Genomic DNA, 53,258 nt, shown 5'->3' with positions numbered 1-53,258 from the left:
AACCGGCGTGCCCGGGTCGACGAACAGCTTGGCGGCCAGGTCGAGCGTCTGCTGCGAGCCGGTCAGCACCAGCACCTGCTCGGCCGCGCACGGCAAGCCGAGCGCGGACACCTGCGCGGCCAGTTTGGCGCGCAGCCCCGGCTCGCCCTCGCTCGTGCCATACTGGGCCAGCGCGCGCGGCGCGGCGTGCCAGTCCAGCTCGGGCAGCCTGTCGGCCGCCGGCAGACCGCCGGCGAAGGAGATCACCCCGGGCCGCTGCGCGGCGGCGAGGATCTCGCGGATCAAGGAGCCGGACAGACGCTGGATGCGCTCGGAAAACATGCTACCCTCCATATAGGTCATGATTATTGACCTAAAAGATCGCCCAAACACGGAACAGAGTCAACATGATTGACGTAAATAGCCCGCCGCCGTGCGACGACAGCGACCTGCGCGCGGCGATGGAACACTTCTTCTTCGCCTACCAGGCCTTCACCGCCCGGCCCGACGCCATCCTCGAGCGGCGCGGCCTGGCGCGCGTACACCACCGCGTGTTGTTCTTCATCGCGCGCGAGCCCGGCCTGTCGGTCAAGGGCCTGCTCGCCAAGCTCGGCGTCTCCAAGCAGGCGCTGAACACGCCGCTGCGGCAGCTGATCGAGATGGGGCTGGTCGACGCCGTCGCCGACGCCGTCGACAAGCGCATGAAGCGGCTCTACCTGAGCGCCGAGGGCGCGCGGCTGGAGGCGACGCTGTACCGCGAGCAGGCGCGGCTGCTGGAAGGCGCGCTCGCGCGCGCCGGCCTCGACGCGGCCGGCGGCTGGCTCGCGTTCAACCACGCGCTGTCGCCGCGCGACGACGGGGACGGCGCATGAACGTCCCCGCCCCCCTGCCCGACCTCGACGCGCTGCGCGCCGAATGCCGCGCGATGGTGCGCCGCCGCGCGGCGCTGTCGGCGTCGGTCGCCGTCGTGCCGCTGCCCGGCGTCGACGTCGCGACCGACCTGACGCTGCTGATGGAACTGATCCCGGCGATCACCCTGCGCTTCGGGCTGACGCCGCAGCAGATCGACGGCCTGCCGCTGGAAAAGCAGGCGCTGGTCTACGGCGTGGTCAAAAAGGCCGGCAGCCTGCTGATCGGCCGCGTGGTGACGCAGGAATTGCTGCTGACGGTGCTGAAGAAGGTCGGCGTGCGGCTGACGGTGAAACAGGTCGCGCGCTTCGTGCCGGTGCTCGGCCAGGCGGCGGCGGCCGGCCTCAGCTACGGCGCGATGGTCTACCTCGGCCACACCCACATCGAGCACTGCTACCGCGTCGCGCGCGCGCTGCGCGAAGGGCACGATTGAGGCGGCCGCACCCCCCCTCGCGACGGAATGCAAAAAGCTTGGCCGAGCAAACCGCTCGGCCAAGCTTTTGGTGACTTGTCGTCGCCCGACGCAGGGGGGAGCTTACTCGATGCGTTCGTAGCGCACTTCGAGGATCTCGATCTCCTCGACGCCGTCGGGACCGCGGAACAGCACGGTGTCGCCCTCGCGGGCCTTGATCAGCGCACGCGCGATCGGCGAGATCCAGCTGATGCGGCCGCGCGGCAGGTCGATCTCGTCGACGCCGACGATGGCCAGCGCCTGCTCGGCGCCGTCGCCGCGCAGCACCGTCACCGTCGCGCCGAAGAACACCTGCTCGGTCGCCTCGCGCGTCTCGGGGTCGACGACCTCGGCGATCTCGAGCCGCTTGGTCAGGAAGCGGATACGGCGGTCGATCTCGCGCAGCCGGCGCTTGCCGTACAGGTAGTCGCCGTTCTCCGAACGGTCGCCGTTGGACGCCGCCCAGTTGACTACCTGCACCACCTCGGGCCGCTCGCGGTTGACGAGGTGGTAGAGCTCGTCCTTCATCCGCTGCCAGCCGGCCGGGGTCAGATAGTTGCGCGTCGCCGCCGGCAGGCGCTGCTCGGCCGGCAGCTCGTCGTCGAGATCGTCGCTTTCCCTGGTGAACGCCTTGCTCATCGTTCCCCCTCGCGCGGACTCAGCGCGCCGGCTTGGCCGGCTTGAGCTGGCCGGTCACCGTCAGGCCGGCCCACTTCATCACGTTGGCAACCTCGAGCTCGTTGAGCTCGTAGAACTGGCCGCGCTTGAGGCGTGCAGGCAGGCCGATCGGGCCGAAGCGCAGGCGCATCAGGCGGCTGACGGTCAGGCCGTAGCCCTCGAACATGCGGCGTACCTCGCGGTTGCGGCCTTCCTTGATCACCACGCGGTACCAATGGTTCTTGCCCTCGCCGCCCTGGTCGATCAGGCGGTCGAAGCGCGCCGGGCCGTCGTCGAGCAACACCTCGGTGGTCAGCGCCTTCTTCTGCTCGTCGGACAGCTCGCCGAGCACGCGCACCGCGTACTCGCGCTCGGCCTCGAAGCTCGGGTGCGCGAGACGGTTCACCAGCTCGCCGCTGGTGGTGATGATCAGCAGACCCGAGGTATTGACGTCGAGGCGGCCGACGGTCACCCAGCGGCTGCTCTTGGCCTGCGGCAGACGGTCGAAGACGCTGACGCGGCCTTCCGGGTCGTCGCGCGACACGATCTCGCCTTCCTGCTTGTGGTAGATGATGATGCGCGGCAGACGGTCGGGCCACTTGAGCTTGATCGGGTTGCCCTGCACCAGCACCTTGTCGTGCGGGCCGACATGGTCGCCCAGCGTCGCCACCTTGCCGTTGACGCGCACCTGGCCGGCCTCGATCAGTTCCTCCATCGCGCGACGCGAACCGACGCCCGAGTTGGCGAGCGCCTTCTGCAGCCGCACCGGCGCGATCTCGTCGATCTTCACGCGCGTTTCGCGCAACTGCTTGGCGCGCAGCTGCACATCGTGCGACATGCCGCGCAGCGCGAGCTTCTTGGCGCGCTGCACCGGCGCGGCCTTCTTGCCCTTGCCGAAGTCGCGCGCCTCGCCGAAGCCGGAGGGCTTGTCGTCGCGCGCGAACGGCGCATCGTCGCGGCGCTCGTCGAAGCGGCCGCGCGGCGCGTTGCCGGACTTGCCGAAGCGCGGCTTGTCGTCGCGCGCGAACGGCGCGTCGTCGCGGCGCTCGTCGAAGCGGCCGCGCGGCGCGTTGCCGGGCTTGCCGAAGCGCTTGTTGTCGTCGCGCGCGAACGGCGCGGCGCCCTGGCCGACCGGCTTGATCGGGCTCTTGGCCTGCGAACGCGGGGCGGACGGTTGATTGCGGGTCACCCGCGACACCGGCTGGCGCGCGTGCTGACTTTTGTTCTTAGACATAACTTTCCTGTTCTGTATCGGTATCGGCCGCGTAGGCGCGGGCCGCTTCGTCGTCGGCCCGCTCAGCCTGTTCGACCAGGTCGAGCGGCGGCTCGTCCGCTTGGGGCACGACCAGCGTGCCCAGTTCCGCCAGCGGCGGCAGGTCCCTGAGCGAGTTGAGGCCCAGGTCGTCGAGAAACTTGCGCGTGGTCGCGTACAGACCGGGGCGGCCCGGCACGTCCTTGTGGCCGATCACCTCGATCCAGCCGCGGTCGTTCAGGCTTTGCATCACGCTCGAGGACACCGACACGCCGCGGATCGCCTCGATGTCGCCGCGCGTCACCGGCTGCTTGTAGGCGATGATCGCCAGCGTCTCCATCACCGCGCGCGAATAGCGCGGCGGCTTTTCCGGGTTCAGCCGCGCCAGGTAGGGATTGAACTCGGCCCGGGCGCGAAAGCGCCAGCCCGAGGCCAGCCTGACCAACTCCACGCCGCCGCGGCCGCGCCAGTCGCGCTGGATCTCGTCGAGCATCTCGTTGATCAGCGCGGCCTTGACGTCCTCGGTGAACAGTCTTTTGAGCATCGGCACCGACAAGGGTTCGCCGGCGGTGAGCAGCGCGGTTTCCAGGACCGTTTTCAGGTACTTGAGGTCGGTGATGGTGGACATAGGGCAGTGTAGCCAAAGGATCGCACGGACGCGCCGCCAAGGTCGCGGGAAGGCGCGGATTTTACACGGTTTTTTGCCCGAACAGCACATTATCGCCGTCCGGCGGACGCGACCGGCCGGCGCCGGACGCGCCGACGCCGCCTCAGCCGGTCGCCAGCCGCACGTAGATCGGCTGGTAGGCGGCGTCCTGGCTGACGCGGATCAGCCCTTCCTTGACCAGTTCGAGCACCGCGATGAAGTTGACCACCAGGTGCGGCACGCCCTTGTCGACCTCGAACAGCTCCTCGAAGGCGACGTAGTCGCGGCCGGCCAGCACGCGCAGGATCCAGCTCATCTGCTCCCTGACGGACAGCTCGTCCTTCTCGACCTTGTGGTGGCGCGTGTGCCGGGCGCGCGACAGGATCGCCATCCAAGACTGCCGCAAGTCGGCCGCGCTGACCTCGGGCAGGCGCTCCTCGGCGCCCTGCTCGATCAGCACCGCCAGCCACGCGAAGTCGCGGTCGGCCTGCGGCATCTTGTCCAGTTCCAGCGCCGCCAGCTTGATCTGCTCGTATTCGAGCAGCCGGCGCACCAGCTCGGCGCGCGGGTCGTCCGGCTCGCCGTCGTCGTCCTTCGGCGGGCGCGGCAGCAAGAGCCGCGACTTGATCTCGATCAGCAAGGCCGCCATCAGCAGGTACTCGGCGGCGAGCTCGAGCCGCTCGGCCTGCATCGCGTCGATATAGCCGAGGTACTGGCGCGTGATGGTCGCCATCGGGATGTCGAGCACGTTGAGGTTCTGCTTGCGGATCAGGTAGAGCAGGAGGTCGAGCGGCCCCTCGAAGCTGTCGAGGAAGACCTTGAGCGCGTCGGGCGGGATGAACAGGTCGTGCGGCAGGTCGAGTACCGGCTGGCCGAACAGCAGCGCGATCGGCTCGGCGCCCCCGGACGCGGCGGCAGGCTCGACCGGACCCGCGGCGACGCCGTGGGCGGATTCGAGGGCGGGATCGGCGGGGACGGCGGACATGGGGCGCTAGGATAGCGGTTTCGCCGCGGGCGGGCCAGTTCGGCGCAAGCGCGCCTACTCGACGATGAAATCGTCCTCCCGCCCGCGCCGCTTGCGCCTCGCCTCGGCGTACGCCGCCAGCGCGAAGTAGACGACGAGGCCGATCAGCCCCAGCTCGAACGCGATCTCGAGCCCGTCGCCGCCGCCGGCCGACAGCGCCAGAAGTCGCAGGCCCGCCACGGCGGCGACCGCCAGCACACCGAGCAGCGTCAGGCCCCAGCCCATGCGTTCTCCCTTCCCCGCGCGGCGCGGGCGTGACAAAGGTTGGCCGAGCGATGCCTTCGCGACGCGCCGCCGCCCGGGCTCGGCCAACCCCGGCCGGGCCCGCTGCCGGGGGATCAGAAACCGAGGCCCATCGCCTCGCGCACCTCGTTCATCGTCGCGCGCGCGACCTTCTCGGCGCGCGCACAGCCCTCGGCGACGATTTCCTTCACCAGGTGATGGTTGTCGAGGTAGGTCTGCGCGCGTTCGAACATCGGCTGCTGCTCGCGCAGCACGCCGTCGATCACCGGCTGCTTGCAGTCGAGGCAACCGATGCCGGCGCTGGTACAGCCGGCCTTCACCCACTCGCGCGTCTCGGCGCTGCTGTAGACCTGGTGCAGCTGGAACACCGGGCACTTGGCCGGGTCGCCCGGGTCGGTGCGGCGCACGCGCGCCGGGTCGGTCGGCATCGCGCGCACCTTCTTGGCGACGTCGGCCGGCTCCTCGCGCAGCGCGATGGTGTTGCCGTAGGACTTGGACATCTTGTTGCCGTCGAGGCCGGGCATCTTGGACGCCTCGGTCAGCAGCGCCTCGGGTTCGGGCAGGATGGTCTTGCCCTTGTTCTCGAGGTAGCCGGTCAGCCGTTCGCGGTCGGCGTGGCCGATGTTCTGGCTGGCGACGAGGATCTCGCGCGCGGCGACGAGCGCCTCGGCGTCGCCGTCCTGCAGATAGCGGGTGCGCAGGCGGTCGTAATCCTTGCCGGCCTTGCCCATCTTCTTGACCGCGGCCTTCGCCAGCTCCTCGAAGTTCGGCTCGCGCCCGTACAGGTGGTTGAAGCGGCGCGCGACCTCGCGCGTCAGCTCGATGTGCGGGATCTGGTCCTCGCCGACCGGCACGCGGCCGGCGCGGTAGATCAGGATGTCGGCCGCCTGCAACAGCGGGTAGCCGAGGAAGCCGTAGGTACCCAGGTCCTTGGTCGACAGCTTCTCGATCTGGTCCTTGTAGGTCGGCACGCGCTCCAGCCACGACAAGGGCGTCATCATCGACAGCGCCAGGTGCAGCTCGGCGTGCTGCGGCACCTTGGACTGGATGAACACGGTCGCCTTCTCGGGGTCGACGCCGGCGGCCAGCCAGTCGATCACCATGTCCCAGATGCTCTTGCCGACGATGGCGACGTCGTCGTAGCTGGTGGTCAGCGCGTGCCAGTCGGCCACCATGAAGTAGCAGTCGTGGCTGTGCTGCATCGCCACCCAGTTCTTGATCACGCCGTGGTAGTGCCCGAGGTGAAGCTTGCCGGTCGGGCGCATGCCGGAGAGTACGCGGTCTGCGGACATGTGTCGTTTTCTGATGAATTAGAGGAAAAAACGCAGCAGATCATACATCAGGTTGATGAACGGCCGCAGGATGGGCGACAGCAGGCCGGTGACGATCAGGCCGATCAGGATCCACATGCCGTAGGGCTCGAGCCGCGAGTAGCGGTAGGCGACGCCCGGCGGCAGCAAGGTCTCGACGATGCGCCCGCCGTCCAGCGGCAGGATGGGCAACAGGTTGAGCACCATCAGCGTGATGTTGATCGACACGCCGATCTGGCTCATCAGCCGCAGCGGTTCGCTGAAGTAGCTGTCGGTGCTGATCGCCAGTTTGAACAGCAGCGCCCAGCCTATCATCATGCCGAAGTTGGCCAAGGGCCCGGCGCCGGCGACCCAGCGCGCGCTGACGCGCGGGTTCCTGAGCGCGCCGAAGTTGACCGGCACCGGCTTGGCCCAGCCGAACAGGAAGCCGCCGAGCATCAGCGTCAGAAGCGGCAGCAGCACGGTGCCGATCGGGTCGATGTGCTTGAGCGGGTTCAGCGTCATGCGGCCGAGCATGTAGGCGGTCGCGTCGCCGAAGCGCTTGGCGGCGTAGGCGTGCGCCGCCTCGTGCAGGGTGATCGCCAGCAACACCGGCAAGGCGGCGACGGCGATCTGCTGGATCAGGTTGTTGATGTCCATGCGTTCATCTTCGAAACGGAAAAAATAATAAGACCAAGGAATAACGCCGGAGTGCCGCCGGCGCAGCCTCAGAAGCCGAAGCGCGCCACGTCACCCTTGCCGCGACGCACCAGCTCGACGCCGTCGGTCATGTCGATCACCGTGGTCGGCTCGGTACCGCACCAGCCGCCGTCGATCACGAGGTCGACGCTGTGCTCGAGCCGCTCGCGGATCTCGTACGGGTCGGTCAGCGGCTCGTCGTCGCCCGGCAGCATCAGCGTGCACGACAGGATGGGTTCGCCGAGCTCGGCCAACATCGCCAGCGCGACCGCGTTTTGCGGCACGCGCAGGCCGATGGTCGAGCGCTTGGCGTTCAGCGTGCGGCGCGGCACCTCGCGGGTCGCCTCGAGGATGAAGGTATAGCTGCCCGGCGTCGCCGCCTTCAGCAGCCGGAACTGGCGGTTGTCGACCTTCGCGTAGGTCGCCAGCTCCGACAGGTCGGCGCACACCAGCGTCAGGTGGTGCTTGGGGTCGAGCCGGCGCAGCGCCAGCAGCCGCTCCATCGCCGCCTTGTCGCCCATCGCACAGCCGAGCGCGTAGCACGAGTCGGTCGGGTAGGCGATCAGACCGCCTTCCCTGACGATTTTCACCGCTTCCCGGATCAGCCGCTGTTGCGGGTTGTCCGGGTGAATCACGAAGAATTGGGCCATGTTGTCTAGAAAAGTCCGTCAGGGCCGCCCAGCCCGGCCGCGGCGGCAAAGCGCGCCCACACCGGCTTGCAGATCGGCGGCAGGGGCTGGGTGAGGCCGACGTCGCGCGCGCCCTCGCCCGGCGCGTGAAAGTCGCTGCCGGCGCTGGCGAGCAGGCCGAAGCGCTCGGCCAACAGCGCGTACTTGTGCGTTTCGTCGAGGCTGTGGCTGCCGCTGACCACCTCGATCGCCTCGCCGCCGGCGGCGGTGAAGTCGGCGATCAGCCGCTCGGTCAGCGTGCGGCCGAGCTCGTAGCGGCCCGGGTGGGCGATCACCGCGACGCCGCCGGAGGCGCGGATCCAGCCGACCGCGTCCTCGAGGCTCGCCCATTGATGCGGCACGTAGCCGGGCTTGCCGGGCGTCAGGTACTTGCGGAACACCGTGCGCACGTCCTTGACGTGGCCGGCCTCGACCAGCCAGCGCGCGAAGTGGGTGCGGCCGATCATCTCCGGGTTGTCGCAGTGCTGCATCGCGCCGTCGAAGGCGCCGTCGATGCCGACGCGCGCCAGCCCCTCGCCCATCGCGCGCGCGCGGTTGACGCGGCCGTCGCGGATGGTCTGCAGGCCGTGGACGATCGCCTCGTGCGCCGGATCGATATCGAGGCCGACGATGTGCAGCGTGTGCTTGCCCCAGCTCACCGAGACCTCGACGCCGTCGACGAAGCCTATTCCGGCCGCCTCGGCCGCCTGCCGCGCGGCGGCGAGACCGGCGGTGCAGTCGTGGTCAGTCAGCGCGACAAGTTTCGCGCCGCGCTCGGCGGCGCGCGCGACAACCTCGGCCGGCGCCAGCCCGCCGTCCGACGCGGTCGAGTGAAAGTGCAGGTCGACCGGGTTCATGCCGCGCCCGCCTTGCCGTCCTGGCGCGCCTGCCACGCGGCGAGGCGGGCGCGGTAGTCGGTCAACTGCTCCTGGTACAGGTCCCACACGCACGGCTCGCAGCCCGAGCCGCAGCACAGCTCGTCGGCGGGCGCCTCGGGCGCTTCCGGCATCGGGTCGAAGTCGTCGTCGAGCTCGGTCATCGGCAGATCAGGCATCGGCGGCCACGACCTTGATCGAGAAACCGGCGCCGCTGACCGTCTGGCCCGGGCGGATCTTGCAGGTCTTGCGCAGCTCCTGCTGGCCGTCGACCGACACCTCGCCGGCGGCGACCAGCTGCTTGCCGGCGCCGCCGGAGTCGACCACGCCGACCACCTTCAGCAGGTCGCACAGCGCGATGTATTCGTTTTTGAGCGCGAAGGTTTCGTTCATTTTTTCACAACCGGACTGAACAGCCTTGTGGGGCGCCTGTGGACAAGCGCGACAAGGCATTGATGATGAATCTCTTTTTTCGACCGCCCGTTTTTTGGGCAGTTCGACGGGCTTGTCCACACCGGCGCGGGACAGCGGTGTGCACCGGCTGTGGACAAGCGTCGCAAGACATTGATTCGGCTAAAAAAAGCCGTATCAGCGTAAAAATTGGGCAAGCCCGTGGTTTTGCAAGGCACGCCGCGCAGCCGCGACGCGCGCCTCGCCCTGCCCCGCGATCTCGGCGACCGGCACGCCGGCCTCGGCCAACCTGGCGCGGTAACGCGCCAGCAGCATGTCGCGCGCGTCCGGGTGGCTGCGCAGCGGGTCGTAGGTCCACGGCAGGTCGGGCAGCGGCAGCAGCGTCAGCGCGTAGTCGCGCGGCCGGTTCAGCGCGGCGAGCACGCGGCTGGCGCGCCCGAAGGCGACCTCGGCCCAGATCACGCAGGTCAGCACCGTGCTGTCGCAAATCAGCAGCCGCGCGCCCTGCGCGATGGCGGCCGCCTCGGCGGCGAGCTGGCCGGCGGCGATCGCCTCGACGTCGGCGAGCGTCGGCCGGTACGGCCGGCTCGCGTAGTAGCGACGCGCGTATTCGTCGACGCGCGCGACCGGCAGGCCGGCGCCGGCGAGCTGGTCGCCCAGCGCCCCGGCCAGGGTGCTCTTGCCGCAGGACTCCGGCCCGACGAGGGCGATGCGGGTGACGGCGGGGCTGGACATGGGGCGGGACGAGCGTGGGACGGAAAACGGAACGATTATAAGGCGGGCGGGACGAGCGCCCGGATTTTTTCACACGCGGCGAGGACAAGGATGTGGGCCGGCTGTGGAAAGCCCCGGCAAACCCTTGATGCCGCAACGGTTTTTTCGACCGCTCAAAAAACGGGCAGTTGCCCGCGCTTATCCCGCGCCGGCGTAGACAAGGCTGTGGGCCGGCTGTGGACAAGCGCGCCAAGCCATTGAAAAAAGGCGGACTTTCCGTTTTCGCCTATTTTTTGCGCAACAAAAAGCCCGCCGCGAAGGCGGCGGGCAGGTTCGGGACACCGACTAGCGCGTGCACTCGCCGGCCCAGTCGGCGACGAGCGCCGCGCGTTTTTGCTCGGGCGTGCCCGGCTGCGAGGCGAGCACCGCGAGCTTGGCGAGCGCCGCCTCGGGGGTCAGGTCGCCGCCCGGGATCGCGCCGGCGCGCGCCAGCGGCTGGCTGGCCGCGTAGGCGCCGACCTCGACCGCGCCGCGGAACACCTGGGTCAGGTTCAGCACCAGCGTGCCGGCCTCGCTCGCCCGCTTCACGCCGTCCAGCAGCGCCGGCTCGTCGGGCGCGTTGCCGTTGCCGTAGCTCATCAGGATCGCGCCGGCCAGATCGCCCTCGGCCAACCTGTCGCCGGCGATCGCCGCGCCGGCGCCCGGCGTCAGGAAGAAGGCGGCGACGCGCGCGGCCTCGCTAAGCCGCGTCGCGGCGAAGGCGCCGGCGGTGCGCGCGCGCCAGCGTTCGCGATACCAGTGCGCGGCGATGCCGAATTCGGCCAGCGGCGGCGCGTTGGGGCTGTCGAAGCCGGCAAAGCGCGCCGCGTCGACCTTGCGCGCGCGGCAGCCGCGCAACAGCTGGCGGTCGAAGGCGATCGTCACCTCGCACAGGTCGGCCTGGCTGGCCGCCTCGAAGGCGTCGGCAAGATTGCTCCAGCCGTCGCTGCGCGGGTGCACCAGCGGCAGTTGCGAGCCGGTCAGCACTACCGGTTTGGCAAGATGCTGCAGCGCGAAGGCGAGCACGCTGGCGGTGTAGGCCATGGTATCGGTGCCGTGGATGACGATGAAGCCGTCGTAGGCGTCGTAGCGCGCGACAAGATCGTCGACGATGCGGTTCCAGTGCGCCGGCGCGATCGCCGACGAGTCGATCAGTTCGGCGTATTCGACCAGGTCGAAGTCGTGGCCGGCGTCGGCGAAGCGCTGCATCAGCCGTGGCAGCAGGCCCGGCACCGGCGCGAGGCCGTCGGGCGTGTGGTCCATGCCGATGGTGCCGCCGGTGTAAAGAACGCAGAGTCGGGTCATGGGACAGTCCTTTGACATACAAGGTCGGCCGAGCTTAACGCAAAAACGGCGCGGAAAACCGCGCCGTTCGTGATGGATAACCCGGAATCGAGCGGGTTTACAGATTGTGCAGCAGGATCCAGACGATCAGCACCGGCGCCGCGTAGCGCACGAAGCCCTGCACCGCCGGCAGCCAGGCCGGCGCGCGGTCGCCGTGCGACAGCTGCGCGGCGACCGTCGGCCACACCTTCCAGCCGACGAACAACGCGAGCAGCACCTCGCCCAGCGGCATCATCAGGTTGGAGGTCGCGTAGTCCATCAGGTCGAAGACGCCCTTGCCGAACAGCGTGTGCTCCTTCCAGACGCCCAGCGACAGCGAGGCCGGGATGCCGACCAGGAAGATCAGCACCGACATCAGGATCGCCGAGAACTGGCGCCCGGTCTTGAATTCGTCGATCAGGAAGCTGACGACGACCTCGAGCAGCGACACCGACGAGGTCAGCGCGGCGACCAGCAAGAGGAAGAAGAACAGCACCGCGAACAACTGGCCCATCGGCATCTGCGCGAACACCGCCGGCATGGTGATGAAGGTCAGCCCCGGGCCGGCCGACGGGTCGAAGCCGAAGGCGAACACCGCCGGCAGCACCATCAGCCCGGCGAGAAAGCAGGTCGCGGTGGTCAGCGCGATCACCCACAAGGCCGAGCCCATCAGGCTGGTGCCTTTTTCGACGTAGGAGCCGTAGGTGATCATGATGCCCATGCCCAGCGACAGCGAGAAGAAGGCCAGGCCCATCGCGTCGACCACCATCGCGCCGGTCAGCTTCGAGAAATCGGGCGTGACGAAGTACAGCATGCCGTCGACGGCGCCGGGCAAGGTCAGCGCGCGGCCGATCAGGATCAGCATCAGCACGAACAGCGCCGGCATCAGGAACTTCGACAGGTTCTCGATGCCCTTCTGCACGCCGCCGATCACCACCGCCAGCGTGATGGCGGCAAAGCCGGCGTGGAACCACAGGGGCTGCAGCGGATCGGCGACGAAGGACTCGAAAATGCCGCCGAGTACCTTGGGGTCGGAGGTCAGGATCGAGCCTTCGACAGACTTCGCGATGTAGGCGAGGGTCCAGCCGCCAACGACGCTGTAGAAGGAGTAGATCAGGAAGCACACCAGCACGCCGATGTAGCCGACCGCCGGCCAGACACCGCCCTTGAGCGTGCGAAAAGCACCGGCCGCACTCTGGCCGCTGGCGCGGCCGAGCGCCATTTCCGACACCATCAGCGTCAGGCCCAGCGTCAGGCAGATCGCCAGATACACCAGCAGGAAGGCACCGCCGCCGTTGGTGGCGGCGACGTAGGGAAATTTCCAGATGGCACCCAGACCGATCGCCGATCCGGCTGCCGCGAGAATGAAACCGAGGCGGGAGCCCCATTGTGAACGCGCCATTGCACAACTTTCCTGTCAAACGAAAACGTAAGGCGCCGCTCCGGGTAGGGGCAGCGCCTTTCACGGCGGACGATGGTCCGCCGTGGACTCGGTGGACGACGGCGGCGGGTCGCCGCGGTCGTCGGCAAAGCGTTGGCGACGGTAAACCGTCGCTGCGCGGGGTGGGCGCAGGCGACGCGGCCGCGCCGGCCGGATTCGGGGTGGGAAGCCGGGGCGCGCCCGCATCGGGCCTGAAACGCAGATGCCCGCCTCGCGGCGGGCATGGGTGGAAGGGGCGCGGGGTGGCCGCGACCGACCTTCTGCGCATCGGGCATCACGCCGATGCGACCGGTCCGGCCCACGCGACTAAAGGGTGAACGTTGGCCGAGCCTGTGGCGCCGCACCATAGCAGTCACACGAAAGCGCCAGTAATCAGGGAAAACCCTCGCCACATCCGCCGCAGCCGGCGCCGGCGCAGCGGGCCAGCACCGGCCCGAGCGGCCCTGTCCCCGCAGAAACTACAGCGGCCGCCCGGCGAGCAGGCGCCGGTAGACGGCGAGGTCGCGCTCGGCGTGGCAGACGAACAGCACCCGTTCGATCTCGGGCAGCAGCGCGAGCGTTTCGGCGACGGTGTCGACCGCGAGGCGCGCGGCCGCGTCGAAGGGGTAGCCGTAGGCGCCGGTGGAGATGCACGGGAAGGCGACGGACGCAAGCCGCCGGTCGGCGGCGACAAACAGCGCGCGCCGGTAGCACGACGCCAGCAGCGCGGCCTCGCCGTGGCCGCCGCCGCGCCAGACGGGACCGACGGTATGGATCACGTAGCGCGCCGGCAGGGCGAAGCCCGGCGTGAGCTTGGCGTCGCCGGGCTCGCAACCGCCGAGCCGCCGGCAGGCGGCCAGCAGCTCGGGCCCGGCCGCGCGGTGGATCGCGCCGTCGACGCCGCCGCCACCGAGCAGGCTCGGTCTGGCGGCGTTGACGATGGCGTCGATGGCGAGCGTGGTGATGTCGGCGTTGAGCGCGAGCAGGCGCGAATCCATGCGGCGGGTCCTCACGGCGGTGCGGCTCAGCCCCAAGCTTAGGCGGCCGGCTACGACGGCATCAAGGCCGCGAAGCGCGGTCTACCATCACAGGAAGGAGAACGGATCATGAAATGCTGGAGCTACGACACCCCCTTCGGCCCCTTCGACATCGTGCCGCTCGACGGTGCCTACCACATCATGCACGAGGGCGAGGCGCTCGGCGCCTACCCCAGCCCCGAGCAGGCGGCGCGCGCGCTGGCCGAGGGCCGCTCGTCGTGGCCGCCGTTCGGCGACCCGCGCGACCTCGGCATCCCGGTCGAACTCGCGCGCTGGCGCTGCCGGCCGCTGGTCTGAGCCGGCTCAGAGCGCCAGCAGCGACACCACCCGGTAGCGGCTGACGCCGATCAGCGCCGGCATCACCTCGTACAGCGCGCCGTAGCCACCCGGCTGGTTCAGCCGGGCGTTGAAGTCGGCGACGAAGCCTTCGGCCCAGACGCGCTCGTCGCCGTGCGACAGCTTGGCGATCGACGCGCGCGTTTCCTCCATCGCACGGCTGATCGCCTGCTGCGTCTGCTGCAATTGCGCGAGCGCCTGCACCACGCGCTGCAGTGTCTGCCTGACGTCGGAATGGTCGGCGACGCGCCATTCGCCGGGGCGCAGCGCCTCCGCTTCCGGCTCGGCGCGCAGTCGCTGCGGCTGGCCGGACGGAAAGCGGATGCCGCCGCCGCGAATCGCCAGCCGCTCGGCGAGCGCCGGCCAGGCCGCCTCGTCGACCGAGAAGCGCAGGCGGCCGGCGTCGTCGGCGTCGACGCGCACGCCGGCCGGCGCCAGCGCGCGGTTGAAGCGACGCAGCACCTCTGCCTCGCCGAGGCCGCCGCCGACCTGCACGGTCAGCGCCGCCGTGCCGCGCTCGCCGGCGAACAGCGCCAGCGTCTCGACGTCGCCGCCGGTCAGCGACGCCAGCTCCATGCCGCGCACGGTGAACGCCTGGCGGGCGTCGCCGGCGAGCCGGAAGCGCCACGCGCCGTCCAGGCTGCCGCCGGTACTGGCGTGACGTTGGCCGAGGCGCTCGGCGAAGGCGTCGACGCCGGCCTTGAGGCCGTCGGCGTCGACGCGGCGTTGCGTCAGCCCGCGGCTGAGCTCGCCCTTCAGCGTCTCGAGCTGCTTGACGAGGCCGTCGACGTAGTCGTGGGCGCGCTGCGCGGCGGTCAGCTGTTCGCCGAGCTGGCTGCTGTAGCGCCAGCCGCCGATGGCGCGGAACTCGGGCGCGCGGCGCGCGGCCGGCTCGCCGGACTCGGCCAGACGGGCCGGCGCGGCGACGCCGGCCTTGCGCTGCGTGCCGGCCGGCGTCGTATCCAGGGGCTTGATCAGGGCGTCCATCGTGCCTCGCCCCCTCAGATCACGTCGAACAGCGTCAGCGCGCTCACCCGGCCGTAAGCCTTCTGGCTGGCTTGCAGCGCCTGCAGGTAGCCGTTCAGCTCGATCGACGCCTCGGCGTAGTCGAGCTTGCCGAAGTCGATCAGGCTCTGCTGGTTGGCGAGGCTGACGTGCTCGTGGTTGTTGGCCAGCATCGACAGCGTGTTCTGCGCGCCGCCCAGTTCGGCGATCCGGCCGCTAAGCCGCGCCAGCGCGACGTCGGCGGCGGTCAGCGCGTCGCGCACGGTCTGGCCGACCGCCGGGTCGGACGGATCGAGCGCCGCGTCGCCGAGCGTGGCGACGACCGCGTCGAGCTGGTTCAGGAACGCCGGCAGGTCCTCGAGGGTGACGTTGGACGGCTGGGTGACGCCGTGGCCGACCACCACCGGCTGGCGTTCGGTGTTGCCGCCGAAGTCGTAGCGCGCGCCGGCCGGCGCGCCGGCGTCGTAAAGCAGCGCCGCCGCGTTGCTGGCGGTGCCGGAGAACAGGTAGCGGCCCTCCTGGTCGCGGCTGTTGGCCGAGTAGAACAGGCTGTCGCGCAGGTGGGCGAGCGAGCTCGACATCGCCCTGAGGTCGTCGGCGGTGTTGCCGCCGTCGGCCGCCCAGACGAGCAGGTCGCGCGCGGCCAGCACGTCGCGACTCATCCCGTCCAGATAGGACTCGTTCATCGACAGTCGCGAACGCAGCGCGCCGATGTTGTCGCGGTACTGCGCGAGCGCCGCCTCCTCGCGTTCGAGCCGCAGCAGCCGGATGCTGGCGATCGGGTCGTCGGAGGCGACCAGCAGCCGCTCCCCCGACGACATCTGCTGCATCAGTTCGGACAGGCGGGTGTTGCCTTTCTGCAGGGCGGCGCTCATGGCCGCCTGGTACTGGTTGCTGGCGATGCGCATCGCACCCTCCTCAGAACGCCGCCAGCGTGCTGTCGAACAGCGCGTTGGCGATGGCGATCACCTTCATGTTCGCCTGGTACATTTTCTGGAACTCGACGAGCTTGATCGCCTCCTCGTCGCGGTTGACGCCGCTGGTCGACTGCCAGTTCTGCTCGGCCTCGACGCGCACCGTCTCGGCGGTGTCGAGGCCGGCCTGGTTCTGCGCGCTCAGGATGGCCAGCCGGCCGGCTAGCTGCGCGTAGGCGTCGCCGAGCGTCACGGTGCCGAGCGGGCCGAGCGCGACGGTCTGGTTCTTGAGGTCGATCAGTTCGAGCAGCCTGTCGTTGTTGCCCGGCTTGTCCGGGTCGCCGGACAGGCCGAGCGCTTCGGCCTTGACGCCGGACACCCTGAGCATGCCGTCGGCCGCGGCGGCGTCGAACACGAACAATGCGCCGCCCGCCGTCCCGTCGAGCGCGAAGCCCGTGCCCAGCACCGCGTTGACGCGGCCGGCCAGCTCCTCGGCCAAGGTCGCGACCGAGGCCTTCATCGGCCGCAGCACCTGCTGCTCGTAGGCGTTCAGCCCGCCGAGCTGGCCGCCGACCCTGTCGTTCGGCAGCGTGAAGCTTTCCTTGGCGAAGGCCAGCGTCAGCGCCTGCGAGCCGTCCGGCAGCGTCTTGGCCGCCAGCGTCGCGGCGGCGTCGCCGACGACCAAAGGCTGGCCGCCGGGCAGCGCGACGGTCTTGCCGCCGTCCGGCTGGCCGGTGACGCGCACGTCGACCAGCTCGGCCAACGCGTCGATCTGCCGGTCGCGCTCGTCCAGCAGGCCGGAGACGTTGAGGCCGCCGGCCTCGGCGGCGGCGACCTTGCCGTTCAACTCGGCGATCGTGCGCGTCAGCGTGTTGATCTGCTGCAGCGTCGCGCCGCGCTGCTCGTTGATCGCCGCCTGCTGCGAGGCGTAGACGCGATCCAGGCTGTTGAAGCGGCGCGCGAGCGCGTCGGCCTCGCTGATGATCTGCTGGCGCAGCGGCACCGAGGTCGGCTCGACGCTGGCCGCGTTCAGCGCCGCGTAGAAGGCGTCGAGGCCGGCGGACAGGCTGGTGCCGCCGCTGCCCATCACCCGCTCGAGCTGCGCGTAATAGGGCTGCGCCGCCGCCATCTCGCCCCGGCTCGACGCCGCCTGCCACAGCTGCAGGTTCTTGTAGTCGTCGCTGAAGCGGCGGATCGCGCTCACGTCGACGCCGCTGCCGACGGCGAGGCGGCCGCCGCCCGGCGAGGGGCCGCGCGTCGACAGCACGACGCCCTGGCGCGAGTAGCCGGGCGTCATCGCGTTGGACAAGTTCTGGCTGGCCGTGCCGAGCGCGGCCTGGGCGGCCAGCGCGCCGGACAGCGCGTTGTGGATCATGCTCATGGACAGTCGGAGCCGGTTGGGAGCCGCCGCGCCGTGATCGGGCTTACGGGCGGCTCGGGTTGCGGTTCAGCGGAAGCGGCGCGGCGAACGCGCTCAGCCCCTCCCCTTGCGACAGCGAGGCGACCGGCGGCGCGTTTTCCTTAAACGCGGCCGGCGGTGCGGGCTCGGCCGGCAAAAGCTGCGCGAGGATGGCGTTGGCGATGCCGAACACGCGCGAGCGGGCGACCTGCTCGGCGACCGCCTTGTCGGCGAAATCCATCATGTCGCCGTGGATCGTGCTGGCGAACACGCTGTCGTCGCCGGCGATTTCGCGCGTGACCTTCCTCATCTGCGACAGCATCTCGCGGATGAACAGCGCCTCGAAAGCCTCGGCCGCCTCGCCGGCCTTCTTGCGGTAGGCGTCCGACGGCGGCGCGACGGCCTTATCGGGGTTGGCCGAGCCGGCGCCGGCGCCGGCCTGGGCGATTGCGGGATCGATCATGGGAAGGTCCTTGCGGGTACGCGGCGCGACTCAGATGACGACGAGCTCGCCGTCCAACGCGCCGGCCGCCTCGAGCGCCTGCAGGATGGCCATGATGTCGTCGGGCGTCGCGCCGGTGCTGTTGATGGTGTCGACGATGGTCTGCAAGCGCGCGCCCGGCGGCCAGCGGAACATCCGCCCCTGGTCCTGCCCGACGCTGATGTCCGACTCGGGCGTGACGACGGTGTTGCCGCGCCCGAAAGGCTGCGGCTGGCTGACCCGGGAGCGCTCGGAGATCACCACGCGCAGGCTGCCGTGCGAGACCGCGGTCGGGCGCACGGTCACGCCCTCGCTGATGACGACGGTGCCGGTGCGCGAGTTGAACACCACGCGCGGCACCTCGTCGCCGGTGTCGACGTTGAGCCGTTCGAGCCGCGCGACGAAGGCGACGCGCGCGGTCGCGTCCTGCGGCGCGAGCACCTCGACCGAGGTCGCGTTGCGCGTGCTGGCGATGCGGCCGAAGCGCTGGTTGATCGTATTGACGATATTGGTCGCGGTCTGGAAATTCGGCCGCTTCAGGCTGAGGCGCACCGTCGGCCCCTCCTCGAAGTCGGACGGGATCTCGCGCTCGATCGACGCGCCGTTCGGAATGCGCCCCGAAGTCGGCGTGTTGACGGTCACGCTCGAGCCGCTCTTGCCCTGCGCCGACAGGCCGCCGATCACCAGATTGCCCTGCGCGAGCGCGTAGACCTCGCCGTCGGCGGCCTTCAGCGGCGTCAACAGCAGCGTGCCGCCGCGCAAGGACTTGGCGTCGCCGAGCGAGGACACCGTCACGTCGATGGTCTGGCCGCGCCGGTAACCCGGCGGCAGGCTGGCGCTGACCATCACCGCCGCGACGTTCTTGACCTTGGTGTCGCCGCGCTCGGGCAGCTTGAGGCCGAACTGCTTCAACAGGTTGGCGACCGACTGGCCGGCGAACTTGACCTGCGAGTTGTCGCCGCTGCCGTCGAGGCCGACGACGATGCCGTAGCCGATCAACTGGTTCTCGCGGATGCCCTCGACGCTGACGAGGTTGCGCAGCAGCTGGGCGCCGGCCTCGAAGGGCAGCAGCCCGGCCGCCAGCAGCAAGAGGACGCGGGACAGATAACGGGAAGGCTGGGACATCAGAACGGCATCCACGGGCTGGTGAACAGGCGCGTCAGCCAGCCCGGCGCGTTGGCGTCGCTGAGCGCACCGCGGCCCGAGTAGGCGATGCGCGCGTTGGCGATGCGCTGCGAGGAGACGCGGTTGTCGGCGTCGATGTCGTCGACGCGCACGTAGCCGGCCAGTTGCAGGTATTCCTCGCCCTGGTTCAGCGTCAGCTGCTTCTCGCCCTTGACGAGCAAGAGACCGTTGGGCAGCACCTGGTGGACGACGACGCTGAGCGAGCCCGACAGCGCGTTCTGCTGCGTCGACGACGCCGAGCCGTCGAAGCTGCGGTCGGCGTCGATGCCGACGGTGGTATTGATCGAGTGGGTGCCCAGCAAGGTTGGCCGAATACTGGCGCCGGCCTGCTTGTCGAGGCTGGTGCCGGCACGCTTGCTCGCCTGCGTGACTTCCTCGAGCACCACGGTCAACACGTCGCCGGCACGGTAGGCGCGGCTGTCGGCGACCAGCGACCAGCTACCGCCGGGAGCGAACACGCCGCCGCCGACGCCGCGCGCCGCCACGACGGGCAGCGCCGGCGGGTCGAACTCCGACGGCCCGCTGCGCGGCAGCTGCGCGCAGGCGGCCAGCGCGACGGAAGCGGACAGCAGGACGAGGCGGCTCATCGCACCGACTGCGCGAGGTACTGCATCATGTTGTCGGCGGCCGACAGCACCTTGGTATTCATCTCGTAGGTGCGCTGCGCGGCGATCATGTCGACCATCTCCTCGACCACCTGTACGTTCGAACCCTCGAGCGCACCCTGCTTGAGCTTGCCGAGCGCGTCGGTGCCAGGGTTGCCGACGACCGGCGCGCCGCTGGCGGCGGTTTCCTGGAACAGGTTGTCGCCCAGCGCCAAAAGGCCGGTCGGGTTGACGAAGTTGGCCAGCGTCAGTTGGCCGACCTCGGTCTGCGTGGCGTCGCCGGACACCGTCACCGACACGAGGCCGCTCTCGCTGATGCTGACCGAGGTCGCATTGGCCGGCAGCGTGATCTCGGGCTGGATCGGCAGGCCCTGCGCGTTCACCAGGCGGCCCTCGGCGTTGACCTGCAACTGGCCGGCACGGGTGTAGCCGATCTCGCCGTTGGACATCCGCACCTGCAAGAAGCCCTGGCCGACGATGGCCACGTCGAGCGACTGGCCGGTGGTGGTGATGTTGCCGGTGGTGAACACCTTCTGCGTGCCGACCAGCCGCGTGCCGTTGCCCAGCTGCACGCCGGACGGCGCGGCATTGTTGTCGTCGACGCGCGCGCCCGGCTGGCGCTCGACCTGGTAGAACAGGTCCTCGAACACCGTGCGGTCGCGCTTGAAGCCGACGGTGTTGACGTTGGCGAGGTTGTTGGCGATGGCCCCAAGGCGCGCGTCCTGCGCCTGGATGCCGGTCTTGCTGATCCACAGCGCCGGATTCATGCCCTACTCCTTAATATTCGGTTCGCTCAGCCGCGCACCAGGCGGTTGCCGGCCTCGACCATGTCGTTGGCGGCGTTGAACATCTTCATCTGCATCTCGAAGCTGCGGTTCAGCGTCATCGTCGCGACCATTTCCTCGACCGCCGACACATTGCTGCGCTCGAGGTGCTCGGCCAACACCCGCACCGTCTCGTCGGCCGGCAGCGCACCGCCGAAGCGGCTGACGATCAGGCCGTTCTCGTCCTTGGTCAGCTCCTCGGGCGCGGGCCTGACGAGCTTGAGCCGGTCGACCACCTGCATCGCCGTCTCGCCGGGCGGCAGGATGGAGATGTCGCCGTTGGCCGAGACCGCAACGCTGCTATGCGGCGGCAGCACGATCTGGCCGCCGTCGCCGAGCAGCGGCCGGCCGTTGACGGTCAGCGCGCCGTCGGCGCCCACCGTCAGGTTGCCGGCGCGCGTATAAGCCTCGCCGTTGCCGACCGCCACGGTCAGGAAGCCCTCGCCCTGCACCGCGACGTCGAGCGCGCGACCGGTCTGGGTCAGCGTGCCCTGGCGGCTGTCGACCGCGCTCGGCTCGGCGCGCGTCATGTGGCGCGCGTCGTAGCCGTAGCCCCTGACCGCCTGGCTGCTGGCGACCTCGATATCGGCGCGAAAGCCGACGGTTTCGGCGTTCGCCAGGTTGTTGGCGCGCACCTGCTGCGCGGCGAGCGTGCGGTTCGCGCCGCTCATGATGGTGTAGATCAGCGCGTCCATGCCCTTACACCGCCTGCATCAGCGCCTGGATCACCTGGTTCTCGGTCGCGATCACCTTGGTGTTGGCCTGATAGTTGCGCTGCGCGGTCATCAGGTTGACGAGCTCGGCGGTCATGTCGACGTTGGACTGCTCGAGCGAGCCGGCGACGAGCCTGCCGGCGGTGCCCTCGCCCGGCGCCGCCAGCAGCGGGCCGCCCGAAGCGGGCGACTCGATCCAGCTGGTTTCCGACACCGCGATCAGCCCGTCCTCGTTCGGGAAGGTCGCCAGCGCGACGGTGCCGACCACCTGCTGCTGGCCGTTGCTGTACAGCGCGGTGACGTCGCCGTTCTCCTCGAGGCGCACGCCGGTCATCGCGCCGGCGGCGTAGCCGTTGCTGGCGTTGGCCGTGGTGGTGGTCTCGCCGGCGAACTGCGTGGTGCCGGCGTAGTCGATCGCGACGTTCAGGGCGGCGGCACCGGCCGGCGTACCGAGCGCCAGCGTGGTCGCGGCGGCCGGTGCGGTCAGCCGGCCATCGACGTCGAAAGACAGCGTCGTCTCGGTTCCGGCCGGCAGCAGTACGCCGTCCATCGCGTAGTGCGCGGTCACTTCGTTCTGGTTTGTCTTGACGAAATACTGCGTCAGCGTGTGCTTCTGGCCGAGCGAGTCGTAGACGGTCGACACGCTCGAGCCGTTGAAGCTGGTCGGGTCGTCCTTGTCGAAGGGCGTGGTCGCAGGCGTCTGCCAGCCGGCCGACAGGTTGCCGACGTACTTGAGCGAATCGCTCGCCTTGGCCGGAATCTGGCCGTTCGGGATGCTGATGTCGCCGAAGGCGCCGCGCGCGCCGCCGGTAGCCGCGTTGGCGGCCGCGTAGCCCTGCACGCGGCGGCCGAAGGTGTCGACCAGGAAACCGTCCTTGTCGGCGTTGAACACGCCGACGCGGGTATAGGCCATGGTACCCGTCGCGTCGCGGGTGACGAAGAAGCCGCCGCCCTGGATCGCGGCGTCGAGCGCGCGGCCGGTGGCGACCACGTTGCCGCCGCGGCCGACGCTCTGCGTCGTCGAGCCGACCGAAACGCCCATGGGCTGGCTGCCGGCGTACACCGACGCGAAGTTCGCGCGGCTGGACTTGAAGCCGTAGGTGCCAGAGTTGGCGATGTTGTTGCTGATGTGGCCGAGCTGGCTGTTGACGGCGTTGATGCCGGACAGGGCGATTTCGAAACTCATGCGCGATCCTTCCTACGCTCTACTGGACGGGGTGTGCCCGAGCAGGCGGGACACCGACGAGGCCGGGAAATCCCCGAGGCCGGAAAGGGTCAGGACCGGTTCGCCGCCCTGCACCGGCAGGCGCACCCCCTGGATGGTCGCCGCCAGTTCGAGCGGCGGCACGGACTTGGACGCGGTCTCGACCGCGATCTGGTAGACGCCCGGCGCGAGCCCGTGCTCGGACGGCTTGAAGCGGAACGCCAGCTCGCCGGCCGGCTGCGCGCCCAGCTCGACGAGCGTCACCTGGCCGTCGGCGCCGGTCAGCCTGAGCGCGACGCGCCCCTCCTCGCCCGACAGCGTGACACGGCCCTCGACGGTCGAGCCGTCGAGGCGGGCGACGTCGGTCGCGACCAGCGCGGTGCCTCCGACCTGGCCGCCGAGCGCCAGACCCTGCAGCTCGCGCAGCATCAGCGCGTTGCCCTTGAGCTCGGCCAACATCTCGAGCGAGCTTTGCATCTGGTTCATCTGCACCAGTTGGTTGACGAACTGCGACGGGTCGGCCGGGTCGAGCGGGCTCTGGTTCTTGATCTGCGCCATCAATAGCGTCATGAACATGTCCGGCACGCCCGCCTGCGACTGGCCGTTGGCCGAGACCTGCGTCGTCGCGTTCGCGCCGCTGCGGCCGTTGAGAAGGGTATTGGCGACGGTCACGAGGCGTCTCCCAGCTTGAGCAGGTCCTGCTGCATCGTCCGGACGCGCACCAGCACCTCGACATTGGTCTGGAAGGCGCGCGAGGCGGACATCATGTCGGTCATTTCCTCGACCGGATTCACGTTCGGGTAGAACACGTTGCCGTCGGCGTCGGCGAGCGGATTGTCCGGCTCGTGCACCTTGCGCAGCGGCGCGTCGCTCTTGACCACGTCGAGCACGCGCACGCCGGCGCCCTGCCAGCCGCCCTCGCCGGCCGCGTGGTAGGCGGTCGCGAACACCGGCTTGCGCGCGCGAAAGGCCGCGCCTTCCGAGCCGGCCGACGATTCGGCGTTCGCCAGATTGCTCGCGACGGTGTTCAGGCGCACCGTCTGCGCCGCCATCGCCGAACCGGCGATCCGCGAAATATCTCTGAACGACATCCTTATTGCCCCGCGATGACCTTGGCCAGGCCTTGGTATTTCATGTTCAGGAAGGTCAGGCTGGTCTGGAACTCGGACGCGTTCTGCGCGAATTCCGCCTGTTCGACACCCAGCTCGACGGTGTTGCCGTCGCGTGACGGATGGTAGGGGACGCGGTAGAGCGCCTCGCCGGCGGACAGGCCGGCCGGGAAGCCGTCACCGTCGGACGCAAAACCGGCCAGCGTCGCCTTGAAGTCCAGATCGCGCGCCTGATAGCCCGGGGTGCTCTCGTTGGCGATGTTGGACGCCAGCACCTTGGTGCGCTCGGCCCTCAACTTCAGCGCCTCCGGGTGGATGCCCAGCGCCTTGTCGAAATGGATGCCCATTGCCTTGCCTCGTTGCGTTCAATACCATAGAACAGCGTTCGATTTTCAATCGAACCGAAAATTGAAAGGCGATACTAATAATCGTCGCGCATGCCGTACATGTAATAATTACCAAACCGGTGCAAATGGCATTATTCACTCCTCCCCGCCCCATCGCGCTCCTGCCGCTGGCCGCGCTGCTGCTGTCGCCTCCGGCCTTCACCGCCCCTGCGACCGTCCGGCCCAGCGACGACGCCGTGCGCGCCGAGGCGTCACGCTGGCTGCAAAACGCGCTCGGCAGCGCCGGCCTGCGCGACGCACAACTGCGCCTGCGGCTGATCCCGCCGCGCGAGGCCGCCGCGCTGCCGCCCTGCCGCGAGGCGGTCCGCGTCGAAGCGCTCGACACCACCTCGCTGTCGCGGCTGCGCTTCGCCGCCCGCTGCCCGGCGCCGGACGGCTGGCACCTCGCCTACACGGTACGCGCCGAGGTCGACGCGCGCGTGGTGGTCGCGTCCCGCCCGCTGGCGGCGGGCGCCATCCTGACCGAAGACGACGCGAGCTGGACGCGACGTACGCTTTACGAGCTCGAGAGCGGGCTGCGCGAACCGGCCGAAGCGGTCGGCCTCGGCGCCACCCGGCCGATCAAGGCCGGCCAGATCCTGACCCACAAACTGCTGGAGTCTCCCGTGCTGGTGAAGCGCGGCGAACGGATCGAGATCGTCGCCCGCAAGGACGGCGTGGAAGTCTCGGTCCCCGGCGAGTCGCTCGAGAATGGCCGGCGCGGCGACATCGTCCGCGTCAAGAACAGCGCGAGCGGCAAGAGCCTGCGCGCGCGCGTGACGGGCCACGGCGAAGTCGGCCCGGAATGAGATAAGGAAGGAAAAGGCTTCAGTCGGCGGCGCGCATCGTGCGCGCGACGCGCGCGAGCTTGAGCGCGTACTGCGGGTCGGTCGCGTAGCCGCCGTCCGCCAGCGCGCGCGCGAAGGCCGTCGCGTCGCCGCCGACGCCGAGCGCCTCGCGGTAGCGCGGATTGCCGGCCAAAAGCTGCGCGTAGTCGGCGAAGGCGGCGGCGGGATCCGGGTAGGCGCGGAAGCGCTCGCGGCGCTTCACGTCGACGCCGGCCTCGTGCTCGGTGGTCAGCACCTCGACCACCTCACCCTTCCAGCCCGCGCCGGCCTTGATGCCGAACAGGTTGTGGCTGTCGCGACCGTCGGCGTGAGTCAGCGGCCGACGCCCCCAGCCCGACTCCAGCGCCGCGTGCGCGACCACCAGCTCCGGCGCGACGCCGAGCCGCGACGCCGCTTCGCGCGCGTGCGGCAGCAGGCGCTCGACGAAATCCGCCCTCGCCCCGTCCGGTTCGGCCAACCCCGACACCAGGGCGAGCCGCTCGGCCGGCTCGATCTCGCCGCGCCGCCGCAGCCACGCCCCTTCCGGAGACAGCGCGACCGCCGGGGAAGACCCGGCGAAACCGTCGCGTATCGTTTCGACCACTTCGTGGTAAGTCTGGCGGTAGAGCGCCGAAAAGCCCCCCTGGGCGCCGGCGGGCGCCACCGGCGCCGCGCGCTGCCACAGCGCGTCGGCCCCGAGGCTGGCGTCAACACGGAACATAGACGTCCTTCTCCCCGTGCAGCACCCGTTCGATGCTTTCCTGTTGCGCGGCCAACAGGCCGCCGTTGCGTTCGTTCAGGGCCTTGCAGCGCGAAACCCGCTCGCGCAGCGCCTGCCAGGGTTCGGCCAACGCCATGCGCGGCGCCAGCGGCAGCAGGGCCAGCACGGCGTCGACCGACGCGCCGGCATCCTGGCCGAGCACCGTCGCGCACAGCGCGCGCCGCGCGCGGCGGCGCTCGTCCAGCCGCTCGACCAGTTCGAGCACGACAGCGCCCGCTCCGGCCAGACCCTGCGCGTCGCGCGCGCACGCGGCCGCGAACTGCCGCTCGAGCGCGGTCTCGAGCTGGCCGTAGTCGCGCAGGTCGGCGCGCACGTCGGCCAGCAGGCGCTTGAGCGCGGCACTCCGGCTCACATCCGCCCCCCGTGGTAGGCGTCGATCAGCGCCGCGAGCTTTTGCGCGTCGAAGCCGATCTCGCCACGCCCGAGCGCCGCCTTGATCTCGGCGACGCGCGCGGCGTCGACCTCGGGCAGCGCCGCCAGCCCCGCGGCGGCGGCGGCCACCTCGGCGGCGGCGCCGGTTTCGGCGGCGGCACGCTGCGGCGCGGCCGCCGGCGTGGCCACGCGCTGACGCGCTTCGGGTGCGGCGACGTCGCGCAACTCGGGTTTGTGGGAGGTGATTCGCATGGCGGTCTCGTTGATCCGTTTCTCTGTCTTGCCAGAACGAGGCGACCGGATGACGGGAAATCTTAAAAGTTCTCGGGCAACATCTTCAGCAGCACGATGCGCCGGTTCTCCATGCGGATGTAGTGACCGTAGACCAGCTCCTTGAGGATGCGCGCGACCATCTCGCGCGAGGAGCCGATCTGGTCGGCGATTTCCTGCTGCGTCAGCGGCTTTTCGAGCAGCCACAGGCCGTTTTCCTCGACCTGCATCTGGTTGAACAGGATGCGGATGCGGCCGTAGACGTCGAGCAGCGCGAGATTCTTGGCCGCGGTCGAGATGCGGCGGACCATGGCGGCCAGCTGCATCAGGATCTTGCTGCGCACGGTCTCGCACGGCAGGCCGTCCGAGACGCCGAACACGTTGACGAGGTCGCTGCGACGGAACATCAGCAGGCTGCTCTCGCGCTCGGCGACCGTGCTCCAGGCGCAGGGACCGCCGTCGAGATAAGACACCTCGCCCAGCAACTCGCCCGGCTCGTTGAACATGAAGACGAACTTGCGCCCCTGGCCGTCGGACACCGAAGCCTCGACGCGGCCGCTGACCAGCAGGTAGATGGCGGCGACCGTGTCGCCTTCGCGAAAGATGCTTTCCCCCTTGGCGACCTGCAGCGGCACAGCCAGCTCGATCAGGCCGTCCAGCACCTCGTCTTGCAGGCCTCCAAAAAAATCCGTCCCCAGCAACTGCGACTTGATATCTGTTTTGATCATTCTTTTCGTATAACCGTGTCTACCCGCGCCCAGACATGTCATTTCAATACAAAAATCAATGACATAGAGATGACTGGGCGCGGTTATGGGTCAAAACAGCAGGCAGGCACGGTCGAAACCGGCCACATCCTTATAAATCAGGCCGGCATTGTAAATAAAATTTTTTGTGACGCACAAGTCCGTTACGGGATATTTCACTTCCCGTCATCGCTTGATGAATATCAAATAAAATTTAAATTTTTATAAGCATTTACAATATTGGGGGAAACGCGGCGGCCTCCCCCCCCCTGCGGGCAGCGGGCCACGACGGCGGCACCGCTCAGTCGTGCACCACCACCACGCGGTCCTCGCCCTCCAGACGCCGCGGCAATTCGGCCGAGGCCGGCAGCGTCACGCTCTCGGCCGGCATGCCGTACATCCGCGACAAGGCTTGCGCCTGGGCGCTGGTCAGCACCAGGAGTTCGATGCGGCGGTTGACCGCCGAGTTGGGGTTGCGCCGGTCGAGCGGCGCGCGCTCGGCCATGCCGACGACCTGCAGGATCCGCCCGCCGTCCATGCCGCCGGCAAGCAGACGCTCGCGCGCCGACATCGCGCGGTGACTGGACAGCGTCCAGTTCGAATAGGCGTGCGTGCCGCGGTAGGGCAAGGCGTCGGTGTGGCCGACCAGCAGCAACTGGTTGTCGACGCCGGCGAACATGCGGCCGATCTTGCCGAGCAAGGCGGCGAAGCGGGCGTCGAGGATGGCGCTGCCGCGCTCGAACATGCCCTGCTTGTCGGTATCGTGCAGCATGACGCGCAGGCCGTCCGGCGTCACCACCGTGCGGATGTTGCGCGTCAGCCCGGCCTCGGCCGACAGTTCGGCGATCATCTTCGCGAGCTTCTCGAGGTCGGCGGCGCTGTCGTAGCGCTGGCGGCGCGGCGCGCCGTCGCCGTCGAGCACCGACGGGTGGGCGCTGTTCTTGAGCTGCGCGTTGGGGCGCGCCTCGGCCGCCGGCTGGCCGGGGACCGGCTCGCGCGGGATCAGGCTGCCGCGCGGGTTGCCCTGGTGTTCGATCAGGCGGTTCGAGCCCTCGGCCATCGGGCTGCCGCCGCTGCCCATCAGCTGTTTGGCGAGATTTTCCTGCTCGCGCGCGGCCATCAGCCACATCACCAGGAACAGGCACATCAGCGCCAGTACGAAGTCGGCGAACGCGACCTTCCACGCGCCGCCGTGCCCTTCGCCCTCCTGACGGCGCGATACCTTCTTGATGACCGCCTCGCCCTCGTGGCGCGGGTTTTTGTTCGTGTTGGTGGACACGCGCTACCTCCCGCTCACGCGCCCTGCAGCGCGTTGATCCACGCCTCGAGCTGCGAGAAGCTCGGCTTGGTGTTCAGTTGCACCAGACGGCGGCCGGCGTCGATCGCCAGCAAGGGAGGCTTGCCCGACGCGTGCGTGGTCAGCACCACCTTCACCGATTCGAAGTTGGACAATTCCTCCTTCACCTCTTGGTGCATCACATTGCTCAGCGGGTCGAGCACGCCGTAGCAGAAGAAGATGCCGATGAAGGTGCCGACCATCGCCGCGCCGACCTTCTCGGCGATCTCGCCGGTGCTGGCGCCCTCGCCGACGCTGTTCATCGCCATCACGATGCCGAGCACCGCGGCGAGAATGCCGAAGCCGGGCATCGCCTCGCCGATCTTGTGCAGCGACTTGGACGGCTGGATCAGCTCCTCGTGGATGGCGTCGATTTCCTGGTCGAGCACGCCCTCGAGCTCGTGCGCGCTGATCTTGCCCATCGCCATCAACCGGAAGTTGTCGACGATGAAGGCCAACAGCTTGGGCTCCTCGAGCACCAGCGGATAGCGGTTGAACAAGGGGCTCTGGCGCGGCGCCTCGACGTGCTCGTCGAGCGCCTTCAGGCCGCGGCTGGCGGTAATCAGCAGCTCGTACATCAGCAGCAGCAGCTGGCGCTGGAACTCGGCGCCGTGCTTCTTGCGCAGCACCACGCGCTTGAGTTGGCCGAGCATCTCGACCAGTACGTGCTTGGGATTGCCCAGCACGATGGCGCCGAGCGCGGCGCCGCAGATGATCAGCAGCTCGACCGGCTGCCAGATCACCTGCAGCACGCCGCCGTGCAGCATGAAGCCGCCGAAGACGCACACGAGCACGATGCCTATCCCTAAAAGTTGCTGCATGGTTGGCCTTTCCCAGGTCCTGTTGAGAGTGTCTGCGCCCGATTCAGGCGGCCTCTAGCCGGGCCTTCATCTTCTTGAGCGCGTTCTTGTTGATCTGGCAGACGCGCGCCTCGGTCAGCTCGAGCACCGCGGCGATTTCCTTGAGGCTGAGCTCGAACTCGTAGTAGAGCTGGATCACGCGCTGCTCGCGCTCGTCGAGCGCGGACAGCGCCGAGGCCAGCGTCATCCGCCGCGTGACGCGCGTCTCCGGCGTTTCGGCGTCCACCGGTTCGACGCCGGCGGCGAGCAGTTCGTCGAAACTCGCCATCGCCTCGGCGTTGTCGGCGAGCAACAGCGCGCGGTAGGCGTCGGCGTCCAGCCCGAGCGCGCGCGCCGCCTCCGCCTCGGAGGGCTCGCGCCCCAGGCGGCGGGTCAGCTCGCGCAGGCCGTCGCGCAGGCGGTGCGCGTCCTGGCGCAGGGAGCGCGGCCGCCAGTCGAGCCGGCGCAGCTCGTCGAGAATGGCGCCGCGCACCCTGAGCACCGCGTAGCCGGCGAACTGCGCGTCCGGCTCGCCGTAGCGGCGCAGCGATTCGACCAGCGCCATCAGGCCGATCTGCTCCATGTCCTCGCGCTCGAGCACGCCGCCGGCCTGCGAGGCGAGCTGGCGCACGATGCGCTTGACCAGCGGGGCGAATTCGGCGAGCCGGCTCGCCTCGACGCGCAGCGGCGCGTCGGCTTCGGCGTAAGCGCTATACACGGTTTGCGTCCTACTCGATGATCAGCTTGCCGACCATCACCTCGGAAAAGGGCCGCCCGCCCGCCTCGGCGGCGTAGGCCGCGGTGTAGGCCTTGGCCAGCAGCGCCTGGTAGTCGTCGATGCCCATCGCCGACGCGCGCGCCAGCTCGAGCTGCGACAGCGCGCGCACCGCGACCGTCTTCAGATAGGGCAGCTGGGCCTTGAGCGACTTCTCGTCCTGCTCGGTGGTGCGGAACACCAGGTCGACCGCCATGTAATGCAACTCCCCGGCGCCGGCCTCGCCCTTGAGCATCACGACCACCTTGTCGAGCCCCACGAAACGCGACGGCGCGTCGGCGGCGGCGACGCGCTGCCCCGGCTCGGCCGGCGGCCGCTCCGAGTTCGCCCACCAGTAAACGCCGCCGGCGCCGGCGGCCAGCGCCACCACCATGCCGAGCGCGACCACCACGATGCTTTTCTTGCTCATTTAATCCATCCTCCAAGGCGTTCAGCCGCGATCGAGCGCAAACGGCGCGGCGGCGTCGCCGGCCTCGGCCAGGGCACGGCCCGGCTGGCGCGCGTCGCGCTCGGGTTCGCGGCCCTGACGCTGCCCCTGACCCTGACCTTGAGCCGCGCCCTCGCGTACCTCGACCGCCACCTGGGTGTACTGGCGCGACGCCAGATCCTGGCGCAGCACCTCGCCTATCGCCTGCAACTGGCGGACCACCTCGCCGCTCGACGCGACAAGCTGCACCGACAGCGCTCCGCCCTCGTGACGGATCGCGATTTCCAGCGAACCGAACTGCGGTGGGTCGAGCCGGATCAGCGCGCGGTCGATGCCGTGGGCGCTCTGCACCGACAGCCGCTCGCCGAGCGCGGCGCGCAGCGACTCGCCCCAGACCTCGGGCTTGCCGGGCGGCAGTTTGAGCGGCGCCCACTCGGGAGCCGGGTCGGACGGCGCGGGCGGCGGCGCCCACGCGCCGACGAGCTGCACGGACGGCCCACCCTCGCGCGGCGCGAGCGCCGGCTCGACGGTCGGCGCGGTCGCGTCGGCCAGCGCCGGGGCGAGCGGCACAGCCGCCGAGACGGCCACCGCGCGCGCGTCGGCCGCCTGCGGCCAGATCGGCGTCGCCGGCCCGTCAAGGCGCGGCGCGTCGACGCCCGACGCGCCGGACAACGGCACAATCGGGGTACCAAGCGGATCGGCGCGCGTGGACGGCGCCGGCGGCGCGGGCACCAGGGGGACGGTGGGCGGCAGCAGCGGCGCGACCGTCGGCAACGCCGCCGGCTCCCGAGCGGTCTCCTCGTCCCGAATCGCCGGTCCGGCCTCGGCCGACGGCGGCGCGGCGCCGAGCAGGCCCAGCATCGCGTCGAAGAAGGAGGCCGGCGCGGCCTCGTCGGCGTCGGCGGGCGGGGCCGCGCCGGGGGCGGCTGCGTCGCGGGGAACGGCCGGCGACGGGGGAAGCGACGCGATCATGCTTCGCCCCACTGGCTGGCCAACGCGTAGGCCAGGTGGCCCTCCTTCGAACGACCGAGCGCCGTCAGGCGCTGCTCCAGCTCGGTGCGCGCGGCTTCGCAGGCGGCGAGCGCCTCTTCGTAGCTGGCTCGCAGCCGCTCGATCGCCCGGCTGTCGTCGATCGCCGGCAGCAGCGCGAGGTAGGTGGACAGGCGGGAGTCCAGCCGTGCGAGCGTCTCCCAGTCGCGCGCGGCGACGGCGGTGCGTACCGCCAGATCGAGGGTTTCCAGGTCAAGCGGCTTCATGCTGTTCGAGCACCCCCATCCAGCCGCCCTTGAGCGTGTGCAACAGGCCGGCCACCTCGTCGAGCGCCGCCACGTCGAGGCGCGCGCTGCCGTCGTAGAGGCGGTAGGCGCAGTAGTCGTACAAGCGCGCGAGGTTGCTCACCACCTCGCCGCCCGACTCGAAGTCCAGCGCGCTGGACAGGCCGTTCAGGATGTTGATGCAGCGGGTGATGCTCTCCCCCTTCTGCTCGTAGCGGCGGCCCTCCATGTGGCCGCGCGCGCGCGCCAGCTCGTCGATGAGGCCGTCGAACAGCACCAGCACCAGCTGGACCGGCGACGCCGTCGCGGTCTGGGCCTCGAGGTTGATCGCGTGATAGTCGCGGAAGGCTTGGTAATCCACGTTTGCTCCCTGTTGTCCCGGACGCTTACTGCTGGGCGAAATAGCCGTTGAGGGTGTCCAGGGTCTGGCTCATCTGCGCCTGCATCGCCTGCAGTTGCGAGTACTGGGCGAGGTAGCGCTTGTAGGCCTGGTCGTACTGGTTGTCGATGCGCGCCTGGCGCGCGTCCAGCTCGCCCTGCATGCGCTGCGCGCTGTCGCGGCGCTGCTTGATCAGGCCGCTGCTGCCGTTCAGCCACTTGTCGAGGTAGCCGCCGACCTCCTTGAGCAGGCCGTTGGCACCGGCGCCGTTGAAGAAGTCGTCGAGCGCGGTCGGCTTGTCGGCCATCAACTTGTCGAGCTTGGCGCGGTCGAGCGACAGCGTGCCCTGGCGCGACGCGGTCACGCCCATCTCGGCCAAGCTGACGCCGCCGAAGCGCTGGCGGATCATCGTGTTGAGCCGGTCGCGCAGCGCGCGCACGCCCGAATCGGAGGCGAACGGGCCGGCGCTCTTGTCGGTGCCGCCGGCAGCCGACAGCGTGTCGAGCGTCTTGAGCAGGCCGTTGTAGGCGTCGACGAAACTTTGCACGTTGGCGGCGGTGTCGTTCGCGTTGCGCGCCACCGTCAGCGTCAGCGGCGCGTCACCGTCCTGCATCGCGCGCGTGAAGGTCATCGTCACGCCGTCGATCGCGGTAAAAGTGTTCGACGCCTGCTGCATCTTGACGCCGGAGTCCTTGCCGCCGAGCCACACCACCGCGTCGGCCGCGGCGGAAAGCTGGGTCGGCGTGCCCAGGGCCGCCTGCAGCCCGGCGTCGGCCACCTGCGAGGCGTCGAGCGTGATCTGGCCCGCCGCGCCGGTGTTGGCCGAGGCGAACACCAGCCGCGTCTGGCCGTCGGCGGTCAGCACCATCGCGTTGACCTTGCCGCCGTTGTCCGGCGCGCGGTTGACCGCCCGCGCGATCTCGGCGGCCGACAGCGAGCCGTCGCCGTCGCGGTCGGCCGCCGCCAGGTCGACGTCGAAGCTGCCGCCGCCGGCCAGACCGATCGTCAGCGTGCCGCCGGCCGTCGCCGTCGCGCCGTCGACGGCGATCTGGTGCGCGGTGGCGAGCTTCTCGACGAACAGCGCGTAGCTGCCCGGCTGCGCGGTGCCGCTGGCGCTGACCGTGCCCGCGCCGTCCTGGCCGAAGCTCGCGCTCATCGCAGCCAGGGTCTTTTTGGCGCCGAGGCCCGACAGCGTCGAGCGGAAGTCCTGCAACGCCTTCTGCAGCTGGTTCAAGGCGTCGCTGCGCGCCTTGGCGGCCTTGTTCTGCGTCGTCAGCTGCTGCTGCGACTTCTGCACGTACAGGCTTGCCAGCTGGGTGGCGATCTGGGTGGGGTTGATCTCGGCCATCTCTGTATCCTCGTTCCCGAACCGTTCCGAATACCTGTGAAGGCGACCGGGAGCGGGAACTTCTTCAGGCGGCGTGAATAATCACACCGCGCGCCGGCCGCGCCACCAGGCCTGGCCGGCGCTCTCGTCGCAGCGCCGCTGCTCGCGGCGCGCCGTCTCGCTCGCGATCCGCCCGGCCACGTCGTCGCGCGCCTGCGCCATCGCCTCGCGCCTGAGCGTCGCGGCGGTCAGCGCCTGGCGGCTGACCGCCGCGTCGGCCTCGGCCAAGGCAAGGTCCTGCCGCTGCGAGGCCATCAGCTGCAGCAGCGCCCCCTTGTAGCCGGCGCAGTTGAGCGCCAGCGCCGGCAGCGCCGCCGCGCTCGCGCCGCTCTGGCCGCACAGCGCGTCCATGCGTTCGATATTGCGCCGGTAGCGTTCCTGCAGGCGGCGCTTGGCGTCGAGCTCGGCCCTCAGCCGGTCGACGTCGGCGTCGCGCAGGCGGACCAGGGTTTGCAGGCTCGTCAGCGTCTCGTACGGGTTCATCGCGCGCTCAGCTCCGTCAGTTGCGTCAGGGTGTCGGCCAGCGGCGCCGCTTCGTCGGCGTCCTGGCGCAAGAAAGCCTCGATCGCCGGCATCGTCTGCACCGCGAGGTCGGTTTCGGGGTCGGCGCCGGCCGTGTAGCCGCCGAGCGGGATCAGCGCGCGCACCTCGCGGTAGCGCGCCCAGCGCGCGCGCAGCGTGCGCGCCGCCTCGCGCTGCGCGCGGTCGGCGACCAGCGTCATGCAGCGGCTGACCGAGGCGCCGATGTCGATCGCCGGGTAATGACCGCGCTCGGCCAACTCGCGGCTCAACACGATGTGGCCGTCGAGGATGGCGCGCGCGGTGTCGACCACCGGGTCCTGCTGGTCGTCGCCCTCGGCGAGCACCGTGTAGATCGCGCTCATGCTTCCCGCCCCCTCGCCGTTGCCGGCGCTCTCGGCGAGGCTGGGCAGCATGCCGAACACCGACGGCGGGTAGCCGCGCGTCGCCGGCGGCTCGCCGAGCGACAGCGCGACCTCGCGCTGCGCCATCGCGTAGCGGGTCAGCGAATCGACCAGCAGCAGCACGTTGCGCCCCTGGTCGCGGAAATGGGCGGCGACGGTGTGGCAAAGCTCGGTGGCCTTGAGCCGCATCAGCGGCGACTCGTCGGCCGGCGCGACCACCAGCACCGCCTTGGCCAGCCCCTCTTTGCCGAGCGAATGTTCGACGAACTCGCGCACCTCGCGGCCGCGCTCGCCGATCAGGCCGACGACGACGACGTCGGCCTCGGTGTGGCGGGTGATCATGCCCAGCAGCACGCTCTTGCCGACGCCGCTGCCGGCGAACAGGCCGACGCGCTGGCCGCGCCCTATCGTCAACAGGCCGTTGATCGCGCGCACGCCGACGTCGAGCGGCGCGTCGACCGGGCGCTTTTTCAGCGGGTTCACGCGCGGCGGGTGCGCCCCGAGCGGATGCTCGCCGCTCAGGCGGCCGAGTCCGTCCAGCGGCTCGCCGAGCCCGTTGACGATGCGGCCGAGCCAAGACGGGCCGATGAACAGGCCGCCGGCCTCCGGCGCCGGCCGCACGCGCGCGCCGGTCGCCAGGCCGATCGGCGCCTTGAACGGCATCAGGTAGGACACCTCGCGCTTGAAGCCGACCACCTGCGCGTCGAGCCAGTCGCCGGACGCGGTCTCGATCAGGCAGCGCTGGCCGGTTTCGAGCGGGCAGCCGACGCTCTCGAGCAAGAGGCCGGACGCGCCGACCAGCCGGCCGGTGACGGTCGCCAGCGGCACGTCGGCGAGGTCGAGCTTGCCGAGCGCGGCGCGCAGCATCTCAGCCTTCTCCGTGGAAGGCCGGAGCCTCGGCCAACTGCTCGTGCACCTGCTCGAGGCAGGCGGCGAGACGCTGCTGGCAGCCGGCGTCGGCCTCGCTGTCGTCGGCGCGGATGCGGCACTCGCCCGGCGCGAGCTTGGCGTCGGCGACCAGGCGCCAGCGCGCGGCGCGCTCGGGCGCCAGTTCGCGGATGCGCTCGCACTCGTCGGCGTTCAGCGCGATCTCGACCTCGCCGCTGGCCTTGGGCAAGGTCGCGAGCGTTTCCTCGACCAGGTCGAGGATCTGCGCCGGGCGCAGCGTCAATTCGCAGCGGATCACCTGGCGCGCGACGCGGGCGACCAGCTCGACCACGTCGTCGCGCAGCGCGCTCTGGTAGTCGTCGACGGTGCGCGCGAGCGCCGCCGCCGCCGCGTCCAGCGGCGCGGCCAGACCGTCGAAACGCGCCAGCACTTCGCGCCTTGCCGCCTCGAAGCCTTGCTGGCGGCCTTCGGCCAACCCTGCGGCATGACCGGCGTCGCGTCCGGCCTGCTCGCCGGATTCGAAACCTTCGCGGTAGCCGGCGTCCATGCCCTGACGGAAGCCGTCGGCGAGCGAGTCCTGCAGCGAGGCGGCGCTGTCGTCGGCCGGCGCGAGCTGCGCCAGCGGCGGGAATCGGAACGGGCGCCAGCTCTTCACTCGAGCACTTCCTCGGGAAACAGCTGCAGGTCGATCTCGCCGGCGTCGGCGAGCGCCTTGACCTGGGTCATGATGTCGCGGCGCGTTTCCTCGACGCGGCTCTTGGGCACCGGGCCCGAGCGGCGCATCATGTCCTCGAAGCTCTGCGCCTGACGGCGCGGCATGGTCTGGATGATGGCCTCGCGCACCGCCGGCTCGGCGCCCTTGAGCGCGATCGCCCACTGTTCGAGCTCGATCTCTTCGGCGATGCGCATCAGCACCGCCTCGGTCTGGCGCGACAGCACGAAGAAGTCGTACATGCGCGCCTCGATCTCGCCGACGATCTCCGGGTCGTGCGCGCGCAAGAGTTCGACCATGCGCGCGCGGTCGCCCGGCAGCCGGTTGATGATGTCGGCGGTCTGCTGCATGCCCTCGACGGCGGTGCTCTGCGTGTTGAGGCTGTCGAGGCAGCGGTTGACCAGCTCCTCGAGCTCGGCCAACAGGTCACGGTCGACGTCGGTCAGCCGCGCGACGTTGACGAGCACGCTGTCGCGGCTCTCCTCGGGCAGCGCGTCGAGCACCTGGCCGGCGAGCGCCGGCGGCAGGAAGGCGAGGAACACCGCCTGCATGCGCACATGTTCGGCGGCGATGCGGTCGGCCAGCCACTGCGGCGACACCCACTGCAGGCGCGCCATCTTCGGCCGGATCGCGTCGCCGTAGATGTTGTCGAGCACGCTGTCGGCGATGTCGCTGCCGAGCGCCATGTCGAGCGTGCGCTTGAGGAAGGCGCGGCTGGCGCCGTGCACGCCGCTCTGCTCGCGGTACTCGTCGAAGAACTTCTGCAGCGTGCCCTTGACCATGTCGACCTTGATGCCGCTGAGGCTGGACATGGTCTGGGTGACGGCCAGGAGCTCCTCGCGCGACAGGTAGCGCAGGACGCCGGCGGCCGGCTCCTCGCCCATCGACAGCAGCAGGATCGCCGCCTGCTCGACCGGGCTCACCGCCGCCGGGTCTAGCGGCAAGTTGCCGGGATTACGCGCTTCTTCCATCTTTTTTCTGCACCCATTGTTTCAGCACCTCGGCCACCCGCTCGGGCTCCTTGGCTGCGAGGCCCTTCAGATGGTCGACCAGCACGTCGACCGGCGAGCCGGCCGGCGGCAGGTCGTAGTTTTCCAGCAGCGGCACCACCGGGCTGACCGCCTGGTTCGGATCGGGCAGCGCCGCGGGCGCGTCGGCGCGCGCGGCCCCGTCGCCGCCCTCGTCGCCGGAGGCGACGGCCGGCGCCTCGAGGCGCGCCTGCTTGAGCTCGGCCAACTCCGGTGCGACCGGCGCGGCGCGCGACGACTCGACCCACTCGCGCAGCAGCCTGAGCACCGGACGGGCGATCAACAGGTAGCCCAGCAGCAAGGCCAGCGCGTAAGCGAGCCAGCCGGCGCCGTCGACGATGGTGTCGCGCTGCGTCCACCACGGTTCTGGCGCGACCTGGCCGGGGAAGGCCATCGCGCTGACCACCAGCGCGTCGCCGCGCTCGGCCTTGATGCCGAGGCCGTTCCTGAGCACCCGGTCGACTTCGGCCAACTGCGCCGGCGTCCACGCGCGCCCGGCCGGCGCCGCCGCCTGGTTCAACACCACCGCGACCGACAGCCGCCCCAGCTGGCCGCGCGCGCGTTTGATCTGCGTGATGTTGCGGTCGTAGGCGTACTGGCGGGTAACCGCGTTCTTGCGCGAACCCAGCGCCTCGCCGGCCGGCGCGGACGCGTCGGGAGCGATCGGGCGGTTGCTCAGCGAGCCGGGGATGCCGAGCGCCGCCGCCTCGCTCGACTTTTCCTCGCGCGAGGCCTCGTTGGTGACCTTGGGCGCCTCGCCGTACTGCTCGCGCGTTTCCTCGACGCGGTCGTTGTCGACCTCGGCGGTCACGCTGACCTTGAAGTTGTCGGCGCCGACCACCGGCACCAGCAGCGCGCGCACGTTCTCGATCGCCTCCTCGCGGAAGCGGCGCGCCGCATCGCTCTCGCTGGCCAAGGGCGCGCCGCCCTCGGCCAACTCGACGCGCGACGACAACAGGTTGCCGGCCTGGTCGACCAGCGTGACCTTGGCCGGGTCGAGCGTCGACACGCTGCCGGCGACCAGCTTGACGACCGCGGCGATCTGCTCGTTCGACAACTGGCGGCCGCTCTTGAGCGTCACCACCACCGACGCCGAGCCCTTGTCGTCGCCGGCGGAAACGAAGGACGACGAACGCGGCAGCGACAGGTGCACGCGCGCCGCCGCGACCGGGTCGAGCGCGAGGATGCTCTGCACCAGCTCGCCCTCGAGGCCGCGGCGGAAGCGCACGTCCTGCACGAACTGGCTGACGCCGAGCGGGTCGTTCTTGTCCAGCAGCTCGAGTCCGGCCGGCAACTGGGCGACCACGCCGCGCGCCGCCAGCGTCATGCGCACGCGGCCGAGCGCGGCGTCGGGCACCAGCACCTGGCCGGTCTGCGGGTGGAGGCGGTAGGGAATCTGCTCGGCGTCGAGCACCGCCATCATGTCGGCGGCGGCGACCTTCTCGGTGGCGCCGAACACCGGCTTGTAGCTGGCGTCGTCGCGCCACAGCCAGGCGAGCACGAGGGCGGTCAGGCCGATGGCCAGCACCAGCATGGGCAAGAAATAGCGCAGGCCGGAGGCCGGCAGCGCCGGGCGGCGGGCGGCGAGCTCGCGCCACGACGACAGGCCGTTGCGAAGTTGGGCTAACACGATGGGAACCGTCGCTTCAGTCAGATGGGCATCTTGAGCAGGTCGTCGACGGCGGCGACCACCTTGTTACGAACCTGCATCAGCATCGAGAACGACAGGCTCGCCTCCTGGCTCATCATCATCGCGCCGACCAGATCGTCGCTGGCGCCGCTGTCGACCTCGGCCATCTTGTCGCCGGCCGCACGGTTCTGCGCGTCGACGTCGTGCACCGCCGCCATCATCGCCTGCGCGAAGCTTTCCGCACCGTGCGCGTCGCCGGCCGCCGGCGCCGCGCCCGCGACGCGCGCGAGGCCGGCCATGTCGTTGAGGATGCGCGCCTGGTCGGCCAGGATCGTCGCGTTCAGGTTTACTGCCATTCGGAACTCCGTTGAGGTCGGCTCCTGGCGACGCGTCGCGCGCCGCACGGTCGGGGCCGAGGCTGAATGCGGCGCAGTTTAAACTCATCACTTACTTATACACCGCGTAAATTTTCACAACTCACAACGTGAATTTTCACCCTTTGCGCCCGGCGGGCTTTCAGTAAGATGCGCGGACACTTGATCCGGCCGGCGCCCGAGCCGTTCCGGTCCGACACCGAAAACACGCGCCATGCCCAAGTCCCGAATCCTTCCCCGCGCCGACGGCGCCGGCTTGCCGGCGCTGGATCCGGCCACGCTGGGCCGCCCTTTCCACCTGTTACCGGCCTTTCTGCGCCTGCTCGAGCAGGAACTGAGCGACTTCGTCGCGCACGAGCTCAATGGCCGCTACCGCGCCCGCTTCCGGCTGCAATCGCTCAAGGCGGGGACGGTGGAGGAAGGCACCGGCGCCGGTAGCTGGCATCCGCTCGACGAGGGCCACGTCGGCGTGCGCGTCGAGCGGCCGCTGCTGCTGTCGGTGCTCGAATACCGCTACGGCGGTCGCGCGGCCGCCGGCAGCGCGCGGCTGGCGCCGCAGACGCAGCACGAGACCGAGACCGAAAGGCGGCTGGCCCGCCTGCTCGGCGAGCGGATCGCGCCGCACGTGCGCCGTGCCGTCTGGCGGCTGGCCGGCGACGGTCTGCCGGCGGGAGGCGCGGCCGAAGCGCCGGCCACGCTGCCCTTCCCGCCCTGCGAGGCGCCGGCGTGGACGTTGGCGCTGACGCTGGGCGAGGCCGGCGGCGGCGCGAGCCGCATCGCGCTCGCCTTCGACGCGCCGGCCTTCGCCGCCGTGCTGCGCCTTTTGGCGCGGCGCCGCGCGCACGCCGAGCCGCGGCCGGCGCCGGCGACGGCCTTCTCCGAGCGGCTCAAGGTCGCGCTGTGCGCGCGGCTGGTGGAAAAACGGATGACGCTAGGCGACATCGTCGACCTGAAGGTCGGCACGGTGCTGCCGGTGGGCCTCAAGCCGCGGGCCGACGTACGCATCGGTCCGCGACGCGTGTTCTCGGCCAACGTGGCCGAGCGCCACGGCAGGCTCTGCCTGACCTCTTTCGACGATGCGGAGTAAGCATGGAACTGAACGACGAATTCGATCTGGACGGCGTCCTCGACGACCTCGACAAGGCCCCCGCCCAGGCGCAAGCGGCGCCGCGCCGCGCCTCGCGCGACATGAGCCACTTCCTGCGCAAGATCCCGGTGACGCTGACGCTCGAGGTCGGCACCGCCGACCTGACCCTGGCCGAACTGGTCGACATCGGCCCGGACTCGGTGCTGGAGCTGGACAAGCTCGCCGGCGAGCCGCTCGACATCAAGGTCAACGGCACGGTGATCGGCCGCGCCGAGGTGGTGGTGTGCGGCGACAACTACGGTCTGCGCGTCGTCGAGCTGAACGACCTCGACCTGGACTCGCTGGCGCCATGAAGGCGGTCCGCGCCCTCCTGCTGCCCTCGCTGGCGGCGGCCCTCGCGCTCGCCGCCGGCGACGCCTGCGCCGACGACGCGCTGACGCTGCTGTCGGCCGACGCCGGCGGCACGCAGGTCGACTTCACCGTCAAGACGCAGATCCTCATCCTGATGACCCTGCTCGGGCTGCTGCCCGCGCTGGTGCTGATGATGACGAGCTTCACCCGCTTCGTGATCGTGCTGTCGCTGCTGCGGCAGGCGCTCGGCCTGCAGCAGGGCCTGCCCAACCGCCTCGTCACCGGCGTCGCGCTGATCCTGACGCTGCTGGTGATGCGGCCGGTGGGCCTGGAGGTGTGGAACAAGGCGATGGTGCCGTTCGACGCCGACAAGATCACCATGCAGCAGGCGCTCGCGATCGCGCAGGAGCCGGTGTCGCGCTTCATGCTCGCGCAGACCAACAAGGCGGCGCTCGCGCAGGTGGCCAGGCTGTCGGGCGAGGCGAACGTCGCGCGGCCCGAGGACCATTCCTTCGCCGTCAAGCTGGCCGCCTTCGTGCTGTCGGAACTGAAAACCGCGTTCCAGATCGGCTGCATGCTGTTCATTCCCTTCCTCGTGATCGACCTGGTCGTCTCGAGCGTGCTGATGGCGATGGGCATGATGATGCTGTCGCCGCTGGTGATCTCGCTGCCGCTGAAGCTGCTGATGTTCGTGCTGGTCGACGGCTGGTCGCTGACCGTCAACACGCTGGTCACCTCGGTGCAGCCCTACTAGCCCGGATTCCCCATGCTGACCCCCGACATCGCCGTCGACCTCGTCAACGACAGCCTCTACGTCGTCGTCACCCTCGTCGTGCTGCTGATCCTGCCCGGCCTGATCGTCGGCGTGCTCGTCAGCCTCGTCCAGGCGGCGACGCAGATCAACGAACAGACGCTGTCCTTCCTGCCGCGCCTGTTGGTGACGCTGGCGACGATCGCGCTCGCCGGCCACTGGATGGCCGGCCTGCTGATGGATTTCTGCGTCGAGACCTTCCGGCGCGCCGCGACCCTGGTCGGATAGGCCGGATGAGCGGTCCGATCGCCGGCCTCGTCGAGCTGCTGCCCGCGCTGTGGTGGCCGTTCTGCCGCTTCGTCGCCGCGCTGACCGTCGCGCCGCTCCTGGGCGAGGCGATGGTGCCGGCGCGGGTGCGCATCGGCGCCGCGCTGGCGCTCGCCGTCGCGGTGCAGCCGGCGCTGCGCGGCACGCCGGCGATCGACCCGTTCTCGCTGTACGGCGTCATCGTCGCCTTCGAGCAAGTGGTGATAGGTCTGGTGTTCGGCATGGCGCTGCAGCTGGTGATGACGGTGCTGTCGCTGCTCGGCTTTCTGGTGTCGTCGCAGATGGGCCTGTCGATGGCGGTGATGAACGACCCGGGCAACGGCAGCTCGTCCGACGTCGTCTCGACGCTGCTCTACCTGTTGGGCGCGCTGCTGTTCTTCGCGATCGACGGCCACCTGGTGCTGGTGCAGATCGTCCATTCGAGCTTCGTCGCCTGGCCTGTCGGCGGCGGGGTCGACGCGGCCTCGCTCAGGGCGCTGGCCGGCGGCCTGGGCTGGGCGTTCTCGGCCGCCGTGCTGCTGGCGCTGCCGGCGGTGTTCGCGACCTTCGTCGTGCAGGTCGGCTTCGGCCTGATCAACCGCGTCGCGCCGGCGCTGAATCTGTTCTCGCTCGGCTTTCCGCTGGTGACGCTGTTCGGGCTCGGCACGCTGTCGCTCTTGGTGCGCTTCGTGCCCGAGCAGTACCTGAGGCTGACCGACCAGATCCTGAAGATGATAGAAGCGATGCTCGGAGGCGGGCGTGGCTGAGGCGAAGGGCGACAAGACAGAAAAGGCCACGCCGCACAAGCTGCGCGAGGCGAAGAAGCGGGGCCAGGTCGCGCGCTCGCGCGACGTCGCCAGCGCCGTCGGCCTGCTGGTCGCGCTCAAGCTGTCCTTCATGCTGATGCCCGGCTGGCTCGACGACTTCCGCCGACTGTTCGCGCTGTCGTTCGCGACGCTCACGAGCCCCGGCTCGCTGGAGAACGCCTGGTCGATGCTGTTCCTCGGCACGCTGTGGCTGCTACTGAAGATGCTGCTGCCGCTGTGCGTGATCCCGGTGATGGTGGCGACCGTGTCGCTGTTCCCGGGCGGCTGGGTGTTCGCCGCGCGCCACTTCCATCCGAAGTTCGAGCGGCTCAACCCGCTGGCGCACTTTAGCCGCATCGCGTCGCCGCAGCACGCGACCGAGATCGGCAAGTCCATCGTCAAGGCGCTGGTGCTGGGCGCCGTGCTGTACTACATCAGCCGCAACGCGCTCTTGGACTTCTTCGCGCTGCAGGGCGCGCCGCTCGAGACGGCGCTCGCGAACTCGGCCAGGCTGCTGCTCGACGCGCTGCTGGCGCTGTGCGCGGTGTTCGCCGTGTTCGCGCTGATCGACCTGCCGCTGCAGGCGATGCTGTTCATGCGCCAGCAGCGCATGAGCAAGCAGGAAGTCAAGGACGAGTACAAGAGCACCGAGGGCCGGCCCGAGATCAAGCAGCGCGTGCGCCAGCTGCAGATGCAGATGGCGCAGCGCGGCGCAAGGAAGGCGGTCCCCTCGGCCGACGTGGTCATCGTCAACCCGACGCACTACGCGGTCGCGCTCAAGTACGACGAGGACCGCGCCGAGGCGCCGTTCATCGTCGCCAAGGGCGTCGACGAGATGGCGCTCTACATCCGGACGGTCGCCGACGAGCACGGCGTCGAGGTGCTGACGCTGCCGCCCTTGGCGCGCGCCGTCTACCACACCACCCAGGTCAACCAGCAGATCCCCGCCCCGCTCTACCGCGCGGTGGCGCAGGTGCTGACCTATGTCCTGCAACTGAAGGCGTTCCGCGCGGGCTCGCGGCGCAGCCGGCCCGAGCTGTCGGCCGAGCTGCCCGTGCCGCGCGAGCTTGCCGAACCGCGAAACCAGCCATGAAGTCCCTGACCCGCCTGATCGCCGAACTGTCCCGCCACAAGGTCGCCGCGCCGCTCTACCTCTTAGCCATCCTGGCGATGGTGATCCTGCCCTTGCCGCCCCTGGCGCTGGACGCGCTGTTCACCTTCAACATCGTGCTGGCGATCATCGTGATCCTGGTCAGCGTGTCGGCCAGGCGGCCGCTGGACTTCTCGGTGTTCCCGACCATCATCCTGGCGACCACGCTGATGCGGCTGACGCTGAACGTCGCGTCGACGCGGGTGGTGCTGCTGAACGGGCACGAGGGCACCGCGGCGGCCGGCCGCGTGATCGAGGCCTTCGGCCACGTGGTGATCGGCGGCAACTTCGTCGTCGGCCTGGTGGTGTTCGTGATCCTGATGATCATCAACTTCGTCGTGGTCACCAAGGGCGCCGAGCGCATCTCGGAAGTGTCGGCGCGCTTCACGCTCGACGCGCTGCCCGGCAAGCAGATGGCGATCGACGCCGACCTGAACGCCGGCGTGATCAACCAGGAAACCGCGCAGCAGCGCCGCCGCGACATCGCCAACGAGGCCGACTTCTACGGCGCGATGGACGGCGCGTCCAAGTTCGTGCGCGGCGACGCGATCGCCGGCATCCTGATCCTGATCATCAACCTGGTCGGCGGCGTCGCGATCGGCGCGCTGATGCACGACATGGGCTTCGCCGACGCTTTCCGCCAGTACGCGCTGATGACCATCGGCGACGGCCTGGTCGCGCAGATTCCGGCGCTGCTGTTGTCGGCCGCCGCCGCCATCATCGTCACCCGCGTCAGCGACGCCGGCGACATGCAGGACCAGGTCGGCTCGCAGCTGTTGGCCTCGCCGACCGTGCTGTTCTCGGCCGCCGGCGTGATGTTCGTGCTGACCGTCATCCCCGGCATGCCGTGGCCGCCCTTCCTCGCCTTCGCGCTGTTGCTGGCCTTCGTCGGCTGGCGGCTGCAAAAACGCGCACCCAAAGGCGCCGCCGCGCCGGACGCCGCGACGCTGCAGCAGGCGCTCGCCGGCGACGGCGAGGTCGAGCTCGACTGGCAGGCGCTGCCGCACACCGAGCTGCTGTCGCTGTCGCTCGGCTACAAGCTGGTCGGCCTGATCGACAAGGCGCAGGGCGCGCCGCTCTCCAAGCGCGTCAAGGGCGTGCGCCAAAGCTTGAGCGAGGCGATGGGCATCCTCGTGCCGCCGGTGACCGTGCGCGACGACCTCAGGCTCAAGCCCTCGCAGTACGCGATCCTGATCGGCGGCGCGACGTTGGCCGAGGCCGAGGTGCACGCCGAGAGGCTGATGGCTATCCCCTCGCCCGAGGTCTACGGCCAGCTCGACGGCATCCCCGGCGTCGACCCGGCGTACGCGATGCCGGTGACGTGGATAGACCCGGCCGACAAGGCCCGCGCGCTCGGTCTCGGCTACCAGGTGGTCGACTGCGCCAGCGTGATCGCCACCCACCTGAACAAGCTGATGCGCGATAGCCTGGCCGAACTGTTCCGCCACGACGACGTCGCCGCGCTCGGCGAGCGGCTCGCGCAGCAGGCGCCCAGGCTCGCCCAGGCGCTGAACCAGGCGCTGAACCCGAGCCAGCAGTTGCGGGTGTTCCGCACGCTGTTGACCGACGGCGTACCGCTCAAGGACATCGTGCCGATCGCGACCACGCTGGTCGAGGCGGCCGAGACGAGCAAGGACCCCATCCTGCTGGCCGCCGAGGTGCGCAGCACGCTCAAGCGCCAGATCGTGCAGGCCATCCTCGGCCCGCGCGGCGAGATGAAGGCGTTCAACCTGACCGCGGAACTGGAGAATCTCTTGCTCGGCGCGCTGGCGCAGGCGCAGCAGACCGGCAAGCCGCCGCTCGACAGCTTCCCGGTCGACCCGAACGTGCTGCAGCAGCTGCAGGTCAACATGCCGATCATCCGCGACCAGATGAAGCAGCACGCGACCGCCCCCATCCTGCTGGTGATGCCGCAGATCCGGCCGCTTTTGGCGCGCTACGGCCGGCTGTTCGCGCCCGGCCTCAACGTGCTGTCGTACAACGAGGTGCCGGAAAACCGCGAGGTCAGCCTGATCGGCACCCTGGGTTGAGCGGCGTCGGCCTCGAAGGCCGAGCGTCACGCCGCGGCCGGACACAAGGCCAGCAGCACCGCCGCCGCCGCCGCGCACAATTCGCCCGACACGCGGCGCGCCTCGAACAGGCTGGCGCCGTGCCGGCCGATCGCCAGCCCCGCCATCGCCTCGTCCTCGTCGATGTACAGCCGCGCCAGACTGACGCCGGCCGCCGCGACCGCCGCGCCGAGTTCGGCCGACCGCTCTCGCAACAGGCGGCACGCCGCGGCGTCGGCGGACAGCGCCAGGGCCACGCCGCCGTCGCGCAGCTTCCTTGCCCTCAGCTTCAGCCGTCCGAACCCCGGCAGCGTCGCCTCGAGCACCAGGTCGAGCGTGTCGACCGCGTCCGCCTCGTCCGGCGCGCGCAACGCGTCCTCGACGCTCAGCGCGAGCCGCGGCCCGCCCCACAACCACATCGGCAGCCACAGGGGCAGCGGCGGCTCGGCCAACCCCTCGCCGCGCGAGGCGGCCAGCGCCAGCTGCGGCGAGGCGGCCAGCAGCGCGCCGGGCAGATGGCTGCCGGCCTCGTGCACGAAGCGCGCCGCGCCGGCCGCGAGCCGGCCGAGCAGCGCCTCGCGCCAGTCGCGCGCCAGCGCCGCCGCCTCGGGTCGCGCCGGCGTCAGCCGCGGCAAACTCGCCTCGTCGGCGCGCCACGCCCGCGCGGCGGGCGCGTCGCCGCCCGCATCCGGCGCGTCGGGCGGCGCGTCCAGCCAGGCCAGCTCGAGCCGCGGCGCCACCGCGAGCACCTGCAGCCTCACCGTCGTGCCGGGCTGCCAGGAGGCCGACGGCGGCAAGGTCAGCGTCAGCCGCCGCCCGTCGACGCTCAGCGCGACCTCGTCGCCCGCCCCGCGCGCCTCGACGCTCGCCGTCAGCACTTCGCCGGCAAAAAAACGCCGCTCCTGCGCGCCCGGGCGCTGCGGCGAGACCGGCCGCAGCGGCGCGACCGGCTGGATTCTGTCGTTCATCAAGAGCTACCCGTAATGAAAAAGCCGGCCGCGAAGGCGGCCGGCCGGGGACGACGGGACGAAGAAACGCGTCCGTCTTACTGCAGCAGCGACATCGCCAGCTGGCCCATCGAGCCGCTCTGCTTGAGCATGCCGACGCCGGCCTGCATCAGCATCTGCTTGGCGGTCATCGACGCGGTCTCGGTCGCGTAGTCGGTGTCCATGATGCGGCTCTTGGCGATCTGGGTGTTGTTGTTCACGTTCGCCAGGTTGTTGTAGACGTGGCCGAGGCGGTTGGCATTGGCGCCGATGGCGGAACGCACGGCGCCCGTAGCGGCAATGGCGGTATCCAGCAGGGTGATCGTGGCGTTGGCGCTACCCGTCAGCTCGGTCCCCACGCCGGCCGCCGTATAGTTGGCCGTGGCCGCACCCAGCGCGGTATCCAGAGCGCCCATCTCGTCGTTGCCGCCCGTGCCCAGGTCCATGGTCAGCACTTCCGCCGCGCTGGCGCCGATCTGGAAATTAATCGCGCCGGTCAGCTTGCCCGAACCCGCCTTCAGCAAGTCGGTACCCCCGAACTTGGTGTTGTTCATGATATTGCCCAGCTCCTGGCCCAGCGCGTCGAACTCGGCCTGCAGCGCGGTCTTGTCGTCGGCGCTGGCGGTGCCGTTGGCGGCCTCGGTCGCGAGGTCCTTCATGCGCAGCAGGATGTTCGACACCTCGCTCAGCGCGCCGTCGGCGGTCTGCAGCATGCTGATGCCGTTCTGGGTGTTCTTCATCGCGGCGCTCATGCCGCGGCTCTGCGCGTCCAGACGGGTCGCGATCTGCAGCCCGGCCGCGTCGTCCATCGCCGAGTTGATGCGAAAACCGGTACCCAGGCGGGTCATCGCGGTGGTCAGGCCGCTCTGGCTGGCGTTCAGGTTGCTCTTGGTGAACAACGCGGCGGCGTTGGTGTGCAAGCTCAGCATGGATGGTGCTCCTTCGTCGGGGTTCGGGACCGGCGTCATCGCCGTCACCCCCACAAGGCGACCGGGACGGCGCGCGCCTTAAACGGCGCCGGGTGTGAAAAATCACACCCGCGACGCCGGCCGGCCGGTGCGGCCATGAACATGAAAAAGCCGACCCTGCCCGGGTCGGCTTGAAGCGGCGCAGCGCGGGACTCGCCGGACTTACTGCAGCAGCGACATCGCCAGCTGGCCCATCGAGCCGCTCTGCTTGAGCATGCCGACGCCGGCCTGCATCAGCATCTGCTTGGCGGTCATCGACGCGGTCTCGGTCGCGTAGTCGGTGTCCATGATGCGGCTCTTGGCGATCTGGGTGTTGTTGTTCACGTTCGCCAGGTTGTTGTAGACATGGCCGAGGCGGTTGGCGCTGGCGCCGATCGCCGAGCGCAGGGTGCCGACATTGTTGATGGCCGTATTGATGGTATCGATGTCCGCTGCCGCACCAATGGTAGTCGGTACGGTCTCAGCAGCGGTCAATGCCGCACTCACATCAACCTCCATCGTTTCGGCTGCAGAAGCACCAATCTGAAAGGTAACCGCGCTGGCCAGCTTGCCGCCGCTCAGCAAGGTTTCGCCGCCGAACTTGGTGTTGTCCAGTATGTTGGTCATCTCGGCCCCCAGCGCGTCGAACTCGGCTTTCAGCGCGGTCTGGTCGTCGGTGCTGGCGGTGCCGTTGGCGGCCTCGGTCGCGAGGTCCTTCATGCGCAGCAGGATGTTCGACACCTCGCTCAGCGCGCCGTCGGCGGTCTGCAGCATGCTGATGCCGTTCTGGGTGTTCTTCATCGCGGCGCTCATGCCGCGGCTCTGCGCGTCCAGACGGGTCGCGATCTGCAGCCCGGCCGCGTCGTCCATCGCCGAGTTGATGCGAAAACCGGTACCCAGGCGGGTCATCGCGGTGGTCAGGCCGCTCTGGCTGGCGTTCAGGTTGCTCTTGGTGAACAACGCGGCGGCGTTGGTGTGCAGACTCAGCATGGATGGTGCTCCTTCGTCGGGGTTCGGGACCGGCGTCATCGCCGTCACCCCCACAAGGCGACCGGGACGGCGCGCGCCTTAAACGGCGCCGGGTGTGAAAAATCACATTTCTCCGCCGCGACGCGGCGCGCTACTGGAAGGCGACCTCGGCGAAGCTGCGCAGCTTGCGGCTGTGCAGGCTGTCGACGCCGCGCTCGCGCAGCAATTCCATCGCGCGGATGCCGATGCGCAGGTGCTGGTCGACGCGCTCGCGGTAGAAGTGGTCTGCCATGCCCGGCAGCTTGATCTCGCCATGCAACGGCTTGTCGCTGACGCACAAGAGGGTGCCGTAGGGCACGCGGAAGCGGAAGCCGTTGCCGGCGATGGTCGCGCTCTCCATGTCGAGCGCGACGGCGCGACTCTGGCTGAAGCGCCGCTGCGGACCGTTGTCGGGCAACAGCTCCCAGTTGCGGTTGTCGGTGCTGGCGACCGTGCCGGTGCGCATGATGCGCTTGAGCTCGGCGCCCTGCGTGAGCGTGACGTCGGACACCGCCGCCTCGAGCGCGAGCTGGATCTCGGCCAGCGCCGGAATCGGCACCCACAGCGGCAGGTCCTCGTCGAGCACGTGGTCGTCGCGCACGTAGCCGTGCGCGAGCACGTAGTCGCCGAGCCGCTGCGACTGCCGCAACCCCGCGCAGTGGCCGAGCATGATCCACGCGTGCGGCCGCAGCACCGCGATGTGGTCGGTGATGGTCTTGGCGTTGGCCGGGCCGACGCCGATGTTGACCATGGTGATGCCGCCGCGGTCGCCGCGCACCAGATGGTAGGCCGGCATCTGCGGCAGGCGCGGCGGCGCCTTGCCGCCGGCGTCCTTCCCGCCGCGCCGGGTGATCACGTTGCCGGGCTCGACGAAGGCGGCGTAGTCGCCGCCTTCGTCGGCGACGCGCTCGCGCCCGAGGCGGATGAACTCGTCGATGTAGAACTGGTAGTTGGTGAACAGCACGAAGTTCTGGAAGTGCTCGGGCGAGGTGCCGGTGTAGTGGCGCAGCCGGTGCAGCGAGTAGTCGACGCGCGGCGCGGTAAAGAGCGCCAGCGGCTGCGGCTCGCCCCCCTTCGGCGCGTGCGTGCCGTTGGCGATGCCGTCGTCCATCGCGGCGAGCTCGGGCAGGTCGAACACGTCGCGCATTTTCTGCCGCCGCTCTGGCGTGAGGCTGCCCTCGAGATGGTCGCCCTCGGCGAAGGAGAAGTGCACCGGAATCGGCTGCGAGCTGGTGCCGACCTCGAGTTCGCCGCCGTGGTTCTGCAGCAGCAGCGTCAGCTGTTCGAGGTAGTAGTCGGCGAACAGGTCGGGACGCGTCAGCGTCGTCTCGTAGCGCCCCGGGCCGGCGACGAAGCCGTAGCTGAGCCGGCCAGCCTCGCGGGCGGCCAGCCGCGTCGCCGTTTCGGTCTGGATGCGCACGAAGGGGTAGAAGGCGCGCACGCGACCGGGCGGGTCTTCGCCGGCGACGAAGCGACGCGTCGCCTCGCGCAGGTGGGCGAGGCTGCCGTCGTAGATGCGGGTGAGCTGGGCCAGCGCGGCGGCCGGGTCGTCGTAGCGGGACGGCGGGATGAAGTCGGGCAGATAGGGCATGGCGCGGGCTCCCGTTCGGGCATTCGTCTTGCGGTCGCGGGCCGCAGCGGGCGCCCGCGGCGGGCTCGGGACGGCACTCGTCCCGCTCTAATTATCCTGCATAGCCGGCCGGCGCGACAGCCCGGCGACGCCAAGCCCCGCGCCGCGCCGAGCGGACCGCTGCCCGCCCGCCACGCCGGGCCGCCGTCTTGCCAAGCCGCCGAAAAGCCGCTACATTCGGCGGCTTCTGACGCGGCACGCGGGTGTAGCTCAATGGTAGAGCTGAAGCTTCCCAAGCTTAAGACGAGGGTTCGATTCCCTTCACCCGCTCCAGACCGCCTCCCCTCCTGACGCCCTCAACCCACGCGAGACCCGACGTCATGAAGTGGAACTCCGGCCGACTCTGGCTCCATCTCCTCGTCTACGGCATCGGCGGACTGGTCGCCCTCTTCCTGCTGACCCAGGCCGTGCTGCTGTGGCAATTCGACGAGCGCGCGGTACGCGACGCGCTCCAATCCAGCCTCGCCGACACCGGCCGCCGCGTGAGCGTCGCCGGCGACATCACGCCGCAACTGTTTCCGCGCCCCGGACTGACCCTGGAAAAACTCTCGCTCAGCGCGCCGGACGGCCGCACGCCGGCTCTGGCCGTCGCCGAGGCGCGGATCGGCTTCGCCTGGCTGCCGCTGCTTCTGGGCGACAAGGAAGTCACCGCGCTGGCGCTCGACGGCGTCGAGCTCGACCTGGCGCGCGACGCCAACGGCCGCCTGTCGATTGCCGACCTGCTGCGCCGCCGCGCCAACAGCGACGTCAGCGTCCGGCTCGACAGCCTCGCGCTGGGCCGGGCCAACGTGCGCTTCAGCGACGCGCTCTCCGGCCGCCGCTGGCGGCTCGACGCGCTCGAGATGGAGGCCGACGAACTGCGCGACGACGCGAGGCTATCCGCCAGGGCGGTGCTCGACACCGGCCGTCAGCGCGTCGGGCTCGCGCTCGCCGCGCCGCTGCGGATCCAGGATGACCAGGTCAGCGTCAACGCGCTGCAACTGTCGGCCAAGGCGAAGCTGCCCGAGCAGGGCGAGACGCAGATCACGCTGACCGGGCGGCTCAAGCTCAACTTCGCGACGCTGCAGGCCAGCGGCGAGGCGCTGCGTGCCACCTTCGCCACCCAGGCGCCGGCGGCCGAGCTCGTCATCGACATGCCGACCGTCAGCGCCAGCCTCGCCAGCGTCGAGCTGCCGCGCGCCGACCTCAAGGGCTTCATGCGTCAGGACCGCAGCGAATACCGCTTCGCCGGCCGCCTCGACGAGATCGCGCTGACCGAGGCGCGGCTGGCCGCGCAGCGCATCGCGGGCGCGCTGACCTGGCTGGCCGGCCCTCACCGGCTCGCGCTGTCGGTCGACGGCCCGCTCGACATCACCAACCTCGACGCGCTGAAGGTCGAACCGCTGGCGCTGACCGCGACCGCCACGACGCCGCTGCTGCCGCGCGGCAAGCTGGTCGCCCGGCTCGCGGGCCATCTCGAAGGCAGCCTCGCCGCCTCGGCGCTGAACCTGCGCGTCGCAGGCTCGCTCGACGGTTCCGACCTCGCCGCCGACGTGCGCCAGTTCGGCTTCGTCAAGCCGCGCCACGAGCTGATGCTGTCGGTCGGCAAGCTCGATCTGAACCGCTACCTACCCGAAAACAGCGCGCGCCCGGTCGCGGTGTTCCAGGACACCCGACCGCTGTCGCTGGACTGGCTGGACTTTCTGAACGTGTCGGGGCAATTGTCGGTCGGCGAGCTCGCGGTCGGCCGCTTCAGGGTCAACGGCGTGTCGGCCAAGATCGACGCGACGCCGCAGGAGCTGGCGGTCAGCGAGCTCTCGGCCAACATCTACGAGGGCCAACTGACCGGCTCGGCCCGCCTGGTGCGCGGCAACCCGCACAGGCTCGACGTCGACCAGACGCTCCAGGGCATGAGCATCCGCCCCTTGCTGATCGACCTGTTCAACTTCCCGCGCCTGGACGGCCACGGCGACGGCCACGTGCGCGTGCGCGCGCAGGGCAGCAACTTCGCCGCCTTCAAGGACACACTGTCCGGCGACGTCCGGATGAGCCTCAACCGGGGCGCGCTGACCGGCATCGACCTGGTCGCCGCGCTGAAGAACCTGCCGCAGGAACTGAAAGACCTCGGCAACACGCCGGTAAACGCGGTCACCGACCAGCGCACCACCTTCTCGACGCTGTCGGCGCGCTTCGCGCTCGAGAACGGCGTCGCGCGCAACCAGGACCTCAAGCTCGCCTCGCAGCTGGTCAACGTCTCGGGCGGCGGCAAGCTCGACCTGGTCAAGAGCATCGTCGACTACTCGCTCGACGTCTCGGCCAACCCGCGCGAGTTCGCACGCCTGAAGGACGTCAGCGTGCCGTTGAAGATCACCGGGCCGATGAGCGCGCCGGTGTACGCGCTCGACTTCAACGCGATGGTCAAGGGCAAGAAGACGCAGGGCGAGAAGCAGCAGGCGCTCAAGCAGGAGCTGACCCGGCAGATCAGCACCATCCTGCCCTGAGGGCGCCGGACGGCAAAAGGCTCGGCCAACCTTTGCGGAGGTTGGCCGAGCCTTTTGTCTTGCCCGTCGTTGCGGTGACCGGCGACGGGCGCCGCTTCAGCCCTGCAGCAGCAGGTTCTCGGCGCTGGCGAGCGCCTCGGGCTCGCCGAACAGGATCAGCACGTCGTCGGGCAGCAGCTCGAAGTCGTCGGAGAAGTCGGTGCGGCGCAGGTTGTTGCGGCGCACCGCCTTGAGTTCGACCCCCGCCTTGTCGAGCCGCAACTGGCCGAGGCACTGGCCGACCGCCGCCGCGCCTTGCGGCAGCACCACGCTGTAGAGGCGCGGCTGCAGGAATTCGTCGAGGCCGTCGGTGTCGTCGCTGACGCCGCGGAAGAAGCCGCGGAACAGCGCGTAGCGCTCCTCGCGCACCGCGCGGATGCGCTTCAGGACGCGGTTCAGCGGCACGCCCATCACCATCAGCGCGTGCGAGGCGAGCATCAGGCTGCCTTCCATGATCTCGGCGACCACCTCGTCGGCGCCGGCGCGGCGCAGCACCTCGATGTCCGAATCGTCGACGGTGCGCACGATCACCGGCAGGCCCGGGCGCTGCGCGTGCACCGCGTCCATGATCCGCAGCGCCGCGTGCGTGTCGGAGAAGGTGATCACCAGCGACTTGGCGCGCATCAGGCCGGCGGCCATCAGCACCTCCTTCTTGCCGGCGTCGCCGAACACCACCGCCTCGCCGGCCTCGCCCGCCTCGCGGATGCGCTCCGGGTCCATGTCGAGCGCGAAGAACGGGATGTTCTCGGCCTCCAGGAGGCGCGCCAGCGCCTGGCCGCTGCGGCCGTAGCCGCAGATGATCACATGCTCGCTCTTGCTCATCGACTGCACCAGGATCTGGTGCAGGCTGGCCGCCTGCAGTGCCCAATCCTGCTTGATGAGGCGGCGGGTGATCGCGTCGCCG

Annotated in this window: 63 protein-coding genes and 1 tRNA gene (2 of these 64 cut by a window edge); 13 read left to right on the top strand and 51 right to left on the bottom strand. The window is 70.0% G+C overall.

What is annotated here, in order from left to right:
• On the bottom strand, positions 1–342 hold the beginning of the coding sequence (locus tag EV683_RS00875; protein WP_243694690.1) for an aminotransferase-like domain-containing protein. Its footprint begins 831 nt before the window's first position; only the first 342 of its 1,173 coding nucleotides appear in the window; the start codon lies at positions 340–342; its stop codon lies beyond the left edge, outside the window.
• A gap of 44 nt (positions 343–386) precedes the next feature.
• On the opposite strand from EV683_RS00875, the gene EV683_RS00870 reads away from it, so the two are divergent.
• Both EV683_RS00870 and EV683_RS00865 read left to right on the top strand, forming a co-directional pair.
• Positions 387–851, top strand: coding sequence for a MarR family winged helix-turn-helix transcriptional regulator (locus EV683_RS00870; RefSeq protein ID WP_131861360.1), 465 nt, complete (start codon positions 387–389; stop codon positions 849–851).
• A complete protein-coding gene (locus EV683_RS00865) occupies positions 848–1,321 on the top strand; it encodes a hypothetical protein (protein ID WP_131861358.1) in 474 nt (157 codons plus the stop codon). The genes EV683_RS00870 and EV683_RS00865 overlap by 4 nt, the downstream gene beginning before the upstream one ends.
• Positions 1,322–1,423: 102 nt before the next feature.
• Here the strand turns inward: EV683_RS00865 and greB are convergent, their stop codons facing one another.
• The 15 genes from greB to EV683_RS00790 all read right to left on the bottom strand — a co-directional run bounded on the left by greB (position 1,424) and on the right by EV683_RS00790 (position 13,597).
• Positions 1,424–1,978, bottom strand: coding sequence for a transcription elongation factor GreB (gene greB, locus EV683_RS00860; protein WP_131861356.1), 555 nt, complete (start codon positions 1,976–1,978; stop codon positions 1,424–1,426).
• Positions 1,979–1,997: 19 nt separating this feature from the next.
• Positions 1,998–3,230 carry a pseudouridine synthase gene (locus EV683_RS00855; RefSeq protein ID WP_131861354.1) on the bottom strand — a complete coding sequence of 411 codons (1,233 nt, stop codon included), beginning with the start codon at positions 3,228–3,230 and terminating at the stop codon, positions 1,998–2,000.
• Positions 3,223–3,876: an SMC-Scp complex subunit ScpB gene (scpB, locus tag EV683_RS00850; protein WP_066612586.1), complete on the bottom strand. Its 654-nt coding sequence runs from the start codon at positions 3,874–3,876 to the stop codon at positions 3,223–3,225. Before scpB ends, EV683_RS00855 begins: the two co-directional genes overlap by 8 nt.
• 142 nt (positions 3,877–4,018) lie before the next feature.
• Positions 4,019–4,879 (bottom strand): segregation and condensation protein A, encoded by an 861-nt coding sequence (locus tag EV683_RS00845; RefSeq protein ID WP_131861352.1) that lies wholly within the window; start codon positions 4,877–4,879, stop codon positions 4,019–4,021.
• A 54-nt stretch (positions 4,880–4,933) separates the two neighbouring features.
• A complete protein-coding gene (locus EV683_RS00840; protein ID WP_131861350.1) occupies positions 4,934–5,143 on the bottom strand; it encodes a hypothetical protein in 210 nt (69 codons plus the stop codon).
• 113 nt (positions 5,144–5,256) lie between these two features.
• A complete protein-coding gene (locus EV683_RS00835; RefSeq protein ID WP_131861348.1) occupies positions 5,257–6,453 on the bottom strand; it encodes a tryptophan--tRNA ligase in 1,197 nt (398 codons plus the stop codon).
• An 18-nt stretch (positions 6,454–6,471) separates the two neighbouring features.
• Positions 6,472–7,110: a site-2 protease family protein gene (locus EV683_RS00830; RefSeq protein ID WP_066612580.1), complete on the bottom strand. Its 639-nt coding sequence runs from the start codon at positions 7,108–7,110 to the stop codon at positions 6,472–6,474.
• Between the two features lie 68 nt (positions 7,111–7,178).
• Positions 7,179–7,799, bottom strand: a complete 621-nt coding sequence (locus EV683_RS00825) for an L-threonylcarbamoyladenylate synthase (protein ID WP_066612578.1) — start codon at positions 7,797–7,799, stop codon at positions 7,179–7,181.
• 5 nt (positions 7,800–7,804) lie between these two features.
• A complete protein-coding gene (locus tag EV683_RS00820; RefSeq protein WP_131861346.1) occupies positions 7,805–8,674 on the bottom strand; it encodes a 3',5'-nucleoside bisphosphate phosphatase in 870 nt (289 codons plus the stop codon).
• Complete coding sequence (locus EV683_RS00815) at positions 8,671–8,871, bottom strand: oxidoreductase-like domain-containing protein (RefSeq protein ID WP_066612576.1); 201 nt, start codon at positions 8,869–8,871, stop codon at positions 8,671–8,673. The genes EV683_RS00820 and EV683_RS00815 overlap by 4 nt, the downstream gene beginning before the upstream one ends.
• Positions 8,864–9,085 (bottom strand): RNA-binding S4 domain-containing protein, encoded by a 222-nt coding sequence (locus EV683_RS00810; protein WP_131861344.1) that lies wholly within the window; start codon positions 9,083–9,085, stop codon positions 8,864–8,866. The genes EV683_RS00815 and EV683_RS00810 overlap by 8 nt, the downstream gene beginning before the upstream one ends.
• A gap of 195 nt (positions 9,086–9,280) precedes the next feature.
• Positions 9,281–9,838, bottom strand: coding sequence for an AAA family ATPase (locus EV683_RS00805; protein WP_131861342.1), 558 nt, complete (start codon positions 9,836–9,838; stop codon positions 9,281–9,283).
• Positions 9,839–10,162: 324 nt separating this feature from the next.
• Positions 10,163–11,161, bottom strand: coding sequence for an asparaginase (locus EV683_RS00800; protein ID WP_131861340.1), 999 nt, complete (start codon positions 11,159–11,161; stop codon positions 10,163–10,165).
• Between the two features lie 97 nt (positions 11,162–11,258).
• Complete coding sequence (locus EV683_RS00795; RefSeq protein WP_066612567.1) at positions 11,259–12,581, bottom strand: sodium-dependent transporter; 1,323 nt, start codon at positions 12,579–12,581, stop codon at positions 11,259–11,261.
• A 497-nt stretch (positions 12,582–13,078) separates the two neighbouring features.
• Positions 13,079–13,597 carry an O-acetyl-ADP-ribose deacetylase gene (locus tag EV683_RS00790; RefSeq protein WP_131861338.1) on the bottom strand — a complete coding sequence of 173 codons (519 nt, stop codon included), beginning with the start codon at positions 13,595–13,597 and terminating at the stop codon, positions 13,079–13,081.
• A gap of 108 nt (positions 13,598–13,705) precedes the next feature.
• On the opposite strand from EV683_RS00790, the gene EV683_RS00785 reads away from it, so the two are divergent.
• Complete coding sequence (locus tag EV683_RS00785) at positions 13,706–13,933, top strand: hypothetical protein (RefSeq protein WP_066612563.1); 228 nt, start codon at positions 13,706–13,708, stop codon at positions 13,931–13,933.
• Between the two features lie 6 nt (positions 13,934–13,939).
• On the opposite strand, the gene EV683_RS00780 is transcribed toward EV683_RS00785, so the two are convergent.
• Genes EV683_RS00780 through flgB form a run of 12 tightly spaced genes read right to left on the bottom strand, consistent with a single transcriptional unit; the run spans position 13,940 to position 23,758 of the window.
• A complete protein-coding gene (locus EV683_RS00780; RefSeq protein ID WP_066612561.1) occupies positions 13,940–14,959 on the bottom strand; it encodes a hypothetical protein in 1,020 nt (339 codons plus the stop codon).
• A 14-nt stretch (positions 14,960–14,973) separates the two neighbouring features.
• Complete coding sequence (flgL, locus tag EV683_RS00775; RefSeq protein ID WP_066612559.1) at positions 14,974–15,885, bottom strand: flagellar hook-associated protein FlgL; 912 nt, start codon at positions 15,883–15,885, stop codon at positions 14,974–14,976.
• A 10-nt stretch (positions 15,886–15,895) separates the two neighbouring features.
• A complete protein-coding gene (flgK, locus tag EV683_RS00770) occupies positions 15,896–17,272 on the bottom strand; it encodes a flagellar hook-associated protein FlgK (RefSeq protein WP_131861336.1) in 1,377 nt (458 codons plus the stop codon).
• Between the two features lie 43 nt (positions 17,273–17,315).
• The gene (locus EV683_RS00765) at positions 17,316–17,753 is read right to left on the bottom strand and encodes a flagellar biosynthesis protein FlgJ (protein WP_131861334.1); all 438 of its coding nucleotides are present in this window, start codon (positions 17,751–17,753) and stop codon (positions 17,316–17,318) included.
• A gap of 30 nt (positions 17,754–17,783) precedes the next feature.
• Positions 17,784–18,896, bottom strand: coding sequence for a flagellar basal body P-ring protein FlgI (locus tag EV683_RS00760; RefSeq protein ID WP_066612554.1), 1,113 nt, complete (start codon positions 18,894–18,896; stop codon positions 17,784–17,786).
• The gene (flgH, locus tag EV683_RS00755; RefSeq protein ID WP_066612552.1) at positions 18,896–19,543 is read right to left on the bottom strand and encodes a flagellar basal body L-ring protein FlgH; all 648 of its coding nucleotides are present in this window, start codon (positions 19,541–19,543) and stop codon (positions 18,896–18,898) included. Before flgH ends, EV683_RS00760 begins: the two co-directional genes overlap by 1 nt.
• Positions 19,540–20,328, bottom strand: a complete 789-nt coding sequence (gene flgG / locus EV683_RS00750; RefSeq protein WP_131861332.1) for a flagellar basal-body rod protein FlgG — start codon at positions 20,326–20,328, stop codon at positions 19,540–19,542. Before flgG ends, flgH begins: the two co-directional genes overlap by 4 nt.
• A gap of 26 nt (positions 20,329–20,354) precedes the next feature.
• Entirely contained in the window at positions 20,355–21,080 is a 726-nt protein-coding gene (locus tag EV683_RS00745) for a flagellar basal body rod protein FlgF (protein ID WP_066612549.1), read from the bottom strand.
• 4 nt (positions 21,081–21,084) lie between these two features.
• Entirely contained in the window at positions 21,085–22,284 is a 1,200-nt protein-coding gene (flgE, locus tag EV683_RS00740) for a flagellar hook protein FlgE (protein WP_131861330.1), read from the bottom strand.
• A gap of 12 nt (positions 22,285–22,296) precedes the next feature.
• Positions 22,297–22,974, bottom strand: a complete 678-nt coding sequence (locus EV683_RS00735; protein ID WP_066612545.1) for a flagellar hook capping FlgD N-terminal domain-containing protein — start codon at positions 22,972–22,974, stop codon at positions 22,297–22,299.
• Positions 22,971–23,393, bottom strand: a complete 423-nt coding sequence (gene flgC, locus EV683_RS00730) for a flagellar basal body rod protein FlgC (protein ID WP_066612543.1) — start codon at positions 23,391–23,393, stop codon at positions 22,971–22,973. Before flgC ends, EV683_RS00735 begins: the two co-directional genes overlap by 4 nt.
• A 2-nt stretch (positions 23,394–23,395) precedes the next feature.
• Entirely contained in the window at positions 23,396–23,758 is a 363-nt protein-coding gene (gene flgB / locus EV683_RS00725) for a flagellar basal body rod protein FlgB (protein WP_066612542.1), read from the bottom strand.
• 125 nt (positions 23,759–23,883) lie between these two features.
• On the opposite strand from flgB, the gene flgA reads away from it, so the two are divergent.
• Positions 23,884–24,606 carry a flagellar basal body P-ring formation chaperone FlgA gene (flgA, locus tag EV683_RS00720; protein WP_131861328.1) on the top strand — a complete coding sequence of 241 codons (723 nt, stop codon included), beginning with the start codon at positions 23,884–23,886 and terminating at the stop codon, positions 24,604–24,606.
• A gap of 19 nt (positions 24,607–24,625) precedes the next feature.
• Here the strand turns inward: flgA and flgJ are convergent, their stop codons facing one another.
• From flgJ to fliE, 18 genes are all read right to left on the bottom strand, one after another.
• Entirely contained in the window at positions 24,626–25,345 is a 720-nt protein-coding gene (gene flgJ, locus EV683_RS00715) for a flagellar assembly peptidoglycan hydrolase FlgJ (protein WP_131861326.1), read from the bottom strand.
• Complete coding sequence (locus EV683_RS00710) at positions 25,332–25,757, bottom strand: flagellar protein FlgN (protein WP_131861324.1); 426 nt, start codon at positions 25,755–25,757, stop codon at positions 25,332–25,334. Before EV683_RS00710 ends, flgJ begins: the two co-directional genes overlap by 14 nt.
• Complete coding sequence (gene flgM / locus EV683_RS00705) at positions 25,754–26,029, bottom strand: flagellar biosynthesis anti-sigma factor FlgM (RefSeq protein ID WP_066612537.1); 276 nt, start codon at positions 26,027–26,029, stop codon at positions 25,754–25,756. Before flgM ends, EV683_RS00710 begins: the two co-directional genes overlap by 4 nt.
• Before the next feature lie 62 nt (positions 26,030–26,091).
• Complete coding sequence (locus tag EV683_RS00700; protein ID WP_066612536.1) at positions 26,092–26,775, bottom strand: Crp/Fnr family transcriptional regulator; 684 nt, start codon at positions 26,773–26,775, stop codon at positions 26,092–26,094.
• A 319-nt stretch (positions 26,776–27,094) separates the two neighbouring features.
• Entirely contained in the window at positions 27,095–28,072 is a 978-nt protein-coding gene (locus tag EV683_RS00695; protein WP_131861322.1) for a flagellar motor protein MotB, read from the bottom strand.
• A 14-nt stretch (positions 28,073–28,086) separates the two neighbouring features.
• The gene (gene motA / locus EV683_RS00690) at positions 28,087–28,950 is read right to left on the bottom strand and encodes a flagellar motor stator protein MotA (protein ID WP_066612534.1); all 864 of its coding nucleotides are present in this window, start codon (positions 28,948–28,950) and stop codon (positions 28,087–28,089) included.
• Between the two features lie 43 nt (positions 28,951–28,993).
• Complete coding sequence (locus EV683_RS00685; protein ID WP_066612532.1) at positions 28,994–29,686, bottom strand: FliA/WhiG family RNA polymerase sigma factor; 693 nt, start codon at positions 29,684–29,686, stop codon at positions 28,994–28,996.
• Positions 29,687–29,696: 10 nt separating this feature from the next.
• Positions 29,697–30,152 (bottom strand): flagellar basal body-associated FliL family protein, encoded by a 456-nt coding sequence (locus EV683_RS00680; protein ID WP_066612531.1) that lies wholly within the window; start codon positions 30,150–30,152, stop codon positions 29,697–29,699.
• Positions 30,153–30,173: 21 nt separating this feature from the next.
• Positions 30,174–31,142 carry a flagellar hook-length control protein FliK gene (locus tag EV683_RS00675; RefSeq protein WP_131861320.1) on the bottom strand — a complete coding sequence of 323 codons (969 nt, stop codon included), beginning with the start codon at positions 31,140–31,142 and terminating at the stop codon, positions 30,174–30,176.
• On the bottom strand, positions 31,139–31,426 hold the full coding sequence (locus EV683_RS00670) for a hypothetical protein (protein ID WP_066612528.1): 288 nt from the start codon (positions 31,424–31,426) through the stop codon (positions 31,139–31,141). Before EV683_RS00670 ends, EV683_RS00675 begins: the two co-directional genes overlap by 4 nt.
• Positions 31,413–31,805: a flagellar export chaperone FliS gene (gene fliS, locus EV683_RS00665; protein ID WP_066612526.1), complete on the bottom strand. Its 393-nt coding sequence runs from the start codon at positions 31,803–31,805 to the stop codon at positions 31,413–31,415. The genes EV683_RS00670 and fliS overlap by 14 nt, the downstream gene beginning before the upstream one ends.
• 25 nt (positions 31,806–31,830) lie before the next feature.
• The gene (gene fliD, locus EV683_RS00660) at positions 31,831–33,171 is read right to left on the bottom strand and encodes a flagellar filament capping protein FliD (protein WP_131861318.1); all 1,341 of its coding nucleotides are present in this window, start codon (positions 33,169–33,171) and stop codon (positions 31,831–31,833) included.
• An 81-nt stretch (positions 33,172–33,252) separates the two neighbouring features.
• On the bottom strand, positions 33,253–33,693 hold the full coding sequence (fliJ, locus tag EV683_RS00655; RefSeq protein ID WP_066612523.1) for a flagellar export protein FliJ: 441 nt from the start codon (positions 33,691–33,693) through the stop codon (positions 33,253–33,255).
• A complete protein-coding gene (fliI, locus tag EV683_RS00650; RefSeq protein ID WP_066612521.1) occupies positions 33,690–35,000 on the bottom strand; it encodes a flagellar protein export ATPase FliI in 1,311 nt (436 codons plus the stop codon). The genes fliJ and fliI overlap by 4 nt, the downstream gene beginning before the upstream one ends.
• A 1-nt stretch (position 35,001) precedes the next feature.
• Positions 35,002–35,676, bottom strand: coding sequence for a flagellar assembly protein FliH (gene fliH / locus EV683_RS00645; protein WP_131861317.1), 675 nt, complete (start codon positions 35,674–35,676; stop codon positions 35,002–35,004).
• On the bottom strand, positions 35,673–36,704 hold the full coding sequence (locus EV683_RS00640) for a flagellar motor switch protein FliG (protein WP_066612517.1): 1,032 nt from the start codon (positions 36,702–36,704) through the stop codon (positions 35,673–35,675). Before EV683_RS00640 ends, fliH begins: the two co-directional genes overlap by 4 nt.
• Entirely contained in the window at positions 36,688–38,391 is a 1,704-nt protein-coding gene (gene fliF, locus EV683_RS00635; RefSeq protein WP_066612516.1) for a flagellar basal-body MS-ring/collar protein FliF, read from the bottom strand. Before fliF ends, EV683_RS00640 begins: the two co-directional genes overlap by 17 nt.
• Positions 38,392–38,411: 20 nt before the next feature.
• The gene (gene fliE / locus EV683_RS00630; RefSeq protein ID WP_131861315.1) at positions 38,412–38,747 is read right to left on the bottom strand and encodes a flagellar hook-basal body complex protein FliE; all 336 of its coding nucleotides are present in this window, start codon (positions 38,745–38,747) and stop codon (positions 38,412–38,414) included.
• 232 nt (positions 38,748–38,979) lie between these two features.
• Here fliE and EV683_RS00625 point away from each other — a divergent pair, with 232 nt between their 5' ends.
• The 7 genes from EV683_RS00625 to EV683_RS00595 are packed head-to-tail and all read left to right on the top strand — an operon-like array spanning position 38,980 to position 45,246.
• Positions 38,980–39,852, top strand: coding sequence for a FliM/FliN family flagellar motor switch protein (locus EV683_RS00625; RefSeq protein WP_066612513.1), 873 nt, complete (start codon positions 38,980–38,982; stop codon positions 39,850–39,852).
• Between the two features lie 2 nt (positions 39,853–39,854).
• Complete coding sequence (gene fliN / locus EV683_RS00620) at positions 39,855–40,205, top strand: flagellar motor switch protein FliN (protein WP_066612511.1); 351 nt, start codon at positions 39,855–39,857, stop codon at positions 40,203–40,205.
• Positions 40,202–40,957 carry a flagellar type III secretion system pore protein FliP gene (gene fliP, locus EV683_RS00615; RefSeq protein WP_131861313.1) on the top strand — a complete coding sequence of 252 codons (756 nt, stop codon included), beginning with the start codon at positions 40,202–40,204 and terminating at the stop codon, positions 40,955–40,957. Before fliN ends, fliP begins: the two co-directional genes overlap by 4 nt.
• A gap of 12 nt (positions 40,958–40,969) precedes the next feature.
• Positions 40,970–41,242: a flagellar biosynthesis protein FliQ gene (gene fliQ, locus EV683_RS00610; RefSeq protein WP_066612507.1), complete on the top strand. Its 273-nt coding sequence runs from the start codon at positions 40,970–40,972 to the stop codon at positions 41,240–41,242.
• Between the two features lie 5 nt (positions 41,243–41,247).
• Entirely contained in the window at positions 41,248–42,027 is a 780-nt protein-coding gene (gene fliR, locus EV683_RS00605) for a flagellar biosynthetic protein FliR (RefSeq protein ID WP_131861311.1), read from the top strand.
• Complete coding sequence (gene flhB / locus EV683_RS00600; protein ID WP_131861309.1) at positions 42,020–43,159, top strand: flagellar type III secretion system protein FlhB; 1,140 nt, start codon at positions 42,020–42,022, stop codon at positions 43,157–43,159. The genes fliR and flhB overlap by 8 nt, the downstream gene beginning before the upstream one ends.
• The gene (locus EV683_RS00595) at positions 43,156–45,246 is read left to right on the top strand and encodes a flagellar biosynthesis protein FlhA (RefSeq protein ID WP_131861307.1); all 2,091 of its coding nucleotides are present in this window, start codon (positions 43,156–43,158) and stop codon (positions 45,244–45,246) included. The genes flhB and EV683_RS00595 overlap by 4 nt, the downstream gene beginning before the upstream one ends.
• A gap of 26 nt (positions 45,247–45,272) precedes the next feature.
• Here the strand turns inward: EV683_RS00595 and EV683_RS00590 are convergent, their stop codons facing one another.
• From EV683_RS00590 to EV683_RS00575, 4 genes are all read right to left on the bottom strand, one after another.
• Positions 45,273–46,232, bottom strand: a complete 960-nt coding sequence (locus tag EV683_RS00590) for a hypothetical protein (RefSeq protein WP_131861305.1) — start codon at positions 46,230–46,232, stop codon at positions 45,273–45,275.
• 77 nt (positions 46,233–46,309) lie between these two features.
• Complete coding sequence (locus EV683_RS00585) at positions 46,310–47,179, bottom strand: flagellin N-terminal helical domain-containing protein (protein WP_131861303.1); 870 nt, start codon at positions 47,177–47,179, stop codon at positions 46,310–46,312.
• A 201-nt stretch (positions 47,180–47,380) separates the two neighbouring features.
• Complete coding sequence (locus EV683_RS00580; RefSeq protein WP_131861301.1) at positions 47,381–48,187, bottom strand: flagellin N-terminal helical domain-containing protein; 807 nt, start codon at positions 48,185–48,187, stop codon at positions 47,381–47,383.
• A gap of 130 nt (positions 48,188–48,317) precedes the next feature.
• Positions 48,318–49,796: an AMP nucleosidase gene (locus tag EV683_RS00575; protein WP_066612497.1), complete on the bottom strand. Its 1,479-nt coding sequence runs from the start codon at positions 49,794–49,796 to the stop codon at positions 48,318–48,320.
• A 238-nt stretch (positions 49,797–50,034) separates the two neighbouring features.
• Between EV683_RS00575 and EV683_RS00570 the strand changes: the two genes are divergently transcribed.
• Together EV683_RS00570 and EV683_RS00565 are read left to right on the top strand one after the other, a co-directional pair.
• A tRNA-Gly gene (locus tag EV683_RS00570) sits at positions 50,035–50,108 on the top strand.
• Positions 50,109–50,155: 47 nt separating this feature from the next.
• The gene (locus tag EV683_RS00565) at positions 50,156–52,315 is read left to right on the top strand and encodes an AsmA family protein (RefSeq protein ID WP_131861299.1); all 2,160 of its coding nucleotides are present in this window, start codon (positions 50,156–50,158) and stop codon (positions 52,313–52,315) included.
• A 96-nt stretch (positions 52,316–52,411) separates the two neighbouring features.
• Here the strand turns inward: EV683_RS00565 and EV683_RS00560 are convergent, their stop codons facing one another.
• Positions 52,412–53,258, bottom strand: the final stretch of a protein-coding gene (locus EV683_RS00560) for a monovalent cation:proton antiporter family protein (RefSeq protein ID WP_066612494.1). Its footprint extends 1,121 nt past the window's final position; only the last 847 of its 1,968 coding nucleotides appear in the window; its start codon lies off the right edge, out of view; its stop codon occupies positions 52,412–52,414.

Source organism: Crenobacter luteus, from assembly GCF_004345725.1.
Taxonomy (GTDB): domain Bacteria; phylum Pseudomonadota; class Gammaproteobacteria; order Burkholderiales; family Chromobacteriaceae; genus Crenobacter; species Crenobacter luteus.
The sequence above is the reverse complement of the archived record's forward strand: the minus strand, read 5'-3'. Positions and strand labels throughout refer to the sequence as shown.

Excerpts from the sequence above, each read along its gene's own strand:
- EV683_RS00870 (WP_131861360.1), top strand. The coding sequence starts at position 387 with ATGATTGACGTAAATAGCCCGCCGCCGTGCGACGACAGCGACCTGCGC.
- EV683_RS00865 (WP_131861358.1), top strand. The coding sequence starts at position 848 with ATGAACGTCCCCGCCCCCCTGCCCGACCTCGACGCGCTGCGCGCCGAA.
- greB (WP_131861356.1), bottom strand. The coding sequence starts at position 1,978 with ATGAGCAAGGCGTTCACCAGGGAAAGCGACGATCTCGACGACGAGCTG.
- EV683_RS00855 (WP_131861354.1), bottom strand. The coding sequence starts at position 3,230 with ATGTCTAAGAACAAAAGTCAGCACGCGCGCCAGCCGGTGTCGCGGGTG.
- scpB (WP_066612586.1), bottom strand. The coding sequence starts at position 3,876 with ATGTCCACCATCACCGACCTCAAGTACCTGAAAACGGTCCTGGAAACC.
- EV683_RS00845 (WP_131861352.1), bottom strand. The coding sequence starts at position 4,879 with ATGTCCGCCGTCCCCGCCGATCCCGCCCTCGAATCCGCCCACGGCGTC.
- EV683_RS00840 (WP_131861350.1), bottom strand. The coding sequence starts at position 5,143 with ATGGGCTGGGGCCTGACGCTGCTCGGTGTGCTGGCGGTCGCCGCCGTG.
- EV683_RS00835 (WP_131861348.1), bottom strand. The coding sequence starts at position 6,453 with ATGTCCGCAGACCGCGTACTCTCCGGCATGCGCCCGACCGGCAAGCTT.
- EV683_RS00830 (WP_066612580.1), bottom strand. The coding sequence starts at position 7,110 with ATGGACATCAACAACCTGATCCAGCAGATCGCCGTCGCCGCCTTGCCG.
- EV683_RS00825 (WP_066612578.1), bottom strand. The coding sequence starts at position 7,799 with ATGGCCCAATTCTTCGTGATTCACCCGGACAACCCGCAACAGCGGCTG.
- EV683_RS00820 (WP_131861346.1), bottom strand. The coding sequence starts at position 8,674 with ATGAACCCGGTCGACCTGCACTTTCACTCGACCGCGTCGGACGGCGGG.
- EV683_RS00815 (WP_066612576.1), bottom strand. The coding sequence starts at position 8,871 with ATGCCTGATCTGCCGATGACCGAGCTCGACGACGACTTCGACCCGATG.
- EV683_RS00810 (WP_131861344.1), bottom strand. The coding sequence starts at position 9,085 with ATGAACGAAACCTTCGCGCTCAAAAACGAATACATCGCGCTGTGCGAC.
- EV683_RS00805 (WP_131861342.1), bottom strand. The coding sequence starts at position 9,838 with ATGTCCAGCCCCGCCGTCACCCGCATCGCCCTCGTCGGGCCGGAGTCC.
- EV683_RS00800 (WP_131861340.1), bottom strand. The coding sequence starts at position 11,161 with ATGACCCGACTCTGCGTTCTTTACACCGGCGGCACCATCGGCATGGAC.
- EV683_RS00795 (WP_066612567.1), bottom strand. The coding sequence starts at position 12,581 with ATGGCGCGTTCACAATGGGGCTCCCGCCTCGGTTTCATTCTCGCGGCA.
- EV683_RS00790 (WP_131861338.1), bottom strand. The coding sequence starts at position 13,597 with ATGGATTCGCGCCTGCTCGCGCTCAACGCCGACATCACCACGCTCGCC.
- EV683_RS00785 (WP_066612563.1), top strand. The coding sequence starts at position 13,706 with ATGAAATGCTGGAGCTACGACACCCCCTTCGGCCCCTTCGACATCGTG.
- EV683_RS00780 (WP_066612561.1), bottom strand. The coding sequence starts at position 14,959 with ATGGACGCCCTGATCAAGCCCCTGGATACGACGCCGGCCGGCACGCAG.
- flgL (WP_066612559.1), bottom strand. The coding sequence starts at position 15,885 with ATGCGCATCGCCAGCAACCAGTACCAGGCGGCCATGAGCGCCGCCCTG.
- flgK (WP_131861336.1), bottom strand. The coding sequence starts at position 17,272 with ATGAGCATGATCCACAACGCGCTGTCCGGCGCGCTGGCCGCCCAGGCC.
- EV683_RS00765 (WP_131861334.1), bottom strand. The coding sequence starts at position 17,753 with ATGATCGATCCCGCAATCGCCCAGGCCGGCGCCGGCGCCGGCTCGGCC.
- EV683_RS00760 (WP_066612554.1), bottom strand. The coding sequence starts at position 18,896 with ATGTCCCAGCCTTCCCGTTATCTGTCCCGCGTCCTCTTGCTGCTGGCG.
- flgH (WP_066612552.1), bottom strand. The coding sequence starts at position 19,543 with ATGAGCCGCCTCGTCCTGCTGTCCGCTTCCGTCGCGCTGGCCGCCTGC.
- flgG (WP_131861332.1), bottom strand. The coding sequence starts at position 20,328 with ATGAATCCGGCGCTGTGGATCAGCAAGACCGGCATCCAGGCGCAGGAC.
- EV683_RS00745 (WP_066612549.1), bottom strand. The coding sequence starts at position 21,080 with ATGGACGCGCTGATCTACACCATCATGAGCGGCGCGAACCGCACGCTC.
- flgE (WP_131861330.1), bottom strand. The coding sequence starts at position 22,284 with ATGAGTTTCGAAATCGCCCTGTCCGGCATCAACGCCGTCAACAGCCAG.
- flgC (WP_066612543.1), bottom strand. The coding sequence starts at position 23,393 with ATGTCGTTCAGAGATATTTCGCGGATCGCCGGTTCGGCGATGGCGGCG.
- flgB (WP_066612542.1), bottom strand. The coding sequence starts at position 23,758 with ATGGGCATCCATTTCGACAAGGCGCTGGGCATCCACCCGGAGGCGCTG.
- flgA (WP_131861328.1), top strand. The coding sequence starts at position 23,884 with ATGGCATTATTCACTCCTCCCCGCCCCATCGCGCTCCTGCCGCTGGCC.
- flgJ (WP_131861326.1), bottom strand. The coding sequence starts at position 25,345 with ATGTTCCGTGTTGACGCCAGCCTCGGGGCCGACGCGCTGTGGCAGCGC.
- flgM (WP_066612537.1), bottom strand. The coding sequence starts at position 26,029 with ATGCGAATCACCTCCCACAAACCCGAGTTGCGCGACGTCGCCGCACCC.
- EV683_RS00700 (WP_066612536.1), bottom strand. The coding sequence starts at position 26,775 with ATGATCAAAACAGATATCAAGTCGCAGTTGCTGGGGACGGATTTTTTT.
- motA (WP_066612534.1), bottom strand. The coding sequence starts at position 28,950 with ATGCAGCAACTTTTAGGGATAGGCATCGTGCTCGTGTGCGTCTTCGGC.
- EV683_RS00680 (WP_066612531.1), bottom strand. The coding sequence starts at position 30,152 with ATGAGCAAGAAAAGCATCGTGGTGGTCGCGCTCGGCATGGTGGTGGCG.
- EV683_RS00675 (WP_131861320.1), bottom strand. The coding sequence starts at position 31,142 with ATGATCGCGTCGCTTCCCCCGTCGCCGGCCGTTCCCCGCGACGCAGCC.
- EV683_RS00670 (WP_066612528.1), bottom strand. The coding sequence starts at position 31,426 with ATGAAGCCGCTTGACCTGGAAACCCTCGATCTGGCGGTACGCACCGCC.
- fliD (WP_131861318.1), bottom strand. The coding sequence starts at position 33,171 with ATGGCCGAGATCAACCCCACCCAGATCGCCACCCAGCTGGCAAGCCTG.
- fliJ (WP_066612523.1), bottom strand. The coding sequence starts at position 33,693 with ATGAACCCGTACGAGACGCTGACGAGCCTGCAAACCCTGGTCCGCCTG.
- fliI (WP_066612521.1), bottom strand. The coding sequence starts at position 35,000 with ATGCTGCGCGCCGCGCTCGGCAAGCTCGACCTCGCCGACGTGCCGCTG.
- EV683_RS00640 (WP_066612517.1), bottom strand. The coding sequence starts at position 36,704 with ATGGAAGAAGCGCGTAATCCCGGCAACTTGCCGCTAGACCCGGCGGCG.
- fliE (WP_131861315.1), bottom strand. The coding sequence starts at position 38,747 with ATGGCAGTAAACCTGAACGCGACGATCCTGGCCGACCAGGCGCGCATC.
- EV683_RS00625 (WP_066612513.1), top strand. The coding sequence starts at position 38,980 with ATGCCCAAGTCCCGAATCCTTCCCCGCGCCGACGGCGCCGGCTTGCCG.
- fliN (WP_066612511.1), top strand. The coding sequence starts at position 39,855 with ATGGAACTGAACGACGAATTCGATCTGGACGGCGTCCTCGACGACCTC.
- fliP (WP_131861313.1), top strand. The coding sequence starts at position 40,202 with ATGAAGGCGGTCCGCGCCCTCCTGCTGCCCTCGCTGGCGGCGGCCCTC.
- fliQ (WP_066612507.1), top strand. The coding sequence starts at position 40,970 with ATGCTGACCCCCGACATCGCCGTCGACCTCGTCAACGACAGCCTCTAC.
- fliR (WP_131861311.1), top strand. The coding sequence starts at position 41,248 with ATGAGCGGTCCGATCGCCGGCCTCGTCGAGCTGCTGCCCGCGCTGTGG.
- EV683_RS00595 (WP_131861307.1), top strand. The coding sequence starts at position 43,156 with ATGAAGTCCCTGACCCGCCTGATCGCCGAACTGTCCCGCCACAAGGTC.
- EV683_RS00590 (WP_131861305.1), bottom strand. The coding sequence starts at position 46,232 with ATGAACGACAGAATCCAGCCGGTCGCGCCGCTGCGGCCGGTCTCGCCG.
- EV683_RS00585 (WP_131861303.1), bottom strand. The coding sequence starts at position 47,179 with ATGCTGAGCTTGCACACCAACGCCGCCGCGTTGTTCACCAAGAGCAAC.
- EV683_RS00580 (WP_131861301.1), bottom strand. The coding sequence starts at position 48,187 with ATGCTGAGTCTGCACACCAACGCCGCCGCGTTGTTCACCAAGAGCAAC.
- EV683_RS00575 (WP_066612497.1), bottom strand. The coding sequence starts at position 49,796 with ATGCCCTATCTGCCCGACTTCATCCCGCCGTCCCGCTACGACGACCCG.
- EV683_RS00565 (WP_131861299.1), top strand. The coding sequence starts at position 50,156 with ATGAAGTGGAACTCCGGCCGACTCTGGCTCCATCTCCTCGTCTACGGC.